Consider the following 57671-nt stretch of genomic DNA (forward strand, 5'->3'; position numbering starts at 1 on the left):
GCCACTGGCAATGTGTTGAGCAACGACGTTGACGTCGACAACATCCTGACTGTTGCCACTTTCAACGTGGGTGGCACCACGTATAACGCCGGCCAAACCGCAACTATCGCGGGTGTTGGCTCAATCAACATCGGTACTGATGGCGCCTATGCCTTCACGCCGGTCAAAGACTTCAACGGCGATGTTCCACAAATCGGCTACACCACCAATACCGGTTCGAGCAGTACCCTGGACGTGAAAATCGACGCAGTCGACGACGCAAGCGTCCTCAAAGCGGACACCGGCAGCGCGCTGGAAGACAACGTTGCCACTGGCAACGTCCTTTCGAATGACTTGGACGTCGACAACGTACTGACAGTCGCCACGTTCAACGTCGGTGGTACCAGTTACGCAGCCGGCCAGACCGCTGTTATCGCAGGCGTTGGCTCAATCACCATCGGTGCAGACGGCGCCTACGTCTTCACCCCAGTCAAAGACTTCAACGGCGATGTTCCGCAAATCAGCTACACGACCAACACGGGCTCAAGCAGCACGCTGGATGTGAAGATTGATGCGGTTGATGACGCAAGCGTTCTCAAAGCTGACACCGGCAGCGCCTTGGAAGATAACGTTGCAACGGGCAATGTGCTGAGCAATGACGTCGATGTTGATAACGTCTTGACCGTTGCGACCTTCAGCGTAGGTGGCACCACTTACAACGCAGGCCAGACCGCGAACATCGCGGGTGTTGGCTCAATCACCATCGGCACTGATGGCGCGTACACGTTCACGCCAGTCAAAGACTTCAACGGCGATGTACCGCAAATTGGTTACACGACCAACACCGGTTCGAGCAGCACGCTGGACGTGAAAATCGACGCAGTCGACGACGCAAGCGTGCTCAAAGCAGATACCGGTAGCGCGCTTGAAGATAACGTAGCCACTGGCAATGTGCTCTCGAATGACGTGGACGTAGACAACACCCTGACTGTCGCAACGTTCAACGTGGGTGGCACCAACTACGCAGCCGGCCAAACCGCCGTTATCGCGGGCGTGGGCAGCATCACCATCGGTGCAGACGGCGCGTACGCCTTCACGCCAGTCAAAGACTTCAACGGCGATGTGCCGCAAATTGGTTACACCACCAACACCGGCTCTAGCAGCACGCTGGACGTGAAAATCGACGCAGTCGACGACGCAAGCGTGCTCAAAGCCGACACGGGCAGCGCGCTTGAAGATAACGTTGCTACCGGCAACGTCCTTTCAAATGACGTGGACGTGGACAACGTCCTGACTGTTGCCACGTTCAACGTGGGTGGCACCAACTACGCCGCAGGCCAGACCGCCGTTATCGCGGGCGTGGGCAGCATCACCATCGGTGCAGACGGCGCATACGCTTTCACCCCAGTTAAAGACTTCAATGGCGATGTGCCGCAAATCGGCTACACCACCAATACCGGTTCAAGCAGCACGCTGGACGTGAAGATCGATGCAGTCGACGACGCAAGCGTCCTCAAAGCCGACACCGGCAGTGCGCTGGAAGACAACGTTGCCACCGGCAATGTGCTGAGCAACGACGTTGACGTCGATAACGTCTTGACCGTTGCGACCTTCAGCGTAGGTGGCACCACTTACAACGCCGGCCAAACCGCGACCATTGCGGGCGTCGGCTCAATCACCATCGGTGCAGACGGCGCGTACGCCTTCACGCCTGTTAAAGACTTCAACGGTGACGTGCCGCAAATCGGCTACACCACCAACACCGGCTCAAGCAGCACCCTGGATGTGAAAATCGACGCAGTTGACGACGCAAGCGTCCTCAAAGCCGATACCGGCAGTGCGCTTGAAGACAACGTTGCCACCGGCAACGTGCTGAGCAACGACAGCGATGTCGATAACGTTCTGAGCGTAGCCACATTCAGCGTCGGAACCGCTAGCTACGCTGCTGGCCAAACCGCCGTCATCACTGGCGTGGGCTCTATCACCATCAGCGCCAACGGTGCCTACACCTTCACCCCGGTCAAAGACTTCAACGGTGACGTACCGCAAATCGGTTACACCACTAATACCGGCTCAAGCAGTACGCTGAACGTGAACATGGTGGCGGTCAACGACGCACCGGTTGCCATCGCAACCACCGCAACGGGTACTGAAGACCCAACCAGCGGTATCGCCGTCAAGCTGAGCGCGACGGATGTAGATGGCCTGGCGAACGTGAAATCGTTCAGCGTTGGCACGCCAAGCAACGGCACCTTCTACACCGACGCGGCGATGACCACGAAAGTGACCGGCCCGATCACCGCCAGCAATGGCGAGGCGACCGTCTACTTCAAGCCAGCCACCGACTTCAACGGCACGGTGAAATTCACCTACACCGCGACCGACAGCGGCAACGCTGACGGCAGCAACGTGCTGACCTCGCCAGCGGTCAACGGCACCATCACCGTGACCCCGGTCAACGATGCGCCGGTCGCCATCGCAACCACCGCAACCGGTGCCGAAGACCCAACCAGCGGCATCGCCGTCAAGCTGAGCGCGACCGATGTAGACGGCCTGGCGAACGTGAAATCGTTCTCCGTTGGCACGCCAAGCAACGGCACCTTCTACACCGACGCGGCGATGACCACCAAAGTGACCGGCCCGATCACCGCCAGCAATGGCGAGGCGACCGTTTACTTCAAGCCGGCCACCGACTTCAACGGCACGGTGAAATTCACCTACACCGCGACCGACAGCGGCAACGCTGACGGCAGCAACGTGCTGACCTCGCCAGCGGTCAACGGCACCATCACCGTGACCCCGGTCAACGATGCGCCGGTCGCCATCGCAACCACCGCAACCGGTACTGAAGACCCATCCAGCGGTATCGCCGTCAAGCTGAGCGCGACCGATGTAGACGGCCTAGCGAACGTGAAATCGTTCTCCGTTGGCACGCCAAGCAACGGCACCTTCTACACCGACGCGGCCATGACCACCAAAGTGACCGGCCCGATCACCGCCAGCAATGGCGAGGCGACCGTTTACTTCAAGCCGGCCACCGACTTCAACGGCACGGTGAAATTCACCTACACCGCGACCGACAGCGGCAACGCTGACGGCAGCAACGTGCTGACCTCGCCAGCGGTCAACGGCACCATCACCGTGACCCCGGTCAACGATGCGCCGGTCGCCATCGCAACCACCGCAACCGGTACTGAAGACCCAACCAGCGGTATCGCCGTCAAGCTGAGCGCGACCGATGTAGACGGCCTGGCGAACGTGAAAACGTTCTCCGTTGGCACGCCAAGCAACGGCACGTTCTACACCGATGCAGCGATGACCACCAAAGTGACCGGCCCGATCACTGCCAGCAATGGCGAGGCGACCGTTTACTTCAAGCCGGCCACCGACTTCAACGGCACCGTCAACTTCACCTACACCGCCACCGACAGCGGCAACGCTGACGGCAGCAACGTGCTGACTTCGTCAGCCGTCAACGGCACTATCACTATCACGCCGGTCAACGACGCGCCGACCGCCACCAATGGCAATATCGCCAGCAACGAAGACACCCCGGTCGAACTGACCTGGGCCACCTTCGGCGTCAACGATGTGGACTCTGCCAACCCGAAAGTGGTGTTCACCAGCCTGCCTGCCGGCGCCATCGAGTACAAAGTCAACGGCGTGTGGACGCAACTGACCACCGCTGACCTGAAGACCGATACCTCGGCTGGCAAGGCGTTCAGCCAGGCCGACTTCGACAGCCATAATGTGCGCTACACCCCGGTGGCCAACGAGTCGGGCGATAACAGCTTCGGCGGCACTGGCGTGGGCAACAAGCAAAGCGACTACACCCAGCTGAAGTTCCAGGCCTACGACGGCAGCCTCTACAGCGACACCAAGATCATCACCGTGGATATTCACCCGGTGACGGACGTGCCGGTGGTAAGCCTGAGCCAATACGGCGCGGTGCCGACCGGTTTGACCCTGCAGACCTGGACTGGCGGCACACTGGCCAAGGACCTGGGCACCAACGGTAACGGCGTTGCGCAGTCCAGCGACCTGATCCGCGTGATCGACGCCAAGACCGCTGCCACCGCAGTCTCCACCGGTGTGGTCAGCAGCGTCAGCAACAGTAACGTGGTGGAAGGTACGGCGACCAAGGTCTCCGGCCTGATCTACCTGGAAGCCGGCAAGAGCTACAACTTTACCGGCACTGCCGATGACAGTCTGGCAATCACCGTGGGCGGCAAGCTGGTCGCCAGCGAGACCTGGAGCAAACAGGGCGGTGCGATTACCGGCACCGCATACACGCCAACCGAATCGGGTTACTACACCCTCGACATCTACCACTACAACCAGGCTGGCGCAGGCAACTACGACATCAATGTGTCGATCAACAACGGCCCGTCGATGTCGCTGGGCAACAGCGGCGTACAGACCTACACCGGCGTGGATGCCCTGAAGGCCGCAGGTGCGGTGCTGGGCGACAGTCATGTGGTCAATGGCGAGGGCTACTACACCGGCTACGTCTACAACCGTGGGCTGGAAGACACCACCATCAAGGTCGCGCCGATCACCACCACGTTCGTCGACAACGACGGCTCGGAATCCCACAAGGTGGAAATCAGCGGTTTGCCGGCCGGCACCGTGATCACCGACGGCACCAGCGGCCACAGCTTCACCTCGACCGGCGCTACCGCGTTCTACGATGTGAGCACCTGGAACCTGAAAACCCTGACGGTCACCCCGTTCAAGGACTCGACGGCCAGCTTCGACCTGACCGTGAAAGCCACGGCCACCGAACTGAGTACCGGCGTTGCAGAAGTCACCACCGGCAAAGTGAGCATCGTGGTCACTGCCGTCAACGACGCCCCGACCCTGGACCTCAGCACGGCCGACGGCGCGGTCGCCACTGGCTTCGCCGCCACCTACAACGAACGCAGCACCAGCGGCGTGGCGATTACCGGCAGCGTGGCCATCGGCGACGTCGACAGCAGCCAGATGCAGAGCGCGAGCATCACCCTCAAAAACGCCAGTGCCGGGGATCAATTGACCTCCGGCCTGGTGGCGGTGGGCGGCACCTACAAAGGCATCACCCTGACCAGCGTCGGCACCGACGTCAGCGGCAAGATCATGCTGAGCCTTTCGGGCGCGGCGGATGCGGCGACCTACAAGGCGCTGCTGGAGTCGTTCCAATATTCCAGCACCAGCAAGTACCCGGCCACCGGCGACCGTACCATCGAGGTCTCGGTGATGGACAACGAAGGCGGCAACAGCCTGAGTTCGAGCATCGCCACCAGCACCATCACCGTGACGCCGCAGGCTTACCTGGTGACCGAAGGCACTGGCGTGGCCGATGTCGTCAACTTGAGCAGTTCCTCGGTCAACAACGTGGTGGTCGGCGACAAGGCCGGCGTCGTTACCCAGGGCAGCAACTACAACATTGCGTTCCTGGTCGACACCTCGGGCAGCATCGGCACCACTGCCATGGACTCGATCAAGAACCAACTGGCCAGTGTGTTCAATACCTTGATTGCCAATGCCGGCAATAAAGACTCGGGCGTGGTGAAAGTGCTGCTGGTCGATTTTGACACGCGCATCGAATCTCAGGTCTCGGTCAATCTGGCCGACAAGGACGCTGCCAAAGCGGCCTTGCAGGCGGTCTTGACCCAAATGACCTCCAACTCCAGCGACATGACCAACTACCAGGATGCGTTCAACGCCGCCACCAACTGGTTCAAGAGCAGCGACGCCACCAGCAACAAGGGCGCGACCAACCTCACGTACTTCATTACCGACGGTTCGCCGAACGTATTTACCGAGGTGCACGGCAACCCTTACCTGGGAACGACCAGCTCGTTCTGGGGCTCGGATGTTTACTTCGACAGCGTGGTCAACAGCTCCAACTACGTGTTGGGCCAGGGCAACGCGGTCTACACCACCATCAACGGCTGGTCGCGGATGATTGTGGACGGTAATGGCAAGGTCTATTCCTACAACGGTTGGGGCCAGGCGATCTATGAAGGCACCGTTGTGGCGAACGCCAAGGGCGGCTTTGACGTGGCGGCGGTCTATCAGGACGACGACACCGCCCTGGCCAACGCCAAGGCGGCCTACGCCAACCTGGTCAACGCGGTGGACAGCAAGGTCGTGGTCGAGGCCATCGGCCTGGGGTCGAGCATCGATACCACGGTGCTCAAGCAGTTCGACACCGACAAGGTGGTTGCCACCATCGACACAGCTAAGCTGGCCGATGCCATCACCGGCCACACCGCCGATGCGGGCGCCGACAACCTCACCGGCGGCTCGGCCAACGACATTCTGTTCGGTGACCTGATCACCTACAAAGGCCAGGAAGGCAGCGCCGCGCTCAAGGCCTTCGCTGCCGAGAAACTGGCCACTACCGTCGACCACATCGACGACCGCACCTTGCACCAGTACATCACCGAGCACGTGCAGGACATCGGCGCACTGGCCAACGCGTCGAACATCTACGGCACCAAGGATGGCAACGACACCCTGATCGGCAATGCCGGCAATGACATTCTGTTCGGCCAGGGTGGTAACGACAGCCTCTCCGGCGGCGCCGGCAACGACATCCTGGTGGGCGGCAAGGGCGATGACGTGCTCAGCGGCGGTGCAGGTGCCGATACCTTCGTGTGGCTCAAAGGTGACACCAACACCAGCGGCGGCTTCGATCGCATCACCGACTTCAAGCACGGCGAAGGCGACAAGCTGGACCTGTCCGACTTGCTGCAAGGCAATAACGACAACAACCTGTCCAACTACCTGAAACTGACCACCGATGCCTCCGGCACCTCGACATTGAGCGTCAGCAGCGCCGGTACGTTCACCGCTTCGGGCGGTGGTACGGCCGATGTCACGATCAAGGTCGATGGCGCCAGCTGGGGCAACGGCAGCGCTGCGATCAATAACCTGATCGCCGGTGGCGACCTGACCGTCAAGCATCACGACTGATCACCCCGACGGCGCCAATCTTCGAAGATTGGCGCCGTCGGGCATCTGCTTCGGGAAAATCTGTGTAATCTCTGTGGGCGCCGTGCGCGGTGCCTGCAGGGATTTTTATTGGGAGAACCGTGATGTTCTACGTGCAACGCGATCAACATAGCGCGCTGGTTCGCGTCGAGGCGCAGGCCTTTGCCGAAGCCACCGAGACACTGCCGGCCGACCACCATGAAATCCAGGCGTGGTTCGCCGGTGATGCGGTGGACACCAGCCTCAAGCAGCTCAAGCAAAGCGACCTTGAGATGATTCGAGTGTTGGATGACTTGATTCAGGTGCTGATCACCAAGAACGTGATGAGCATCACCGACCTGCCACCGGCGGCGCAGGTCAAGTTTCTTGAGCGTACCCAGGCGCGGGCCGCGCTGGGCGGCTTGAGTGAGCTGATCAACGACGATGAAACCGGCTTGATCTGACCGCGGCCACCTCCTTTACGGCGTGACCGGCAAGGAGGCTCGAGGTATCAGCGCTTCACTTCCAGGGCGCGGGTTCGCCGACCAGTCGGCCTTGCACCCCTTCGATACCCATCTCGCGGATCACCCGCAACTCACCTTCGGTTTCCACGCGCTCGGCAATCAACGGCAGGTCGATGCTGTGGGCGGCGCGCTGGATCGCTTCGATAAAAAAGCGCTTGTGGCTTTCGTGGTCAATGGCGCGGATGTAGCTGCCGTCGATCTTCAGGTAGGCCAGCCCCAGGTTCGCCAGGTTGCCGATCATGCTGAAGCGCCCGCCGAAACGCTGCAGACCAAGGCTGAAGCCCAGGTTGCGCATGCGCCGGGTCATGCGCTCCAGCTCGGTCTGTTCGGGCACTTGCTCCTCGCCGATCTCCAGCGTCAACTGCGCGCCCAGCGTGGGGTGCTGGGCCAGGCGTTCGAATACCCGCTCCAGGGCTTGAGGATCCTGCAGGGTTGCGGCCGACAGGTTCAAGGCGGCCGACACGGGGTGCTGGGTCAGGTGCTTGATCACCAGGTCCAGCATCAGTTGATCGAGCCGCGCGGTCCAGCCGAAGCGTTCCAGCCAAGGCAGGAAGTGGCCTGCCGCGATGGTCTGGTCCTGGCTGTCGAGCAGGCGCGACAGCACCTTGTAATGCAGCACTTGTTGGGTGTCGCCGCTGCTCACCACCGGCTGGAAAAACAAGCGGAAGCGACCTTGCTTCAGGGCGTCATCGAGCAGGGTGTGCCAGCTGTGCGGGTCATCGCTGACGGTGCCGGTAACCTGATGCTCCAGGCACACCCAGCTCTGGCCGCCGCTGGCTTCAGCCTGGGTCAGCGCCTGGTCGGCCAGTATCAGCAGGTCGGCGGAGGCGTCGCCCGGGTTGTACGGCGCCAGACCGATGAAGGCCACGGTCGGCATGTCGGTGGCGCCGGTTTCGTGCAGGCTTTGCAGGGTTGCTTCCAGCGCCTGGGCCAGTTGCAAGGCTTCGTCGCGCACCAGCCCCGGGGCCAGCACCGCGAATTCGCCGCCACGGCTGCGGGTGATGAGGTTCTGGGTTTCCGGGTACTTGGCGCAGGTGCGCACCAGTTGCTGGCTGACCGCCTGCAGCAACTGGTCGGTACGTTGCCCGCCCAGGCGCTGGTTGAGGCCGCTCAGGTCGTTGACGCGCAGCATCAGCAGGTAGCCGGAGCTGGATTCCTCCAGATTGCTGACCCGCGATTGCAGCTGCATCTCGAAATAGCGACGGTTGGCCAGCCCGGTGAGGCTGTCCTGATACGACTCCACGCGCAGCTTCTCACTGCGTTCGGTCTGCTCATGGAACAGGGCCTTGAGCTTCTCCACCATCTGGTTCATCGCCTGCACGACACGGCGCAGCTCCGGGGTGCGCGGCAGGTCGGGCAGGCTCAGGAATTCGCGACGGGCAATCGCATGGGACTGCTCGACCATGTAGTCCAGCGGCTTCAATTGACGGCGCAGCAGCAGGGCGCCGAGTACCGCGCTCACCGCTCCGCATACCAGCAACCAGCCAAGGCTGCCCAGGGCGCTCTGCCAGAGTTTGGCCAGGGCGAACATCGGGTGGCTGACCACCTCGACCCGCGCCGCCTGCTGCCAGCCACGGCTGACGATGGCATCACCGCCGGCCGGTTCCAGGCCGATCATCTTCACGAACCACGCCGGCACATTGCTGGCATCCGGCTCGGCGGCGCGCTCCACCAGCACCTGGTTATTGCTCAGGTCCACCACGCGGATGCTGGCGTAGTAGCCGCTGTCGAAAATCGAGCTGACCATCAGCTCGGTCATCGCCGGGTCATCGATGTTCGGGGTCAGTGACAGGGCCAGCGCGGTGGCCGCGTCCTGAGCGTGGGAGCGCAGCTGATTGACGTACTGGGTACGCGAGCTCTCCAGGCTGACCATGAAGCTACCGCTGAACGCGACTATCAGGAACACGCAGATAGCGATCAGCAATTGTTTGAACAGTGACATCGTAGCTCCTGTTAATTGTCCGAACTGGCCGGAAACCCTTCAGCGGTCATTTTTTTCAACACATCCTGCCAGCGTGACAGGCGTTTGGTGTCACCGACTTTCTTGTTGCCTGCCGCGCCGGTCAGCCACAGGCCTTCGCCGTTGAAGGCATACACGGGGAGCAAATCCTGGCGTTGGCTGGCAGGCAGAATCGGGTCCATCAGGCTGTCGAGCACCAGGGGCATGGCCTCGGGGCTCGCATAATACGTCAGCACCATGTGCGCACGGTTCTGGCGCAAGGCCTTGACGTAGGTAATACGCAGTTTCTCGGCCGGCACGCCGAGGTGGCGCAGGCTGAAGTACTTGGCGATGGCGTAGTCTTCACAGTCGCCGGCGCCTTTCCACAGCGACTGAATGGGGGTTGCCCAGTAATCGACCTCGTGCCACAGGTCGATGTCTTCCTCGTAGTGCATCTGCCGGTTGAAGAACAGGTTGACCACCTTGAGTTGCTCGGCCTCGCTCACCTGTTTCTGGGTAGACAGCAACTGTTGCCACGCATCGATGCGCTGACGGCCGGCACCGAGCGGCCCGTAGAGCGTTTCGGCGCGTCTGCTGATCTGGCTGAAATCCCAATCGGCCAGCAAATCGCCCAGCAGTCCGCACGCCAGCAGCAGCGTGATGGCAACACCGGAGAGGATCCGAGGGAGTTTGAAGCGTAACGCCACTGCGATTACCCAGGCATGCAGCATGGAAGGTGCGGCAATGGTGAGGTGATACCATGCAAAAGACAATGGCACAGTGAAATCACTTTTGATGAAATACAGAAAGTGATCGTCATTTAATTGGCTATTTTCCACTCGTCTGAAAGGCTGCTGGCGATTTAATCAAAATAATGACACTTGCAAGGAGCTGTCGGAGAATGAACCCTCAAAATGCCTACAAAAAGACCTGCGGTGAAGCCAGTAACCTGCCGGCCTTTCACGTCTTTAAAGGGCGCTGTTAAGGAGCTCCGGCCATGAGCCGCACCGATTATCTGTTTGCCTTGTTCGGCAAAAGCGTTTCCCGCGATCCTGAGGGAAGAAACGCTCGGCTGCACTTCTTCGGCACCGTGCCCTTTGACGATGGCACGCGGGTAAACCAGAGAGATGGCTCGCATTACCGCAGCCATCCTCAGGAACGGCTCCAGGCGCAGGAGCAGACGGTCGCGCGCCCCATGGTGGTGGCGGTGGTATCGATCAATGGTGGCGTGGGTCGCAGCACGTTGGTCACGGCATTGAGCAGCGGGCTGCAACGACTTGGCGAGTCGGTGGTGGCCTTGGATCTGGACCCGCAGAATGCGCTGCGCCACCACTTCGGCGTAGAGGCCGAGCAACCCGGCCTGGGCCGTGCCAGCCTGCTTAATGCGCCCTGGACGAGCATTGTGCAATCGGGGTTTGCCGGGTGCCAGGTCATCCCGTTTGGCAACACCGACAGCCATCAGAAGGAAAGCCTGCAGCGCTGGCTTACGCGTGAGCCGAAGTGGCTGGCGCAGCGCTTGTCGGCACTGGCGCTGGATGAGCGCGGCCTGGTGATCATCGATACCCCGGCCGGCAACAACGTCTATTTGCAGCAGGCACTGAGTGTGGCCGATATCGTGCTGGTGGTCGCTCAGCCGAATGCCGCCTGCCTCGGCACCCTGGACCAGTTGGATGCATTGCTGACGCCGTGCCTTGAGCGCGCTCCGGGTTGCCACGTTGTGATCAATCAAATGGATGATAAGTCGGCGTTCAGCCTGGAGATGTTCGAGGCGTTCAAGCAACGTCTGAGTGACAGACCCGTTGAAGTGATCCACTACGATCCCTCCATCAGCGAAGCCTTGGCTTTCGCATCCGACCCTTTGGATAACACACGAGCGAGCCTGGCGGGCGACGATATCAACCGCCTGTGTCGCCGGTTGATTGCCCGTAAAAAGCGTCTGTAATTGCCGTTTATGCACGTAACGCCAGATGCTTATGCACAATGGCTCGGTGCCGCCTGTCATGAAACAGCCATGACGTGGCGCCGTCTGCGTGACGTTGCAACTGCCTGTTTTGCGTGCGTTTTATTATGTGAACAAAAAATGACCAGGGCGGCTTGCGGGCTGTAGGGTAGATGACTACAGCGTCTGTAAATATTTCATCAACAGAGTTATCCACAGGGCGCAGCGTATGAACGCTGCCCCTTAATCGTGCTCGGCCAGCAACATCAGGTTGCGCGGGGTCAACGAAGGTTCGCAGAAGGTGCCCACCTCGACGGCGTAGCCCTGTTCCTGCAAAAACAGCGCGCGATCGAGCACCAGCCAGACTTCCAGTGGCCGTCGAAACAGCCCACGCAGCAACTCCAGATTTCTGACCTCTGCCAGACGACGCCAGCCTTGCGCCTCCAGGGTTTCCCACGGTTGCTCTCCTGTGGATAAACCCTTGAGGCGTGCCAGCTCCTTGCAGTAGTCGGCGTAGGATTTGTCCAGCCAACTGGCAGGCAATGAGGGAGTGGCGAGGTAGGCGTCGACGCCACGCAGTTGCCGTTGCAGGTGGTCGAAGCCCAGGCGCCAGGCCATGGAGCGGTCGCGCTGCTGGCGCTCGCGCTTGCCGGCGGTCACGGTTTCGGTGAGAGGCAAGCCGAGGTCATCGACCGAAAGGTGCAAGGCCGAGGCGCGGCCTGCGCCGGACAGTGGCTGATAGCGCTCGGCATTGATGCGGTTATAGCAGCAAGGCGACAGGGCCAGTTGCTTGCAGCCGGCGGCGCTGGCCATTTGCAGCAGACGCACATGCAGGTCGCCGCAGGCGTGCAAGGCGATGGGCGTGTGCTCGGGGCCGATTGCCACGTCTGCCATCACGTCCTGCAGGCGGTGGGTGGCGGGCAGCCGATGGTGATCGCTCAAGGCTTGCCCGGCCGCGACTAGGGCCGGGTCGTATTCCAGGCACGTCAGCGCTTGCCCGGCGTGCAGCAGACGGCGGCCGAGGTGGCCTTTGCCCGCGCACCAGTCCAGCCAGTGCCTGGGCGTGTCGGCAAAGGGCAGGGCTGCGCCGAAGGCTTCGATCTGCTGCCACTTGCGGCCCGGTACGTCGACGTTCAAGCGAGAGCGGGCAGGCGCCAGAGGATGAATCGGTAACTTATCCACAGCGCTCAGTTGCAACGCTTGTCGCGCCAGCTGTGGAAACGGTGCCGGTGCGGGCAAATCATGGGGTTGGTTGTGGCTGTCTTGCGCCTCGCCCAGGGTGCGTTGGCGCAGCCACGCAGCGAGTTGCGGATGCTCGGTTTCCCAGGGCAAGTACCGATGAACAAAGGGCCGTGGTCGCCACAGCCCCTGGTGTTCGATCAGGAACGCATCCAGCGCGTGAAAGCGCGCCTTAACGTCCCTGGCAGGCATCGACGCGCAGCCAGCGTTCCAGCAATTTGAAGCCGCGTACCAGGATGTAGGCCATCAGCAGGTAGAACAGCCCAGCGGCGAAGAAGATCTCCACCGGCAAATAGGTGCGCGCGATGATCGTACGGGCCATGCCGGTCAGTTCCAGCAGGGTCACGGTGCTGGCCAGCGCGCTGGCCTTGAGCATCAGAATCACCTCGTTGCTGTACGCCGGCAGGCCGATGCGCGAGGCGCGGGGCAGTATGATGTAGAACAGTGTCTTCGGCCTGGACATGCCCAGGGCGCGCGCCGCTTCGATTTCGCCGGGCGGAATGGCCTGGATCGCGCCGCGCAGGATCTCGGCGATGTAGGCGGCGGTGTGCAGGGTCATGGTGGCGGTGGCGCACCAGAACGGATCGCGCAGGTACGGCCACATGAAACTGTGACGCACCGTGTCGAACTGCGCCAGGCCGTAGTACACCAGAAACAGCTGCACCAGCAGCGGCGTGCCACGGAAGAAGAAAATGTAGCCGTAGGGCAGGGCGCGCACGTACCACAGGCGTGAGGAGCGGGCGATACCGAGCGGGATGGCCAGCAGCAGGCCGGCGATGACGGCAATGGCCACCAGCTCAAGAGTCAGGGTGGCGCCCTGTGCCAGTTTGGGCAGCCACTTGATGATCACCGACCAGTTAAGGCCCAGGTCGAAGTGCGCCAGCCAGCTGTAGTCGCCGCTCATTGGGTGCTCCTTGCAAAGCCGCGGGCGGCGCGTTTTTCGAGGAAGTACATGCCGGTCATGGCCAGCACTGTGAGACCCAGGTACATGAACGCCGCGACCATGAAGAAGGTGAACGGTTGTTTAGTGACCGTCACGCCGATCTGCGCGTGGCGCATGATTTCTTCAAGGCCGATCACCGACACCAGCGCGGTGTCCTTCATCAGGATCATGAACAGGTTGCCCAGGCCCGGCAGGGCGATGCGCCACATCTGCGGCATGATCAAGCGGGTAAAAATCCGATACCTGGACAACCCCAACGCTACACCGGCTTCGCGGTGGCCCTTGGGAATGGCGAGTATCGCGCCACGGAACACTTCCGTTGCATAGGCGCCAAAGCACAGGCCCAGGGCGATGACGCCGGCGGCGAACGCGCTGAGTGACAGGTCGGGGATACCGAAGGTCTCGCCCAGGCTGCGCATCAGGTTGACGGTGCCGAAATAAATCAGCAGCACCCACAGCAGTTCGGGGATACCGCGCACGATGGTCGAGTAAGTACCGCCCAGCCATTGCAACGGCTTGTAGGGGGACGTCTTGGCCAGGGCGCCGGCAAGGCCTAGCACTAGCCCCAGGCACAGGGCGGTGAGCGCCAGTTTGACGGTCATCAGCGCACCGGCGGCAAGCGCGGGGCCGAATCCGTAGAGATCGAAATTCATGGTGTTTTCATATCGCGGCAGGCAAGGCAAAAGCCGGCGCGCTCAGGTGAGCGCGCCGGGCAGGCCGTTCAGGTCATTCGATGCTGAACGGGAAGTACTTGTCGTTGATTTTCTTGTAGGTGCCGTCGGCCTTGATCTCTGCCAGGGCTTTGTTCAGGCGCTCGCGCAGCGGGTCGCCCTTGCGTACGGCGATACCGATCTTGTCGCTTTCCACCACAGGGTCACCCTTGAACTCATACGCAGAACCGTCTTTGCTCTTGAGCCATTCGTATTGCACGTACTTGTCGGCAAGAATGCCGTCCAGGCGACCGGACGTCAGGTCGAGGTAGGCGTTTTCCTGGGTGTCGTACAGCTTGGCTTCGGTGTCCGGCAGTTTGTCTTCAAGGTAGGTGCCGGCCAGCGTCGCGCGCTGTGCACCGATGACCTTGCCTTTGAGGTAGTCAGCATCGGGTTTGAAGTCGGTGGTGGCTTTGGGCGCGATGAACTGCAGCTTGTTGGAGTAGTAGGGGGCGGTGAAATCGACGGCCTGTTTGCGCTCATCGGTGATCGACAGCGAAGACACCAGGAAGTCGAACTTCTTGGCGTTCAAGGCCGGGATGATGCCGTCCCAGTCGGATACGTACACTTCGCACTTCTCGACTTTCATCTTGGCGCACAGTGCATCGCCGATGTCCTTGTCAAAGCCCACCACGTTGCCGCTGGCGTCTTTGTTGTTGAACGGCGGGTAGGCCGCTTCGATCCCCATTTTCAAGGTTTCCGCCATGGCCGTGGCGCTGAACGCCATCGAGACGGCCGCGGCCAGAAGGAATTTTTTATAGTTCTGCATGCATGTTGCTCCGTTAGCGGTTGCTGGACATGAATTGTTTGCAGCGCGCCGAAAGCGGGTTTTCAAACACCTGCTGTGGCGATCCTTGCTCTTCGACCAGGCCCTGGTGCAGAAACACCACTTCGCTGGACACCTGACGGGCAAACCCCATTTCATGGGTGACCAGCAGCATGGTGCGGCCTTCTTCGGCCAGTGCGCGGATCACATTAAGTACTTCCTGGACCATTTCCGGGTCAAGCGCGGAAGTGGGCTCGTCAAACAGAATGACTTTAGGCTGCATCGCCAACGTGCGCGCGATGGCCGCGCGTTGCTGCTGGCCACCGGACAATTGCGCAGGGTAGGCGTGACGCTTGTCGGCGATGCCGACCTTGGCCAACAGGGCTTCGGCCACTTCGATCGCCTCGGCCTTGCTCTGGCCGAGCACACGGCGCGGCGCCTCGATGATGTTGTCGAGGATGCTCATGTGCGGCCACAGGTTAAAATTTTGAAAGACAAAACCGATTTCGCTGCGCAGGCGGTTGATCTGCTTGCCGTCGGCGGCTTGCAGCTCGCCATTTTTTGCGGCCTTGAGCTTTAGCGCCTCGCCGGCCACCAGGATCTGGCCCTGGTGCGGGTTCTCCAGCAGGTTGATGCAGCGCAGCAGCGTGGATTTGCCGGAACCGGAAGAACCCAGGATCGAGATCACATCGCCGTCGCGGGCGGTCAGCGAGATACCCTTGAGTACCTCCAGCTCACCATAGCGTTTATGCAGGTTGCGGATTTCAAGCGCGGGCGTGGCCTCGGCCATGTGGGGTCCTCATTGTGTTCGTTGCATTCGGCGCTGCGGGGCCGCCTTTCTGGCGAGGCGCCAAGCTAGCATAGCGTCCGAAGGACAGCCAACAGCGCGGCGGGCGGTTAAACGGTGGTCTGCGGCAGGGTGTCGCATCGGCACAGCGGCGTGTCGCGCCATCAACAACCGAACAACCGTTTGACCCGCAGAATGCGCAGGCTTTGCGTAAAAAAGGGCGCGATGGTGCCAGCTTTGGCCGGGGGTTGGAAGGGTTAACCGGGCAAACGGTGCACATCAGCCCTTTAATGGGGCGTCACGTACTTTTTGTGTGTGTTTTTGGTGCGCTCATGCGTCTTGAATGTGGGGTGCACGGTAACGCTATAGCGAAATGCCATTGTTCTCAATGACTTGCGATAAGCGTGGAAATGTCCTACAGGCCGCGCCAGCTAAGGTTTCGTAACATTTTGGCGCAAATCTTGCGTAAAAAATAAAGAACGCCTCTGTTGGTTTCTTTTCACGAGAAAGCATCCAAACCGGGCGGACCGTTTTCGCAATTCCTCGCAAAGGTGTGTCAATGAGTAGTACGCAAAGCTCCAATGACCTCGAACAGGGGCTCAAACCGCGTCACGTCACCATGCTGTCGATTGCCGGCGTTATCGGCGCCGGTTTGTTCGTCGGCTCCGGCCACGCGATTGCTGCCGCTGGCCCTGCCGTACTGCTGGCGTATGCCGCTGCGGGCACGCTGGTGGTACTGGTGATGCGCATGCTCGCCGAAATGGCCGTGGCGTCGCCGGACACCGGTTCGTTCTCCACCTACGCCGACCGCGCCATCGGGCACTGGGCCGGCTTTACCATCGGCTGGTTGTACTGGTGGTTCTGGGTGCTGGTGATTCCGCTGGAGGCCAACGCGGCGGCGACCATCCTGCATGCATGGTTCCCCGACGTGGCCATCTGGGCCTTCACCCTGATCATCACCTTGCTGCTGACAGCGACCAACCTGTTCAGCGTGAAGAACTACGGCGAGTTCGAGTTCTGGTTTGCGTTGATTAAGGTCGTCGCGATCGTGGCCTTCGTGCTGCTGGGCCTGGCGGCAATTTTCGGCATATTGCCCACTAGCCAGGTCAGCGGCGTGTCGCACCTGTTCGACACTCAGGGCTTCATGCCCAACGGCATGGGGGCTGTGTTGGCGGCAATTCTGACCACCATGTTCTCGTTCATGGGCACCGAGATCGTCACCATTGCGGCGGCTGAATCGAAGAACCCCGGAAAGCAAATCACCAAGGCCACCAACTCGGTGATCTGGCGGATCGGTTTGTTCTACCTGTTGTCGATTTTCATCGTGGTGTCTCTGGTGCCGTGGAATGATCCGACCCTGGCGGCGGTAGGTTCCTACCAGACCGTGCTGGAACGCATGGGCATCCCGAATGCCAAGCTGATCGTCGACCTGGTGGTGCTGGTGGCCGTGACCAGTTGCCTGAATTCAGCGCTGTACACCGCGTCGCGCATGCTGTTTTCCCTGGGCCGTCGCGGTGATGCCCCGGCCGTGGCCAAGCGCACCAACAAGAGCGGCACGCCTTATTGGGCTGTGCTGCTGTCGACAGGGGCTGCGTTCCTGGCGGTATTCGCCAACTATGTGGCACCGGCGGCGGTGTTTGAATTCCTGCTGGCCAGCTCCGGCGCCATCGCGTTGCTGGTGTACCTGGTGATCGCGGTGTCGCAACTGCGCATGCGTCAGAAGAGTGTGGCGGCGGGGGAGAAACTCGAATTCAAGATGTGGCTGTTCCCTGGCCTCACCTACGCGGTGATGGTGTTTATCGTCGGCACCTTGACCATCATGCTGTTCCAGGAAGCGCACCGGGTCGAGATCATCGCGACCGGGGTGTTGAGCTTGCTGGTGGTAACGGCGGGACTGGTCGTGGCGAGCCGGCGCAAGGCTCAGCGGGCGGGCGCTGCGGTACTTAACTGAGTTGATGTGGTTCCTGTGTGGGAGGGGCAAGCCTCCTCCCACATTTTATTTTGCGTCAGTCCTGGGCATTCACCAGCGACTGTGACGCCGCCACGTAATCGGCCTGGAACTGGGCAGATTCAATCCACGCCAACGCCGCCGCTTCATCGTCACTGTCCGTGGTCCATTGCCGATACTCGATCAGCGCGGCCAGGATAAAGTCGGTGGCTTGTTCTTCGCCCTCCTGCTCCAGCACCAGCGCCAGCAACGGGTGCGCCAGGAACGCGGCACACATCGCCTGTTGGCTGGTTTCGCTGGCAGCGCGCATCTCCATGAACAACTCGGTCAAATCCACCGACTCAAGGTCGATACGATCGTCGTCACCGGCAAACGCATCCGGCTTGGTCGCCACGGCGCGCTGGGTGCGGTTCTGCTTGGCTTTGGCCTTGGCCCGATGGGCACGTTTTTGCTGCTTGTTCGGCGAGGCCATGGGGTCGGTTTCCTTGGATTGGGTGGGGTATTGAAGCGCAGGTTGGGGTAAATCCCAAGGGGTTATGTGAGGGGGCGATTCGCGGTGCTGCTATTGCTCCTTGCTTGTGCTGCTAATACGCTCGCGTCTGCATCGGCCCAGAGCTTCTTCATGACCCGCGAAACCCTCGAACACAACCAGATCCCCCTCTACTTCGTCGCGGTCTTTCTTGCTGCCACCCTGGGCCTGTTCGCGCCTTCGCTGGGGCATGGTCTCGTCGCTCTGGTCACGCCTGCCATCGCCGTGCTGATGTACGCGATGTTTCTGCAGATCCCTTTTCTGGATTTGCGTCAGGGCTTGGGCAGCAAGCGTTTCATGGCGGCGCTGCTGCTGGCCAATTTCACTCTTGTGCCGTGGCTGGTCTGGGCATTGACCCGTGGTCTTGTGGAGCACCCGGCGTTGCTGGTGGGAGCCTTGCTGGTGTTGCTGACGCCGTGCATCGATTACGTGGTGGTGTTCACCCACATCGGCAAGGGCGATTCGCGGTTGATGCTGGCAGCGACGCCGGTGTTGCTGCTGTTGCAGTTGGCGCTGTTGCCGGTGTACCTGGGGTTGATGCTGGGCCCGCAGCCCGAGGTGGTGGTTGAGGTCGGGCCGTTTATCGCGGCGTTTGTCTGGTTGATTGTGGTGCCGATGGTGCTGGCGGTAATGACGACGTCCCTGGCGCGACGATCGGCTGTCATTAGTGCGTGGAGCAGTGCCTGGGGCTGGTTGCCGGTGCCAGCGATGGCATGGGTGCTGTTTGTGGTGATCGGTTCGCAGATCACCTCGGTGGTGCGCGATCTCAATCTGCTGCTGCCGGTGATTCCGGTTTATCTGGGGTTCGTGTTGCTGGCGCCATTGCTGGGAATGCTGGCCGCACGAATGTTCGCGTTGCCGGCAGGAGCGGCGCGAGCGGTGACTTTCAGCGCCGCCACGCGCAACTCGCTGGTGGTGCTGCCGTTGGCACTGGCGCTGCCTCACGACGTGCGCGGGTTGGCGGCGACGGCGGTGATCCTGCAAACCCTGGTCGAGTTGGTTGCCGAATTGGTTTACGTGCGCCTTGTCCCCGCAGTGGTGTGGCGCAAAAACCGGTAAACGCATGAAGGTTCAGGTCTGTTCAGGCGCTATTCAGGGGTGCGTTGTGCACCATGAGCGGCGCCTTACACCTGACAGGTCAACCGATGGATCACCGCAACCGTTTTCGCCTGGAGTCTCTGGGCCTGTTTCTGATCGCCCTGTTGTTGTTCACCCTGGGTATCTGGGACCAGCAGCCCCAGGGCTTTGACGGGCGCTGGGCGCTGTTCCTGCAAGAAATGTTTCGCCATGGCGCGAGTCTTTTCCCTACGACCTACGGCCAGCCCTACGCGGACTACCCTGGCACGGCGACGTTCTTCAGTTTCGTGTTTGCCCGCGTGTTCGGCGCGCCCAATCACCTGGCGAATATCTTGCCCACCGCACTGGCATCCGCCGGGGTGATTGCCGTGATCTATCGGCTGCTGGCCCCCCGCAGTCGGCAATGGGCACTGCTCACTGTGTTGTTGACCTTGCTCACGACACAACTGCTCGAAAAGTCCCGCTCGGTGTGCCTCGATCAAATGGTCGCGCTGCTCTGTGTGGGCAGCTTCTATCTGCTACACAGCGGTGAACGCCTGGGCTCGCGCTGGCGACAACTGGCGGTGTTCCCGTTGTTCATCCTGGGCTTTGCGATTCGCGGGCCGCTTGGGCTCGTCGAAGTCTGCGGCGTGGCGTGCGTTTACTGGGCGCTGGGTCGTCCCGGCGAGCGGGTCAGGCAGGTGTTGATTCACGGCGTGGTCGGCCTGGTGCTGTTGGCGGCTTGCTGGTGGCTGCTGATGAAGCTGGCGCGGATCAGCGGGGGCGACGCGTTTGCCGACGAGGTATTCAAAATGCAGGTGGGCGGGCGCCTCGATGAAAACGGTGAGCCGTTCTATTTCTACTTCCAGTTGAGTTTGTACCGTTACTTCCCCGTGGTGCCGCTGGCCCTGGCGACTTTGTTCGCGCTGCGCCACCGATGGGCATTGCGACGGACCGATGAAGACGTGCATATGGTCGTGCGGCTCGGCGCGTGCGGCTTGATGATTCTACTTGGCCTGTCGGTGCCGCACTTCAAGCGCGCTTATTACATCCTGCCGATGGTGCCGATGTTTGCCGCTGTCGCGGCCTATGGGCTGCTGCAGGCGCAGGGCTGGCTTGCTGGCGTGCGCCGATGCTACGAAGGCCTCGTCGCGGCGCTGCCGGCGTTGTGCGTGGTGGCGGTCCTGGTGTGTCGGCAGGCGTGGCACAGGCACGGCTATTGGCCGGACGTGTCGTTGCCGTTGTTGTTCAGTGTATTGGCGTTGCTGCAGGTGGCGGCGCTGGTCGCCTGGCGTCGGGCTGCGCGTCTGGTGTGGCTCAGCCTCATCGCACTGGCGGCGCAGTGGTTGCTGCTGGTGGCGGTGGTAGAGCCGTCCAAGGACCTGCAATTCGACACCCGCAGGTTTGTCGGTCAGGTCGAATCGCTTCGCGCCCTGAACCCCGGGCCTTTGGTCTTCGTCGATCTTGGCCAGGACACCTGGGGCGTGCGCTACATGATGAACCTGGATCACGACGAGCGACCGCTGTTCGTGGGGCGCCATGAGCTGGAGAAATTGAGCGCGCTGCCAAGGCCGGCCTGGGTGATTGTGGAACGCACGGAAACGGCCTTGCTGAAGGGCTCACCGGTGGAGCACCTGGCTCCGGCGTTCAACGGGCGACTGAATGACAATCCGTTGATGGTGTTTTTGTTGAAGTGAGTGAGGAGTGCCAAATCGCAGGCAACAAAAAACCCGCACCAGGCGGGTTTTTTGTGTGTTTCGGATGATAGCTGCACCACCTGAAACTGATTAGTGGTGCCCAGAGACGGAATCGAACCGCCGACACGGGGATTTTCAATCCCCTGCTCTACCGACTGAGCTATCTGGGCAACGGGGCGCATTAAACGGGTTTTTCAGGGGGTCGTCAAGCAAGTTTTGGAAAAATATTTAATTATTACCGTCGCTTACGTGTCGGCCCCGGTTTTTGCTCAATTATTGAGCAGGTGGGACGTAGCCCTCGGCCTGGGCGTATTCCTCGCCGGAAAAGAACTTGTCCATTTCGCCCGCCAGGTATTTGCGGTCTTCGGCGTTCATCATGTTCAGGCGTTTTTCGTTGATCAGCAGGGTCTGGTGTTTGAGCCAGTCGCCCCAGGCTTTGGCGGAGACATTGTCGTAAATGTCCTGGCCCTTGGCGCCCGGGTACGGAGGGCGGTCCAGGGCTGGCAGTTGTTCTTTGTACTTGCGGCACATTACGGTGCGGGTCATGACGACACTCCTGCATTCAATACGTCGGCCGCGCGCTTCAGCAGTTTCTTGACCGGGGCGGCAAGGCCCAGGCGCGGCGGGGTGGCGAGGTTATACCAGAGCCAGTCGGCCTCGGCCACGTGATGGGCCGATTCCTCGACCTCGACCAGCCAGGGTTCGATGGCCAGCTGGAAATGGCTGAAGGTGTGGATCAGTCCTGGCAGTTCCTGATGCTTGCCCAGCTCGAGCGCGTGCTGTTCGGCCAGGTGCTTGAGGTCGCCAAGGTCGTCCAGCTCCGGCAGGCTCCACAACCCGCCCCACAGCCCGGTGGAGGGGCGGCGATACAGCAGAATCGCGCCTTCAGCGTTGGCCAGCATGGGCATCAATGTACGCTTTTGCGGGATGGTCTTGCGCGGCTTGGGGATCGGGTAGCGCGTCTCCAGGCCGAGCATGTGGGCCTCGCAGCCTTTTTCCAGCGGGCACAGCAGGCAGCTGGGTTTGCTGCGGGTGCAAAGGGTGGCGCCCATGTCCATCATTGCCTGGGTGTAGGCGTTGACACGTTCATGGGGCGTGAAGCGCTCTGCGGTGGCCCACAGCTGTTTGGCCACCTTGGGTTCGCCGGGGTAGCCCTCCTGCGCGGTAAAGCGCGCCAGCACGCGTTTGACGTTGCCGTCGAGGATCGGCGCACGCAGGCCCATGCTCAGGCTGGCGATGGCGCCTGCGGTGGACAGGCCGATGCCGGGTAGTTCGGTGAGTTTTTCGACGCTTCTGGGAAACTCGCCGCCGTAGTCGGCCACCACGATCTTTGCGGTCTTTTGCAGGTTGCGCGCCCGGGTGTAGTAGCCCAGGCCGGTCCACAGGTGCAGCACTTCGTCTTCCGGCGCGGCGGCCAGGGCGTCGACCGTCGGCAGCGAGGCCATGAACCGGTCGAAGTAACTGAGCACGGTGCTCACCTGGGTCTGTTGCAGCATGATCTCCGAGACCCACACCCGGTAAGGCGTGATGCCCTGTTGCCAGGGCAGGTCGTGGCGACCGTGACGGTCGTACCAGTCGAGTACGGCCTCTGAAAACTGCTCGTTTCTCATCGTTTGAACAGGCCTTTCAAAGCATCTTTGAGCTGCGGGTTGACCTTGTCGAGCTTCTCTTCCAGTTTCTCGTTGAGGCGATTGCCAGCGGCCTTGATGGCGACCTGGCCCAGGCCGTCCTTGTCCAGGCGACAGGCCTTGGCGCCCAGCTCCAGCGGGCCACGGCAGCGCAGTGGCACTTCGATGTTCTGGAAGTTGGCGCCGACCTGGCACGCCGGGTCCGGCACCTCGCGCTGGTCGCCTTCGACAATGATGCCGACGCGGTAGTCCATGCCCAGCACGCGCAGGTCGACGTCACCGTTGCCGTTGACGGTCAGGCCCGGGATGCGCACTTTCAGGTCGGGGTTGCTGGCCACGCCATTGCGGAACGTGAGGTTGCCGCGCAATTCTTCGAACGGCGTGTCCTTGCCCGGTGGCGTGCTGCTCAGGGTCTTGCGGTTGAGCAGGGCGATGCCGGTGCACACCTGCTGTTCAATGTTGGCATTGAGCAGCACGCCGTTGTTGATCACAAAGCTGGCAGTGCCGTTGAGGCTGTCGATCAGCGCTTTCTGGCTGTTGCCACGGCCGCTGAGGTTGCTGTCGAGGGTGACCTGGCCTTTCACCGGCGGGGTTTGCCCCTGGGCTTGCAGGATGCGTTCGACCGGCACTTGCTTGATCTGGCTTTGCAGCGCGAGCAGCGGAATATCCTGGCGCACATCGAGCGTGCCGTTGGCCTGGAAGGTGCCGTTGTAGAGGCCGCCGCTGAGGGCGTCGAGCTTGAGCTGGCCGTCGATGCCGGAGGCTTTCAGCACGGCGTTCTGGATCGGCAGTTTGCTCAAGGTCAACTGACCAAAGGCAAGGTCGGCATTCACGTCGAGGGTGCGCAGGCGGGTGATCGGCAGCAGTTTGTCGGTGCTCCAGGCGCTTTTGGTCGGCGCGTCGGGCAGTGGCGTGGTGCCGCCGGCCGCCATCGCCCCGGCTTCGCTGTTCTGCACTTCGGCCTGGCGAGCGGCGGTGGCACCCTTGGCGGATTCGGACTTGGCCGGCAAATAGTTGTCGGCGTTGAAGCTGTCGCCCTTGAGTTGCACGCGCAGCGACTGTTTGGCGAAATCTTCCACGGCGACGCGGCCGGTGAAGGTGCTGCCGTCGAGCTTCAAGTTCAGGTCTTCAAGCGCCACGCTGGTGGGCGTGCCCTTGAGCCGGCTGACCAGCTCGACCTTGCTCAGGCTGCCGTCGGCCATCGGCGGCAGTGGGTGGCCGACGCTGTCGAGGAACTTGGCGAGGTCGAATTGGGCGATGGACAGGGCGCCGCTGAGCTGCGGGGTCTTGTCCAGGTCGTTGACTTTCAGCTCGCCCAGCGCGCGCAGCTGGTTGGCTGACAGTTTCAGGTTGGTCCATTCGGCGATATTCGCCGCCTGGTCCACCAGCAACTGGCCCTGGGTGGAGAAGGTCACGGTCTTGCCCTGCAGCGGCTCGCCGGTGGCTTCACCGGTGACCTTCATGTCTTCGAACTGGTAGCGCTTGAGGGCGCGCTGGATGCGCAGGTTGCCGTTGAGCTCGGTCTTGACGCGCATCACGGGCTGGTTGCTGCCGAAGAACGCGGTGAGCTTCACCGGAATGCTTGCGCCTTCATGCACGGCACCGGCGCTCAGTTGGATGCTCTCGGCGCTGAACTGCTTGCCGGTCTGCTCGTCGTTGTATTCGACGCGGGCGTTGTTGACCGTCAGGCTGTCGATGTCCAGGCGGATCGGTTGCGGCGGTTTCTCCGGTCTGGTTTCAGCCACGGGTTCCGTCGGGGCAGGAGCAGGGGTGTCGGCCGTCGCGTCAGGCGCGTTCTTGCCGATATCTTCCCAGTTGCCATGGCCCTGCTTGTCGCGGTTGAGGCGCAGGTTCAGGCCTTCGACCCGCACATCGCTCATCTGCACTTCGCGGCGCAGCAGGGGCAGCACGCGTACCGACAGGCCGAGCATCTGCAGGTCGGCGAACGGTTGGGTCGGGGTGGTCAGGGTCGCCACGCTGGCGTCATGCAGTTCGAGGCCGAGCCAGGGGAACAGGCTCCAGCCGATATCGCCATTGAGCGTCAGCTCGATGTGGGCCTTGTCGCGGGCAATCTGGCGAATCTCTTCCTTGTAGTCGTTGGGATCGAAGAGGTGGGTCAGGGCAAAGCCGAGAGCCACAATGATCAGCAACAGCCCGAGGAGTACCAGACCCAGGATTTTGCCGAACGCTTTCATGGGCGAGTCCTTGTATGTCGATTTCAAAATTTAGCCGCAGAGTATAACGCCAGGCGACCTGCGTCAGTTCAGCGATCGTTACATTGTATCCAGATCGGGCAGAACAGGAATTTGGCGTCAGAAAAAGCGAATTTCCTGAAAAAAGTGATATCAGTTTGGTTTTTATCGGCTCCACAGGTGCTAATCTCTGCGCGTTCGTCCGCCTTCTGCGACTTATCGTCGCGCCAAAATGGAGCTTTACTCGACCACCACGGCCACGCTCTGCGTGCAAGGCCGAGGGGGAGAGCGCCTGACGGACACATACTAACAACTGGGGGAAACACCAATGAGCACCAAGCCTGCGTTCCTGTCCAAGGAGCGCATCATCGCCAAGCCGGGGTTCAACCGCTGGCTGGTTCCACCGGCCGCCCTGGCCATCCACCTGTGCATCGGCATGGCCTACGGCTTCTCGGTGTTCTGGCTGCCACTGTCCAAAGCGCTGGGTATCACTGCGCCGGTCGCATGTGCGCCGGACATGAGCTTTATCACACAGGTTTTTTCGTCCCAATGTGACTGGCCCATCTCCATGCTGGGCTGGATCTACACCCTGTTTTTCATCTTCCTGGGCTGCTCGGCAGCGATCTGGGGCGGCTGGCTGGAACATGCCGGGCCGCGCAAGGCCGGCGTCGTATCGGCCCTGTGCTGGTGCGGTGGCCTGTTGATCTCGGCGTTGGGTATCTATACCCACCAGATCTGGCTGATGTGGATCGGTTCCGGCGTGATTGGCGGTATCGGCCTGGGCCTGGGCTATATCTCGCCCGTTTCGACCCTGATCAAGTGGTTCCCGGACAAGCGCGGCATGGCCACCGGCATGGCGATCATGGGCTTCGGCGGCGGCGCGATGGTGGGTGCACCTCTGGCCGCAGCGCTGATGGGTCACTTCGCTTCGCCAACCAGCGTGGGCGTGTGGCAGAGCTTTCTGGTGATGGCTGCGATCTACTTCGTGTTCATGATCGGCGGCGCACTGTCCTACCGCGTACCGCCGACCGGCTGGAAGCCTGAGGGCTGGACGGCACCGGCGAAAAAAGCCAGCAATGCGATGATCACCAACCGTCACGTGCACGTGAACGTGGCCTGGAAAACCCCGCAATTCCGCCTGGTGTGGCTGGTGCTGTGCCTGAACGTTTCCGCCGGTATCGGCATCCTGGGCATGGCTTCGCCGCTGCTGCAGGAAGTGTTCGGCGGCAAGCTGCTGGGTGTGGATGTGCCGTTCGGTCAACTGGATGCCGGGCAACTGGCGTCGATCGCTGCCATTGCGGCAGGCTTTACCGGTCTGTTGAGCCTGTTCAACATCGGTGGCCGGTTCTTCTGGGCGTCGTTCTCCGACTACCTGGGTCGCAAAAACACCTACTTCCTGTTTTTCGCCCTGGGCTTTGCCCTGTACGCACTGATCCCGAACCTGGGGCACCTGGGCAACGTGGCGCTTTTCGTGGCGGCGTTCTGCGTGATCCTGTCGATGTACGGCGGCGGTTTCGCCACGGTGCCGGCTTACCTGGCCGACCTGTTCGGTACGCAAATGGTCGGCGCGATCCACGGTCGCCTGTTGACCGCCTGGGCTGCTGCCGGCGTGCTGGGCCCAGTGTTGGTGAACTACCTGCGTGAATATCAATTGAGCATCGGCGTTGAACGCGCTGCGGCCTATGACATTACCTTGTACATCCTCGCCGGTCTGCTGGTGCTGGGTTTCATCTGCAACCTGCTGGTGCGTCCGGTGGCCGACAAGTACTTCATGAGCGACGCGGAGCTGGCTGCCGAACAGGCGCTGGGCCATGACAAGGGCGCTGACGCGTCTACCGTACTGGAGTGGAAAGCCTCCCCAGGCAGCAAGCCGCTGGCGATTGCCGCCTGGCTGGTGGTGGGTATTCCGTTGGCGTGGGGTGTGTGGGTGACCCTGCAGAAGACGGCGGTACTGTTCCACTGATACCGCAATAAGGGTGGGCCCGGTTCCTGTGGGAGCCGGGCTTGCCCGCGATGGCATCGCCTCGGTGTACCTGACACACCGGGGTGCCCGCATCGCAGGCAAGCCAGCTCCCACAACAGCCAGTCCCCGGAAATAGTCTGGCTGGCAGTTGTATGCACATGTCTATCCCCGACACTCCATCAGTCTTATCCCCTCCGATGTTTCTGTTTGCCGCCCGCGCCCCTATAATGGCCACCTTTTTCGCCCAATGATTTGCGGAGCTGGTGATGGTCGAACGTATGGCGTCCGTCGAGCGCGACACTCTGGAAACCCAGATCAAAGCCTCGATCAACCTGGATGGCACCGGAAAGGCCCGATTTGATATCGGTGTACCTTTTCTTGAGCACATGCTGGACCAGATCGCCCGTCACGGGCTGATCGACCTGGATATCGTCAGCAAGGGCGACCTGCACATCGACGACCACCACACGGTGGAAGACGTGGGCATCACCCTCGGCCAGGCCTTTGCCAAGGCCATCGGCGACAAAAAAGGCATCCGTCGCTACGGCCACGCCTATGTCCCGCTGGATGAAGCGCTGTCGCGCGTGGTCATCGACTTCTCCGGTCGCCCGGGCCTGCAGATGCACGTGCCCTACACCCGCGCCACCGTAGGCGGCTTCGACGTCGACCTGTTCCAGGAATTCTTCCAGGGGTTCGTCAACCACGCACTCGTCAGCCTGCACATCGACAACCTGCGTGGTACCAACACCCACCACCAGATCGAAACCGTGTTCAAGGCCTTCGGCCGCGCGCTGCGCATGGCCGTGGAGCTGGACGACCGCATGGCCGGGCAAATGCCGTCGACCAAGGGCGTCCTGTAATGCAGACGGTCGCGGTTATCGACTACGGCATGGGCAACCTGCACTCGGTGGCCAAGGCCCTTGAGCATGTGGGCGCCGGCAAGGTGCTGATCACCAGCGATGCCGATGTGATTCGCGAAGCCGACCGCGTGGTGTTCCCCGGTGTGGGCGCGATTCGCGACTGCATGGCCGAGATTCGTCGCCTGGGCTTTGACAGCCTGGTGCGTGAAGTCAGCCAGGACCGGCCGTTCCTCGGCATCTGCGTGGGCATGCAAGCCCTGCTTGAGCGCAGCGAAGAGAACAATGGCGTCGACTGCATCGGTCTGTTCCCAGGCCAAGTGAAGTTCTTCGGTAAGGATCTGCATGAAGACGGCGCCCATTTGAAAGTCCCGCACATGGGCTGGAACGAGGTGCGCCAGACGCTGGATCACCCGTTGTGGCACGAGGTGCCGGACATGGCGCGCTTTTACTTCGTGCACAGCTACTACATCGCCGCCGGTCAAGCGGGCCAGGTGGCGGGTGGCGGGCATTACGGCGTCGACTTCGCTGCGGCGCTGGCCGAGGGTTCGCGCTTTGCCGTGCAGTTTCACCCGGAAAAAAGCCATACCCATGGCCTGCAACTGCTGCAGAACTTCGCCGCGTGGGACGGCCGCTGGTAATGGCCAGGAAGGCCAAGCCACCGATCCTGACGCTTGCGCCTGAGCAGGAACGTGAGGCCACCGACAAGATCAAGCGCTTCATGCAGGACCGTTTCGAACTCACGCTGGGCTCGTTCGAAGTGGCCGAGATTCTTGAGCTGTTCACCCTTGAGGTGGCGCCGCACTATTACAACAGGGCGATTTTCGACACGCAGACGCTCCTTAAAGAAAGGTTCGAAAGCATCGAAAGCGACCTGTGGTCGCTTGAGAAACCCTGATTTCCCAAGCATTGCTGAATATCGAATAAGGTTTGCCAGATGCTGATTATCCCCGCTATCGATCTCAAGGACGGCGCCTGCGTACGTCTGCGCCAGGGCCGCATGGAAGACTCCACCGTGTTCTCCGATGACCCGGTGAGCATGGCCGCCAAGTGGGTGGAAGGGGGCTGCCGTCGCCTGCATCTGGTAGACCTGAACGGCGCCTTCGAAGGTCAGCCGGTCAATGGTGAGGTGGTCACCGCCATCGCCAAACGTTACCCGAACCTGCCGATCCAGATCGGTGGCGGTATCCGTTCCCTGGAAACCATCGAGCACTACGTCAAGGCAGGCGTGAGCTACGTGATCATCGGCACCAAGGCAGTGAAAGACCCGGCCTTCGTTGCCGAAGCCTGCCGTGCATTCCCCGGCAAGGTGATCGTGGGCCTGGACGCTAAAGACGGTTTCGTCGCCACCGACGGCTGGGCTGAAATCAGCACCGTGCAGGTGATTGACCTGGCCAAACAGTTCGAAGCCGACGGCGTGTCCGCCATCGTTTATACCGACATCGCCAAAGACGGCATGATGCAGGGCTGCAACGTGCCGTTCACCGCAGCGCTGGCCGCCGCGACGAAGATTCCGGTGATTGCTTCCGGCGGTATCCACAACCTGGGCGATATCAAGTCGCTGCTGGACGCCCGTGCGCCCGGCATCATCGGCGCCATCACCGGCCGCGCGATCTACGAAGGTACTCTGGACGTCGCACAAGCCCAGGCTTACTGCGACGCCTATAACGGCTGAGGACTGACCATGGCGCTGGCCAAACGCATCATCCCTTGCCTGGACGTCGACAACGGTCGCGTGGTCAAGGGCGTCAAGTTCGAGAACATCCGTGATGCCGGCGACCCGGTGGAAATCGCCCGCCGCTACGATGAGCAGGGTGCCGATGAGATTACCTTTCTCGACATCACCGCCAGCGTCGACGGCCGCGACACCACGCTGCATACCGTCGAGCGCATGGCCAGCCAGGTGTTCATCCCGCTGACCGTGGGCGGTGGCGTGCGCACCGTGCAGGACATTCGCAACCTGCTCAACGCCGGTGCCGACAAGGTCTCGATCAACACCGCTGCGGTGTTCAATCCTGAGTTCGTCGGCGAGGCTGCGCAGCACTTCGGTTCGCAATGCATTGTGGTCGCCATCGACGCCAAGAAGGTCTCCGGCCCCGGCGAAACCCCGCGCTGGGAGATCTTCACCCACGGCGGACGCAAGCCGACCGGCCTGGACGCGGTGGAGTGGGCGATGAAGATGGAAGGCCTGGGCGCTGGCGAAATCCTGCTGACCAGCATGGACCAGGACGGCATGAAAAACGGTTTCGACCTGGGCGTGACCCGTGCCATCAGCGATGCCCTTGGCATTCCGGTGATCGCCTCCGGTGGCGTCGGCAACCTGCAGCACCTGGCCGACGGCGTGATCGAAGGTCACGCCAGCGCAGTGTTGGCGGCGAGCATTTTTCACTTTGGCGAATACACCGTTCCCGAGGCCAAGGCCTACATGGCGGCGCGCGGCATCGTTGTGCGCTAAACGCCGCTGGACAGCATGGCAGGCGCGCGGCACTCTCTGCGCCTGCCATGGATTCCGGTAGCCTACATGTTCAAACAACTCCTGCTCGCCACGTCCCTGCTGTTGGCAGGGACGGCCCACGCCGACGATCCCTCTGACGCCGCGCTGGTGTTGCTGACGGAAAATTTTCCGCCTTACAACATGGCAAAAAACGGCAAGAATTTCGCCAGGGACGAGAACATCGAAGGCATCGCCGCAGACATCGTGCGCGAAACCTTCAAGCGCGCCGGCATTGCTTACAACCTCACCTTGCGCTTCCCCTGGGAACGTATCTACAAACTCACCCTGGAAAAACCCGGCTACGGTGTCTTCGTGATGGCGCGCCTGCCCGATCGTGAAGCGTCATTCAAATGGATCGGCCCCATCGGCCCGGACGATTGGGTGCTGCTGGCCAAGGCCGATAGCAAGATCCAGCTCAGCAGCCTTGAGCAAGCGCGCCGCTATAAAATCGGCGCCTACAAGGGCGATGCCATTGCCCAGACCCTGGACAAGCAAGGCCTCAAGCCGCTGGTTGTATTGCGCGATCAGGACAATGCGCAACGACTCATGGACGGTCAGATCGACCTCTGGGCCACCGGCGATCCCGCCGGCCGCTACCTGGCACGCCAGGTGGGCGTGACCGGGCTCAAGACGGTGCTGCGCTTCAACAGCGCCGAGTTGTTCCTGGCGCTCAACAAGGATGTGCCGGACGAGTTGGTTGCCAGGCTACAAGCGGCCCTGAACCAGTTACGCAAGGAAGGCGTGGTCGACGCAATCATGGCGCGCTACCTCTAGCCCTCAGCGCGGCTTTAGCACGTCCACACGCAAGGTGGAGGGCTGGTCCGCCTGGTCGTAGGCGTAGGTGCAGATCTTGTAGGGCGTGCCCTGGACGCTGATCAATTGCGCGTATTTTTCCGGCGGCGTGGCCGGGTCATCGTTGAGTGGGTGCACCAGGGCGATGACCTCTTCGTCCTCGTCTTCGTCTTCCTTCACCGGCGTCGGCGGTATGGGCAGATAGTCCACCGGACGCAGGCAATCGGTGGTGGCGGCCGGACCGTACTTGTAGGTGTAACGCTGCATGAAGGGCGGTGCCAGGTGCCAGACCAGCGTATAGGCTGCAAGGCCCTGTTTATCCAGGCTGATGCTCAGGTTCGGTGTACGCGCCGGGCCCGGCTCGGCCAGTTCGACGGCCAGGCTCAGCGCATTTTTCATCATGCCCGACGTAACGCGCTGCTCGGCGGACTCCACGCCGACGATACACAGCATGTGCATGCCGGTTTGCGGGCCGATGGGGTCATTGACGTAGGCATGGGCAGCCTTGATCGGCACGCTGTAGAGCGCCGGGTTTTCGCAGTCGATGGCTCGGCGCGTGGTTTTGTAGCGATAGAACGGCGTGTTGGTGCTGAAGGCCAGGTTCCAGCGCGGCACGATGTCCTTGCCCCTGCCGTCGGCTTTCTTGAGGAAGTACTGCTGGATGGGTGCCGGTTTTTTGAACGTGATGGAGGTGGTCGGGTACAGCTCGCAGTGCTCGCCATCCGTCTGTAGCACACCGCCGACAAAACACTGGTTGAGGAACGTTATCGGGCTGCCGTAGTTGGTCTCGGTCTGCCAGACGGGTATGCCGTTATTGACCTCGCACGGCGCGTCGCGCTGGCATTTGCGCTCGGCGGGCTGCCCGCGGGTGCTGGTACTGAGGATGCCGAAGAGCCGGTTGCTGGCGCGGTCGAGCAGCGGCCCGCCAAAGCCGCCGAGGGCGACGCCCTGACATTGGTTCTTCATCGTGACTCGCCACACGAACGGCTGTTCCACCAGTTCCCGCGAGGCCTGTTGAGTGCAGGCCGCCAGGTGCAGGGTGTCCCATTCGGGAGCGGTGAGGGCGAGGATATCCACTCCGTCAGCGGGTACTTCCTCGGCCAGTTTCAGCGGCGTGATGCCCTCCGTGATCAGGCTTGCCAGGGTCGCCTGCAATTCAATCACGGCCAGGTCGACCCCGTGGCTGCTGCCCCATCTCAGGGTTTTCAGCGGGTAGGTCTTGAGGGCCTCAAGGGTGTCGTCGAAATAGTTGAAGCTGATGCTGCCCTTGATCGGCAAATCCCGTTGCACCGCGCCGTTGAGGCGATGCAGGCAATGACTGCTGGTGACCACATAAGCTGGGCCGGACTTGCCGCTCTCATCACGGGTGTCCAGCAGGCTGGCGGTGCACAACGTCTGACTTTCATTGCGGATGCGGCCGACGCCGTTCCAATGGTCGTGTTGATGCCTGGCGTTACGCAGAATCTGTGCCGGGCCGCTATTGGCCAGGCCTTCTCCGAAATCCTTGTTGGCGGCGTGCAATGCGCCGCACAGGCTGGCCAGCAGCAGCCCAGAAGCAACAACGTTTGTGAGGTTCATGACGTGTCCTGAAAAGAGTGAGTGAGGGCTCACTATTCAGGGCGGGCGTGCAGGGCGGGCGTTAGTTATCTAGGGCTCGTGCGGTAGGTGCCGTCACGGCCATGGCCGCCCATGGCCTGATTGCTGCGCAGGCCGATCATCGACTTGATATCGATCCACTCGACGCCTTGGGCCTTGAGCTTGGGCAGCTCGCGTTCCAGTACTGCCAGAGTCTGTGGATACGGGTGGCCGATCATCACCGCAGAACCCTGCTTGTGCGCCAGCTTGATCGCGGTTTGCAGTTGGGTGGTGATCGCCGCTTCGGTGCGCTCGTCATCCAGAAACACATCCCGCGAGACGCTGGCCAGGCCGATCTTCTGCGCCTCGGCGGCAGCGACGGTCTGCGCGCTGGTGCGGCTGTCGACAAAGAACTTGTGACGCCGCTGCAGCTCGCCCATCAGCCAGGCCATCGCCTGTGGCTGGGCGGTCATGCGGCTGCCCATGTGATTGTTGATGCCGGCGGTGAAGGGAACCGCTTCGAAGGCGGCGTCCAGGCGCTTGCCGAGTTCTTCGATGGGCAATTCAGGATGCCAGGCGAACGGGCCGGTGGCCGGGTCCATGGGCATGTGCAGGATCACGATCTTGCCGGCCTTGTGGGCTTCGCGGGCGAATTCTGCGGCGTGGGGCGTGTCGGGCATGATCGCGGTGGTGACCGGCCCAGGCAGGGCCAGCACGCGCCGATCCCGCGGCAGGTTTTGCCCCAGGTCGTCGATGATCAGGGTCAGGTAGGCTTTGTGCGGTTCGCCGGCAGGCATCGCGTGGACGACGCCTGCCAGGCTGCACAGCACGGCGATGATCAGGGCAAGGCGCATATCAACGGTTGCGCGTGATGCTCAGGCCCTTGAGCAGGCTCAACGCCTGGGCCAACTGATAGTCGTCGTCCTGCGGCATCGGCTTGGCTTTGGCACCGCTGCCGGTAGGCTGGTCGGCACCGCCGTTGCCATTGCCCAGGTGACCCTGCAGGTCGGCCTCCTTGTAGTACTCGCTGTCGATCTCGTTGGTGATCTTGGCCTTGCGCACCTCAATGTCCGGCACGATGCCCTGGGCCTGGATCGAGCGACCGTTGGGCGTGTAATACAGCGCGGTGGTGATCTTCAGCGCGCGCTCGTTGTTCAGTGGCAACACGGTTTGTACCGAGCCTTTACCGAAACTGGTGGTGCCCATCAGTACGCCGCGCTTCTGGTCCTGCAGGGCGCCGGCGACGATCTCCGAGGCCGAGGCGCTGCCGCCGTTGATCAGCACGGCCAGTGGCACGTTTTCGCTGAGGTCGTTACCGGTGGCCGAGAAGCGCAGCTCGGAGTTGGCAATGCGCCCCTTGGTGTAGACGATCAGGCCCTTGGTGATGAAGTGATCGACCACTTCCACCGCCGATTGCAGCACGCCGCCCGGGTTGTTACGCAGGTCGAGCACGATGCCGTTGAGTTTCTTGCCGTTGTCCTTGCGCAGCTTGGCCAGGGCCTTGGCCACTTCGTCGCCGGTCTTGACCTGGAATTGGGTGATGCGGATGTAGCCGTAGCCCGACTCCAGCAACTGGCTCTTCACGCTTTTGACCGTGATGGTCGCGCGGGCCAGGGTCACGTCAAACGGGTTACCGCCGTCGCGCACCAGGGTCAGGGTGATTTTCTGGCCGAGCTTGCCGCGCATCTTGTCGACGGCTTCGGTCATGGTCTGGCCACGGGTGGGCTGACCGTTGATCTTGACGATCAGGTCGCCAGCCTGGATGCCAGCCTTGGACGCCGGAGTGTCGTCGATGGGCGAGACCACTTTGATCTGGCCGTCTTCGGCGCCCACTTCAATGCCCAGGCCACCGAACTCACCGCTGGTGCTTTCCTGCAGCTCGGCAAAATCTTCCGGGCCCAGGTAGGCGGAGTGCGGGTCGAGGTTGCTGAGCATGCCCTTGATGGCATTTTCCAACAGGGTCTTGTCATCTACCGGTTCGACATAGGCTGCCTTGATCCGGTCCATGACCTCGGCAAAGGTGCGCAACTCGTCCAGCGGTAACGGCGCCTTGGTGGTCGCGGCAGAGCTCGCGGCGGTGGCGGCGGGCGCTGCCGGTGCGGCCTGATCGGCGAAAGCCAGCGGCGCACCGGTCACCAGGGCGATCGTCAGGGCCAGCGAAGTGAGGCGGGACAAATGCAGCATGTCGAACGAACTCCTAATGTAGGTACGGCCCTATCCTTGGGAACGGCACCATTGTGCAGGGTCGCTCGGGCGGCCCTGCTGACGAATAGCGAAGTACAGCGCCGGGGTGTCCTGGCCGCCACTGTTACCCACAGTGGAGATGGACTCACCGGCTTTTACAACATCACCTGCCGACTTGAGTAATGTCTGATTGTGGCCGTAAAGGCTCAAATAGCCATTGCCGTGGTCAAGAATCACCAGCAGACCGGCACCGCGCAGCCAATCGGCGAACACCACGCGCCCACCGTGAACGGCGTGGACCTGGCTGCCGGCGGCGGCGCTGATCATCACACCATCCCACTTGGCGCGGGTGTCGTCGCCACGGGTTTCACCGAAGCGTGCCAGTAATCGACCATCAACCGGCCATGGAAGTTTGCCGCGCGCTGAAGCAAAAGGGCCGCCAAACGATTCGCCGGTGCTGGAAACCATCGGGCCGGGCGCCGCACGTGCCGGTTTACGCGGCGCCGGAGCGTCGGTGGTGGCCGCTTGTTCGGCCTCACGCTGGCGCTTTTTTTCCGCTTCCTGCTGGGCGATCAGCGCTTTCTGCCGCGCTTCTTCTGCCTCGCGAGCCTGGCGGGCCAGGGTTTCCTCGATGGTCTTGAGCACCTTGGCCAGGTCAGCCTGGTCCTGCACGCGCGCCTGCAGCTTGGCGTCGCGGGCCTTGACGTCGTCATTGAGCTTGGCCAGGGCCAGCTGGCGCTCCTTGCGTACTTTGTCGAGCTGATCGCGCTGAGTGTCGAGGGCGGTTTTCTGGTCGAGCAGCTGCGATTGCTGGTCGGCGATTTCCTGTTCGACATTGGCCAGTTGGCGCAGGGTTTCGTTAAACCCCTTCAATTGATCCAGTCGCGCTTTGCTCAGGTAATCGTAATAGGTCAGGGTGCGTGCGAATTTCTCGGGATTCTGCTGATTGAGCAACAGCTTGAGGTATTCCTGGCGGCCGCTCTGGTAGGCGGCGCGGGCCTGGATCGCGATCAGGCGTTGCTGTTCAACGCGTGCGCTCTGGAGTTTTTTTTTCTCAGCGTCGAGTCGCTCCAGTTCCGACTCGCTCTTCTTTAATTCTTTTTGCAGCTCCTGGACCTGCTTTTCCAGCTTGCCCATCTCGGTTTCCGTACCGCGCAGGTCTTTCTGCACCCCGGATTTTTCTTCCTGAAGCTTGCCGAGCAGTTTTTTCAGCTCGGTAATGTCCTGACGCGTAGCGTCCAACTGTTGTTGGGTTTGTGCGCGCTCATCGGCAAACGCCGGTTGGAGCAGGCAGACAAGAGCAAGGGTAATCAAGGCGCGAAGCATAGAGGCGGGCGACACCAGGGAAATGGACGGCCTAGTATGCCCGCCAAGCGCGGCAAAAAAAACGCCCAATTGGGGCTCGCGAGCAAGTTAGGTGCCGAGTGGCGCGAGTGTGGCGAAAAGATATCGACTAAACACTGAAGTACATGTGGGAGGGAGCAAGCCCCCTCCCACACGGTCCTTTGGTGTTTTATAGAATTAGACCAGGATCGAGGTCCCGGTCATCTCTTTGGGCTTCTCCATCCCCAGCAGCATCAGCATCGTCGGCGCCACATCTGCCAGCACGCCGCCGTGACGCACTTTGAAGTCGCGCTTGCCGACATAGATAAACGGCACCGGCTCGGTGGTGTGGGCGGTATGGGCTTGACCAGTCGATTCATCGGACATCTGCTCGCAGTTGCCATGGTCGGCGGTAATCAGCGCTTCGCCGCCGACCTTGTCCAGCGCGTCGACAATGCGACCGACGCACAGGTCCAGGCATTCCACGGCCTTGGTCGCGGCCTCCAGGTTGCCGCTATGGCCGACCATGTCGCCGTTGGCGTAGTTGACCACGATCACGTCATAACGCTGGTGCTCGATGGCATCGACGATCTTGTCGGTGACTTCCGGCGCGCTCATTTCCGGCTGCAGGTCGTAGGTGGCGACTTTTGGCGACGGGATCAGGATGCGTTCTTCGCCCGGGAACGGTTCTTCGCGCCCGCCGGAGAAGAAGAACGTCACGTGGGCGTACTTCTCGGTCTCGGCGATGCGCAGTTGGGTCTTGCCGTTTTTCGCGAGGTAATCGCCCAGCACGTTGTCCAGGCTGCTCGCGGCAAAGGCGGCGGGGGCCGGGATGCTGGCTGCGTATTGGGTAAGGCCCACGTACTGGACTTTCGGCTGGCGCGCGCGCTCGAATTCCTTGAAGCCATCTTCGACAAACACGCGGCTCAGCTCACGGGCACGGTCAGCGCGGAAGTTCATGAACACCACGGCGTCGCCGTCTTCGACCTTGACCGGCTCGCCGAGGGTGGTGGCTTTGACGAATTCATCGCTCTCGCCACGGGCGTAGGCGGCTTCCAGGCCTTGCTGGGCGGTGGCGGCGTTGAATTCGGCCTGGCCGTCGACGATCAGGTTGTAGGCCTGGGCGACGCGGTCCCAGCGGTTGTCGCGGTCCATGGCGAAGTAACGACCGACCAGGCTGGCGATGCGGCCCTTGCCGAGGGCGGCGAAAGTGGCGTCGAGCAGTTCGATGGACGACTGTGCGCTTTTCGGCGGGGTATCGCGACCGTCGAGGAAGGCGTGCAGGTAGATCTTGTCGGCGCCGCGCTTGAAGGCCAGCTCAGCCATGGCGACCAGGTGGTCCTGATGGCTGTGTACGCCGCCGTCGGACAGCAGGCCCATGAAGTGCACGGCCTTGCCGGCAGCCACTGCTTTATCTACCGCGGCGCAGATGGTGGGGTTCTCAAAGAACTCGCCGTCGCGGATGGCTTTGGTGACGCGGGTGAAGTCCTGGTATACCACTCGTCCGGCGCCCAGATTCATATGGCCGACTTCCGAGTTACCCATCTGGCCGTCCGGCAGGCCCACGTCCATGCCCGATCCGGAGATCAGCCCGTTGGGCACGGTGGCGGTGAGGCGGTCCAGCACTGGCTTGCGCGCCGCGTATACCGCGTTGTCGTGGTGGCTTTCGCTGTGTCCGAAGCCATCGAGAATTATCAGGACCAAAGGTTTAGGCGTGGTAGTCATAGATCCTCTCGCGGCGGTAATAAAGGAAGGCGTTTGAAAAGTGAGTGGCAGTTTAAAGCGAAGTTCAGACTGCGTCACCGCTTTACAGGGGTTGGCCCCCCCTGACGGCTGTGTATACTTACCGCCATTTTAACGCCCTGGAACCTCCTTGATGGTTGATCACCTGATTGCATTTGCCACTGCCCACTATCTGCTCGTGGGTGCCTTTGTCATCCTGCTGGCGCTGCTGATCGCTCATGAAATGAGCCGTGGTGGTCGCAGCCTGAGCACCTCGGAGCTGACCTCGCTGGTCAACAAGGACGAGGCCGTTGTGGTGGACATTCGCCCGGCCAAGGATTTCGCCGCCGGTCACATCGTCGGCGCCCTGAACATCCCCCAGGACAAGCTGATTGCGCGCCTGCCGGAGCTTGAAAAGCACAAGGCCAAGACCATCATCCTGGTCGATGCCCAGGGCCAGCACGCTGGCACCCATGCCCGCGAAATGCTCAAGCTAGGTTTCACCGCCGCCAAGCTGTCTGGCGGCATCGGCAGCTGGAAGGCCGACAACCTGCCGCTGGTGAAGTGATATGAGCCAGGTTGTCGTGTATTCCAGCGATTATTGCCCTTTTTGCATTCGAGCCAAGCAATTGCTTCAGAGCAAGAAAGTGGCCTTCGACGAGATCAAGGTCGATGGCAAGCCTCAGGTGCGCGCCGAGATGACCAAGAAGGCTGGCCGCACGTCGGTCCCGCAGATCTGGATCGGCGACACACACATCGGTGGTTGCGACGACCTGTTTGCCCTCGAGCGCGGCGGCAAGCTCGATGCGCTGCTCGCCTGACTCCCAACCCCCTAACGCCCCCAAGATCAAGGATCTGCGATGACTGACCAACAGAATACCGAAGCAGCAGAAGCCCAAGGCCCACAATTTTCCCTGCAGCGCATCTACGTGCGTGACCTGTCGTTCGAAGCGCCGAAAAGCCCGGCCATCTTCCGTCAGGAATGGACCCCAAGCGTTGCGCTGGACCTGAACACCCGTCAAAAGGCGCTGGAAGGCGACTTCCATGAAGTCGTGCTGACCCTGTCGGTCACCGTCAAGAATGGTGAAGAAGTGGCCTTCATCGCTGAAGTGCAACAGGCCGGTATCTTCCTGATCCAGGGCCTGGACGAAGCGTCCATGAGCCACACCCTGGGCGCGTTCTGCCCAAACATCCTGTTCCCGTATGCCCGTGAGACCCTGGACAGCCTGGTTACCCGTGGTTCGTTCCCGGCGTTGATGCTGGCCCCGGTGAACTTCGATGCGCTGTATGCGCAAGAGCTGCAGCGCATGCAAAGTGAAGGTTCGTCGACCGTTCAGTAATCTCGAAGCGGTAAAAAATGTGGGAGTTGGCTTGTGTGGGCGCTGGCTTGCCTGCGATAGCATCACCGCGGTGTACCTGATACACCTCGGTGCCTGTATCGCGGGCAAGCCCGGCTCCCACACAAACCCGCTCCCACATTTGTTTTATGTGTCAGTTGAAACCGAGTTGGCGCCAGCCTTCGTAGACCGCCACCGCTACGGTGTTGGACAGGTTCAGGCTGCGGCAGCCCTCGCGCATCGGCAGACGCAGGCGATGACCCTCGGGCAGCGCGTCGAGCACCTCGGCAGGCAGGCCGCGGCTTTCCGGGCCGAACAGGAACGCGTCGCCGTCGGCAAAGCTCGCATCATGGAAGGGCCGCGAACCCTTGGTGGTGAACGCGAACAGCCGGGGGTGGCCCAGGCTTTCCAGGCAACTGGCAAGGTCGGCATGGCGCTTGAGCGTGGCGTATTCGTGGTAGTCCAGCCCGGCGCGGCGCAGGCGCTTGTCGTCCATGTCGAAGCCCAGAGGCTCGATCAAATGCAGGTGGCAGCCACTGTTGGCGCACAGCCTGATAACGTTGCCGGTATTCGGCGGAATTTCTGGTTGAAAAAGGATGACGTGAAACATGCACGGCTCCGAAGGCAAAGATGCGCTGCATTCTACCCCTGAAGACGACCCAAGGCCGAAGCTATTGCCGCGTGTGATGGGCTCTTTGGCGATTGTCGGCTTGATGGTGGGTTTGATGATTGGTCGCCTCACCATTGCGGATCCCGTCGAGCTGCTGCGGGTGGAGACTGTCGCTGACGGCGTCGTGGTGTGGTTCAACCGCGAGCCCAGGCTGCATGGCGAACACATCGACGGCACCGTGGCACTGCTGTTCGGTGCGCAGGGCAAATCATCCGGCGGGCAGTTGCAGGTCAATGAAAGTCTGGTGAACTGGCGCGTGCGCAAGACCGATGGTGGTCTGCTGCTGAACCTGGTGTCGGCTCGGCCGTTGCGCGGGGACTGGAAGGGCCAGTCGGTCGACGACCGCTGGCGGTTGGAGATCCATCTCCAGGAGCAATAAAAGAGGGAGTTCCCGGCCTGCCTGTACCAGGGCTCCCAAAACGGGGTGAAGCCAGAGGCTTCGGTGTTAAAGAGGGGATTCTCGGCCTGCCTGTACCAAGGTCCCCGAAACTGGGTAGTACAAGGGTTATTGCAGGGCGCGTGCCAGAATTTGCATTTTTTGTTAAAAACCTTTGCTAGAAAGCGCAAAGCCCCGGAATACGGGGCTTTGGTGTTTTGCACGGTTGGTTTTTTTCTGCGATTACCGGATTGTTCTGCGCTGTATCCATGCTCGATAGCGGTTCAGGTTGCATTGAAGCGGTGCACGCCTTTGAAACCTGCGTGCGAGCGAGTTGTGAAGCACGGGCTTCTGTGGCGAGCGGGCTTGCCCCGCGTTGGGGTGCGAAGCGCCCCCCATTCAAGAACAACGCGGTACACCTGACACTGCCCAGAGCATGGGCTTGGGGCTGCTGCGCAGCCCAACGCGGGACAAGCCTGCTCGCCACAGGGATGTGGTCGCCCCAAATGGTCGTGCACAGTCAATACTTCAAGGTGACTGTCAGGCTTTAAAATCAACACGTTATTGTAAGTTTTATAAGAGGGAGCAAGCCCCCTACCACATGGGTTTTCAGTGGACCCGAGCTTCAGGCGTCATCGCCCTCGTCGTCATCCCCGCCATCCACCTTCATGCCCAATTCCTTGATCTTGCGCGTCAGGGTATTGCGCCCCCAACCCAGCAACACCGCCGCATCGCGACGACGCCCGGCCGTGTGCTTGAGCGCGGTCTCGATCATGATCCGCTCGAACGCCGGCACGGCACTGTCCAACAGGTTCGACTGGCCACGCGCCAGGGCCTGATCGGCCCATTGGCGCAACGCCTGTTCCCAGTTGGTCACCGGGGCCGAATCCTGCGGCAGGCTCAGCAGCTCCGGCGGCAGGTCGCTGATATGCACTTCGCGCCCGGAGGCCATCACCGTGATCCAGCGGCAGGTGTTCTCCAGCTGGCGCACGTTACCGGGCCACGGCAGGTTCTTGAGGTATTCCTCGGTCTCGCTTTTGAGCAACTTCGGCTCCACCGCCAGCTCAAGGGCTGCGCGGCTGAGGAAGTGGCGGGCGAGGGTGGGGATGTCTTCGCGACGGTCCGACATGCGCGGAATATGGATGCGGATCACGTTGAGGCGGTGGAACAGGTCTTCACGGAATTTACCCGCGTGCACCAGGGTTTCCAGGTTCTGGTGGGTCGCGGCGATAATCCGCACATCGACCTTGACCGGTGTGTGCCCGCCAACCCGGTAGAACTCGCCGTCCGCCAGTACGCGCAGCAGGCGGGTTTGGGTATCGGCCGGCATGTCGCCGATTTCATCGAGAAACAACGTACCGCCGTCGGCCTGCTCAAAGCGCCCGCGCCGCAGGTTGGCCGCGCCGGTAAACGCGCCTTTCTCGTGGCCGAACAGCTCGGATTCCATCAGGTCCTTGGGAATGGCGGCCATGTTCAACGCAATGAACGGCGCCGCTGCCCGTGGACTGTGACGGTGCAGGGCATGGGCCACCAGCTCCTTGCCGGTGCCCGACTCGCCATTGATCAGTACGGTGATGTTGGAGTGGCTCAAGCGGCCGATGGCGCGAAACACTTCCTGCATCGCTGGCGCTTCGCCGATGATTTCCGGGGTGCGGGTCAGGGCCGGTGGCGCTTCCTGATTTTGCTGTTCCTGGGCGTGCTGGTTGGCACGCTTGACCAGCGCCACCGCTTCGTCCACGTCGAACGGCTTGGGCAGGTACTCAAACGCGCCGCCTTGATAGGAGGCGACAGCGCTGTCCAGGTCCGAATGCGCGGTCATGATGATCACCGGCAGGCGCGGATGCTGCTCGCGAATCCGCGCCAGCAGGTCCAGGCCACTGGCGCCGGGCATGCGGATGTCGGAGATGATCACGTCGGGCTGCTGGCGCGCCAGGCGGCTCATGACGCCGTCGGCGCTGTCGAAGCTCTGGGTGGTCATGCCTTCCTGTTGCAAGGCTTTCTCCAGGACCCAGCGGATAGAACGGTCGTCATCGACGATCCAGACAGTTTCACTACGGCTCATGTCGATGGGGCTCCTTGTTCCAGTGGCAGAAAGATCGAGAACGTGGTGTGGCCGGGATGGCTCTCACATTCGATCAGGCCCTGATGCTGGCTGATGATGTTCTGGGTAATGGCCAGGCCCAGCCCGGTACCGTCCGGGCGGCCGCTGACCATGGGAAAGAAAATGGTGTCCTGCAGGTCGGCAGGAATGCCCGGGCCGTTGTCGATGATCTCGACCTTGGTGACCAGGCGATGGCGTATATGGCCGATGGTGAATTGACGCAGCGCGCGGGTGCGCAGGCTGATGCGGCCCAGGCGCAGTTCGTTCTGGCTGCTGATGGCTTGCATGGCGTTGCGCACGATATTGAGTACCGCCTGGATCATCTGTTCGCGGTCGATCAAGACGTCGGGAATGCTCGGGTCGTAGTCGCGCACCAGCGTGATGCAGCCCTGGCTTTCGGCCTCGACCAGTTGGCAGACGCGTTCGAGCACTTCGTGCACGTTGGTCATCGCCAGGGATGGCAGCTTGTTGGAGCCGAGCATGCGGTCCACCAGGTTGCGCAGGCGGTCGGCCTCTTCAATGATGACGTTGGTGTAGTCCTTGAGATGCTCTTCGGGCAGCTCGCGCGCCAGCAGCTGTGCCGCGCCGCGAATGCCGCCGAGGGGGTTCTTGATCTCATGGGCCAAGCCGCGCACCAGCATTTTGCTGGTTTCCTGCTTGGACAGCTGTGCCTCTTCCTTGGTGATGCGCAGCAAGCGATCTCGCGGGTGCACTTCCAGCAGCAGCAGCGTGGCGCCGTTGCTGAGGATGGGGGTTACGGCGTAGTCGACGGTCAGCGTCTGGCCGGTGAGGGCGGTGAGCATCGCTTCGCGCTTGGTAAACGGGTGTGCCTGTTCTACCGCCTGGCGCAACGAGCTCAGGGCTTCGGCCGATTCGGTGAACAATTCGCTGATGAACTGCCCATGGCTGCGCTGGCCGCTGATGGCCAGGAGCATCTCCGCCGCCGGGTTCATGTACTCAAGGCGCAGGTCGGCATTGAGCAGGATGGTCGCGGTGGTCAGGTTGTCGAGTAACAAACGGTGCAGTGCATCGCTGATGGTCATCGGGACCTCTTTTGGAGCAAGGCGCAGGCTTGAGGCACACGCTGATACAAGGAAAATGCAAAAACCAAACCAAGGCTCCGAAAAGAAGCGCGTAACGCCTGAAATAACGACTTTAGGCGCGAAACTGTGGCGTTCTGCCAGCTTGAGCGGGAAGTTTCGAACCAAAATGGGATGGGCAGGTGAGTAGGGTGCAGGCTTGCGCACTAATATAGTGCGATTTCTTCAGGTTTGTTCAGGAAGCTGTCGTACGAGGATGCTGAATGCGTGATAGCTAAATGTGGGAGCGCGCTTGCTCCCACACGGTGGATCAGGTTTGCAGGTTTAGCCCTTGTATATGCACAGCTCGGCGGTGGCGCGGATCATCGCCAGTTGGCGCAGCGGGTCATTGAGCGGTTCGTGCACGGCTTCGGCCAGCCATTGCGGGCATTGAGGGTCGGTGCGTTGAGGGGTGAAATCAGCCAGTTGCTTGAGCAGGCTTTTTTGCAGTTCGTCCAGTTGCGGGCGGATTTGCTTGACCAGGTCCGGGCGCGGATCGTCAGGCGCCTTGCCCTGGAACTGCCAGTCGGACAAGTGGGTGTACTGCACCAGTTTGTTCGCTTCGATTTGCGCAGAGAAGAATTGCTCTGCGGCGGCAGGGTCGAGCTTGTAGCTCTGGGCCTGGGCGACAACGCTGGCAATCACTTCCTGCTCGCGTTTCTTGTCTTCCACAGGCTTGTGGCTGTCCCATTTGCTCAGTGCCACCTGATCGGCAATCTCCAGGCGCTCGGCGATGCTGTTGAGCAGCGGCTCAAGGGTGGGCGGCGCGGCACTGGCAGTGGCGCTGGCGCCGGCAAACATCAAGGCAAACAAAAATCGTGATTTCAACGGTGATCTCCTTGTGGGAGGGGACTTGCTCCCGATGGCGGTGGGTCAGGTTATACAGGTATTGCCTGAAACTCTGCCATCGGCGGCAGGCTCCTTCCCGCATTCTTCATGCTCGGGCAAAAAAAAGACCTCCCGAAGGAGGTCTTTTTCATCACGCCACCTTAAGCGGCGCTACCGGATCAGCAGCTGTAGTACAGCTCGTATTCCAGTGGGTGTACGAAGGTGCGAACCTTGATTTCTTCAGCGCTCTTGAGCTCGATGTAGGCATCGATGAAGTCGTCGCTGAACACGCCGCCTTTGGTCAGGAACGAACGGCCCTTGTCCAGCTCTTCCAGGGCCTCTTTCAGGCTGCCACACACCTGTGGAATTTCCTTGGCCTCTTCAGGCGGCAGGTCGTACAGGTTTTTGTCGGCGGCGTCGCCAGGGTGGATCTTGTTCTGGATACCGTCCAGGCCAGCCATGACCAAGGCAGCGAAGGCCAGGTACGGGTTGGCAGCCGGATCCGGGAAGCGGGCTTCGATGCGACGAGCGCGCGGGCTGGACACGTAAGGAATACGGATCGAAGCGGAGCGGTTGCGCGCCGAGTAGGCCAGCATCACTGGCGCTTCAAAACCTGGGACCAGACGCTTGTAGGAGTTGGTCGACGGGTTGGTGAAGCCGTTCAGGGCCTTACCGTGCTTGATGATACCGCCGATGAAGTACAGGGCAGTGTCGGACAGGCCGGCATAGCCTTCGCCAGCGAAGGTGTTCTTGCCATCTTTGGCGATGGACAGGTGAACGTGCATGCCCGAACCGTTATCGCCGTACAGAGGCTTGGGCATGAAGGTCGCGGTACGACCGTAGGCAACGGCGGTGTTGTGTACGCAGTACTTGAGGGTCTGAACTTCGTCAGCCTTGGCAACCAGGGTGTTGAACTTCACACCGATTTCGTTCTGGCCGGCAGTGGCCACTTCGTGGTGATGCACTTCGATGACCAGGCCCATGTCTTCCATGGCGTTGCACATGGAGGTACGGATTTCGTGGTCGTGGTCGAACGGTGGCACCGGGAAGTAGCCGCCTTTGATGCCTGGACGGTGGCCGTGGTTGCCGCCTTCCACGTCCTGGTCGGACATCCAGGAGCCTTGTTCGGAGTAGATCTTGAACATGGAGCCGGAGATGTCGGATTTGAACTTCACTTGATCGAAGATGAAGAACTCTGGCTCGGGGCCCACGAATACGGTGTCACCGATACCGGTCGACTTCAGGTATTCCTCGGCACGCTTGGCGATCGCACGTGGGTCGCGGTCATAGCCCTGCATGGTCGAAGGCTCGATCACGTCGCACACCAGGATCAGAGTAGGCTCTTCGGTGAACGGGTCGAGGACGGCAGTGGTGTCGTCCGGCATCAGGATCATGTCGGAGGCTTCGATGCCTTTCCAGCCGGCAATGGAGGAACCGTCGAACATTTTGCCTTCTTCGAAGAACGCATCATCCAGCGCATCGCGAGCCGGCATGGTCACGTGATGCTGAGTGCCTTTTGTGTCCGTGAAGCGCAGATCAATCCATTTAACGTCATGATCTTTGATGAGTTGAACCGACTTCGACATGGTGTCCTCCGGGTGGCTTCGGGCTGGGGTAGTGGAGTTAGCCCTTAGAATGTTGGTGATGCCGGCGCGGATAGTCCGCCATGGCAACCTGCCTCACAAGAGAGCAAATTGCATGCCAGTGCGCCAACATGGGATTTATGCTCCAAATGCGACCCTATAAAGGTGCATAGCGACAAATGCCGCAAAGCGGCGCACCTCAATGTAGCGTTGCGAGCTGCAAATGCACGCATTTAGTGCGCGATAAGTGCGTTGCATATTAACTGGTTAAACCTTGAGCGATTTCCGCTATAATCCGCGCCCCCCTTTTTCAGCAGGCCCGGCACGCGCTGTTTCCATGAAATTAATCGTAAAAGTCTTCCCCGAAATCACCATCAAGAGCCGACCGGTACGGATGCGCTTCATCCGTCAGTTGGCCAAGAATATCCGCGCCGTGCTCCGTGATCTGGACCCGGCCGTGGTGGTGAATGGTGTGTGGGACAACCTCGAGCTGGAAACCCGCCTGACCGACGCCAAAGCCCTGAAGGACATGACCGAGCGCCTGAGCTGCATGCCGGGCATCGCGCATTTCCTGCAAGTGGACGAGTACCCGCTGGGTGACTTCGATGACATCACCGAGAAGTGCAAGCTGCACTTCGGTAATGAGCTTGAAGGCAAGATTTTTTCGGTACGCTGCAAGCGTGCCGGCAAGCACCCGTTCAGCTCCATGGATGTGGAGAAATACGTCGGCAGCAAGCTGCGTCGCGAGTGCGGCGCCGCCGGAATTTCCCTCAAAGCGCCGCAAATTGAAGTGCGCATGGAAATTCGCGACCAACGGTTGTTTGTGATCCACAGCCAGCACAACAGCATCGGCGGCTACCCGCTGGGCGCCCTGGAACAGACCCTGGTATTGATGTCCGGCGGTTTCGATTCCACAGTGGCGGCCTATCAGATCATGCGCCGTGGCCTGATGAGCCACTTCTGCTTCTTTAACCTGGGCGGGCGTGCACACGAATTGGGCGTGATGGAAGTCGCGCACTTTATCTGGAAGAAGTACGGCAGCTCCCAGCGCGTGCTGTTTGTGAGCGTGCCGTTCGAGGAAGTACTGGGCGAAATTCTCGCTAAAGTCGATAACAGTCATATGGGCGTGGTTTTGAAGCGTATGATGTTGCGCGCTGCGTCCCGCATTGCCGATCAATTGCAGATCGACGCGCTGGTGACCGGCGAGGCGATCTCCCAGGTGGCCAGCCAGACGCTGCCCAACCTGTCGCTGATCGACTGCGTGACCGAGAAGCTGGTGTTGCGCCCGCTGATCGCCAGTCACAAGCAGGACATTATCGATCTGGCCGAAGAAATCGGTACCGCCGATTTTGCCAGGCATATGCCGGAATACTGCGGGGTCATCTCGGTGAACCCCAAGACCCACGCCAAGCGCAACCGCGTGGAGTACGAAGAACAACAGTTTGATATGGCGGTTCTGGAGCGTGCGCTCGAGAACGCCAAGCTGGTCCCGATCGATCGTGTGATCGACGAGTTGGGCCAGGATGTGCAGATCGAAGAAGTCAGCGAAGCCCTGGCCGGTCAGATCGTCGTCGACATCCGTCACCCGGATGCTGCCGAGGATGAGCCGCTGGAAATCGCCGGCATCGACGTACAAACGCTGCCGTTCTATGCATTGAACGCGCGTTTCAAGGAACTGGATAACAGCCGTCAGTACCTGCTGTATTGCGACAAAGGCGTGATGAGTCGCCTGCATGCCCACCATTTGCTCAGTGAGGGGCATGCCAATGTGCGCGTTTATCGACCGAGCTAAGAGCCCGGGGCTGTTTGCCTGTGGCCTGCGTCACCGGCCCCCCGACTCTGCCGTCAAGCTGTAACGGCAAGGCCTGACTCTACTGTTAATCGCTGCCACGACCTGTCAGCACACCGAATCCTCTGATCGAGATACACAAGTGATCGAAAATCTACGTAACATCGCCATCATTGCTCACGTTGACCACGGTAAAACCACCCTGGTAGACAAACTCCTGCGTCAATCCGGCACCCTGGAGCGCAACGAGCTCAACGACGAGCGCGTGATGGACTCCAACGACCAGGAAAAAGAGCGCGGTATTACCATCCTGGCGAAAAACACCGCCATCAACTGGAACGGCTACCACATCAACATCGTGGACACCCCGGGCCACGCCGACTTCGGCGGCGAAGTGGAACGCGTGATGTCGATGGTTGACTCCGTGCTGCTGCTGGTTGACGCTCAAGACGGTCCTATGCCGCAAACCCGTTTCGTGACCAAGAAGGCCTTCGAAGCCGGCCTGCGTCCGATCGTGTGCATCAACAAGGTTGACCGTCCAGGCGCGCGTCCGGATTGGGTTCTGGACCAGATCTTCGACCTGTTCGACAACCTGGGTGCCACCGAAGAACAGCTGGACTTCCAAGTCATCTACGCCTCGGCCCTGAACGGTATTGCTGGTCTTGACCACACCGACATGGCTGAAGACATGACCCCGCTGTACCAGTCGATCGTCGACAACGTACCCGCGCCGAAAGTTGACCGTGAAGGCGCGTTCCAGATGCAGATCTCTGCACTGGACTACAACAGCTTCCTGGGTGTTATCGGCGTTGGCCGTATCGCTCGCGGCAGCGTCAAGCCGAACACCCCGGTTGTGGCTATCGGCGCCGACGGCAAAAAGCGTAACGGTCGTATCCTGAAGCTGATGGGTCACCACGGTCTGCACCGCGTAGACGTTGAAGAAGCTTTCGCCGGCGACATCGTCTGCGTGAGCGGTATGGACTCGCTGTTCATTTCCGACACCCTGTGCCAGCCGGACACCGTCGAGGCGATGAAGCCTCTGACCGTTGACGAGCCAACCGTTTCGATGACCTTCCAGGTGAACGACTCGCCTTTCTGCGGCAAGGAAGGCAAGTTCGTGACCTCCCGTAACATCAAGGAGCGTCTGGACAAAGAGCTGCTGTACAACGTTGCACTGCGCGTTGAAGAAGGCGACTCGGCTGACAAGTTCAAAGTCTCCGGCCGTGGTGAGCTGCACCTCTCGGTACTGATCGAAACCATGCGTCGCGAAGGCTTCGAAATGGGCGTGGGTCGTCCGGAAGTGATCATCCGTCAGGTTGACGGCGTGAAGCAGGAACCTTTCGAAAACGTCACCATCGACACCCCGGAAGAATCCCAGGGCAAGGTCATGGAAGAGATGGGCCTGCGTAAGGGCGACCTGACCAACATGGTGCCGGATGGCAAGGGCCGTGTACGTCTGGAATACAACATCCCTGCGCGTGGTCTGATCGGTTTCCGTAACCAGTTCCTGACCCTGACCAACGGTGCTGGCATCCTGACCTCGATCTTCGATCGCTACGACACCATGAAGTCCGGCGACATGTCCGGCCGTCAGAACGGTGTACTGGTATCGGTAGAAACCGGCAAGGCGCTGACCTACTCGCTGGAAACCCTCCAGGCGCGTGGCAAGCTGTTCGTTGAACACGGTCAAGAGATCTACAACGGTCAGATCGTTGGTCTGAACAGCCGTGACAACGACATGGGCGTCAACCCAACCAAAGGCAAGAAGCTCGACAACATGCGTGCTTCGGGTAAAGACGAAACCATCGCTCTGGTCCCACCTGTTCGCTTCACCCTGGAACAGGCCCTGGAATTCATCCAGGACGACGAGCTGTGCGAAGTCACGCCTAAGTCGATCCGTCTGCGTAAGAAGATCCTGGACGAAGGCGAGCGTACCCGCGCTGCCAAGAAATCCAAGAACTGAGTTAACTCAGGCTGAATAAAAACGCCCCCGGTCGAAAGGCCGGGGGCGTTTTTTTATGCCTGCATTTTGTGCTGGGCTGTTGTGATGATCAGGCTTGTTGTGGGCAGCAGGCCAATGAGATGGTCACTCCCAACACCCTGTGAAAGCTTAGCCCTGGCCGGGTGTGGGAGTGACCATAGATTGTTGTGGCGAGCGGGCTTGCCCCGCGTTGGGCTGCGAAGCGGCCCTAAAACCTGGCGCCGCGGTTTGTCTGGGAGAATGCGGCGGCCTTATTGGGGGCTGCTGCGCAGCCCAACGCAGGACAAGCCTGCTCGCCACAGGGAATCTGCGCTTAACTGAATGGCATTGGGGCAAGCCCGCAGGACACAGGGAATCGGCTTTTGGATCAGAACTTGTCGAGGGTCTTGAAATTAGTCTCGCGCACCACTTCTTTCGGCTTATACGCGCAATACCCTGGCCGCGGCCCGATTTTCGGGTGGTTGCGGCAGGTATCCGGGCGCTTGTCATAAATAGTGCAGAAGCGCGTCTTACGATCCAGGTACAGGCAATCGTTGTTGCTCATGCGTTGCAGGGTGAAGATTTCCGATTTGGAATTGAAGCGCTCCACGATGCCTTCCTTCTGCAACCGCTTGGCGATGTTCTTCGGCGGGTCACCGCGCTCGAATTCGTCGACGATGCCAATGCGGATCAGGTCCTTGATCTTCACCTCCACCGGCAGCGTGCAGCAGCTGGACACGCAGCCGCCGCACATGTGGGCGGAATATTTCTGCCAGGTCTCTAGACGGTCGAGTTCCGCGGCGGCGATCAGTTGAGGCTTCATCAGGGTTCCAGGGTGGGGCGGTAGCAGGGCGCGCGATCATACCGGGATTGGTGGTTTTTTGAACAATATTTTGCGGGTTTCGGCCAAAAGGCACGCCTGGGCCAAAAGCGGGCACGGCGCCTGCATCAAATTCACCAAACGGTGAATGAGTTAAAAAACTGACGAACCGCAGCCGCTACCGTCTGTCAGACGGTCTAGGCTCTAGCAACTCCTTCTATCTCGCCCGAGGTCGCAATTGATGTCTCAGGAACCACTTGCACGAGAAGCAGAGGTAGCCGCATTTCGCGATGCCGTCTTGACCAAACTCACCTATGCGGTGGGCAAGGACCCGGATCACGCCTTCGACCACGACTGGTTCGAAGCCATTGCCCTGGCCGCCCGCGACCAGATGGTCGAACACTGGATGGACCACACCCGGCGTATCTACCGCAAAGGTCAGAAGCGGGTGTATTACCTCTCTCTGGAATTTCTTATCGGCCGCTTGCTCTACGACAGCCTGAGCAACCTGGGCGTGCTGGAGATCGCGCGGGACGCACTGGCTGAGCTGGGCGTCGACCTTGAGCGCATTCGTCTGCTGGAGCCCGATGCGGCGCTCGGCAACGGTGGCCTTGGGCGTCTGGCCGCGTGCTTCATGGAAAGCATGTCCACCCTCGGCATTGCCGGGCACGGTTACGGCATCCGCTACGAGCACGGCTTGTTCCGCCAGGCGATTGTCGATGGCTGGCAACAGGAGCAGACCGAACGCTGGCTGGATTTCGGCAACCCGTGGGAATTCGAGCGGGCCGAAGTGATTTACCCGATCGGTTTTGGCGGTAGCGTCGAAACCCTGCCGGATGCGTCCGGCAAAATGATCCAGGTGTGGACGCCGGGCGAAACCGTACGCGCGGTGGCCTACGACACGCCGGTGGTCGGCTGGCGCGGCGCCAGCGTCAACACCCTGCGCCTGTGGCGTGCGCGCGCCGTGGAGGACTTGCACCTGGAGCGCTTCAACGCCGGTGACCACCTGGGCGCCGTCGCCGAAGTGGCCCGCGCCGAAAGTATCTCCCGCGTACTTTACCCGGCCGACAGCACCGAAGCCGGGCAAGAGCTGCGCCTGCGCCAGGAGTACTTCTTCGTCTCCGCCTCCTTGCAGGATCTGCTGCGCCGTCACAAGAACATGCACGGCTCGGTACTGAGCCTGGGCGAGCACGCGGCGATCCAGCTCAATGACACTCACCCGTCCATTGCCGTGGCCGAGCTGATGCGTCAACTGGTGGACCTGCACGACATTCCCTGGGAAGCCGCGTGGGACGTGACCGTCGAAACGCTTTCCTACACCAACCACACCTTGTTGCCCGAAGCCCTGGAAACCTGGCCGGTCGGTTTGATGGAACGCATGCTGCCCCGCCACATGCAGATCATCTACCTGATCAACGCCCAGCACATCGACTCGCTGCGCGCCAAAGGCATCCACGACTTCGACGTGCTGCGTGCCGTTTCGCTGATCGAAGAAGACAATGGCCGACGCGTGCGCATGGGTAACCTGGCGTTCCTCGGTTCCCACAGCGTCAACGGCGTGTCCGGCCTGCACACCCAGTTGATGCGCAGCACCGTGTTCAGCGAACTGCACAAGCTCTACCCGGAGCGCATCAACAACAAAACCAACGGCATCACCTTCCGCCGCTGGCTGTACCAGGCCAACCCCAAGCTCACGCAGATGCTGGTGGACGCGCTGGGGCCGGACATTCTCGACACCATGGAAACCCGCCTGACGGAGCTTGAAACCTTCGCCGAGAAACAGGCCTTCCGCAAAGCCTTCGCCGATCAGCGCCTGCACAGCAAGCGTGCGCTGGCCGAGATTATCCATGAGCGCCTGGGCATTTCGGTCAACCCGGCGGCGATGTTCGATGTACAGGTCAAGCGTATCCACGAGTACAAGCGCCAACTGCTGAACCTGCTGCACACCGTGGCGCTGTACCAGGCGATCCGTGCCGAGCCGGGCACTGACTGGGTGCCACGGGTGAAGATCTTCGCCGGCAAGGCGGCGGCGAGTTATCACCAGGCCAAGCTGATCATCAAGCTCACCAACGACATTGCGCGCACCGTGAACAACGACCCGACCGTCCGCGGTCTGCTCAAGGTGGTGTTCCTGCCCAACTACAACGTAAGCCTGGCGGAAAGCATCATCCCGGCGGCGGACTTGTCGGAGCAGATTTCCACCGCAGGCTTCGAGGCCTCGGGCACCAGTAACATGAAGTTCGGCCTCAACGGCGCGCTCACCATCGGCACCATGGACGGCGCGAACGTGGAGATGCACGAGCAGGTCGGTGCCGAGCACATGTTCATCTTCGGCCTCAGCGCGCAACAGGTGGAAGCCCGCAAGCACGCCGGTGAGTTCAGTGCCGGGCCGGACATCGCTGCGTCCCATCGCCTCAACGATGTGCTGCAGGCGATTCGCGGCGGGGTGTTCTCGCCGGATGATCCGGGCCGCTACGTGGGCCTGATCGACGGGCTGATCGACTACGACCGCTTCCTGGTGTGCGCCGACTTCGATTCCTACTGGGACGCCCAGGCACGGGTCGAAGCGCATTGGCACGACTCCAAGGCGTGGTGGCGTTCGGCGGTGCTCAACACTGCGCGCATGGGGTGGTTCTCGTCCGACCGGACAATTCGCGAGTACGCGACCGAGATCTGGAAGGCCCTGGACTGACCTTGCAGGAGCGAGCTTGCTCGCTCCTGCAGCACGGTGCTGCTTTGCGTGAACTCTATTGGCGTTAAATCCTCTGATGAGAGGATTTAAGCCCCGACTCGCGCTAAACTGCGCGGGTTTTCAGCCCCCCATTGTCCGGAGCCTTACATGTCCCGCGTTACCTTGAGTCGCTATTTGATCGAGCAGACCCGCAGCAATAACACGCCTGCCGATCTGCGCTTCCTTATCGAAGTGGTGGCGCGTGCCTGCAAGGAAATCAGCCACGCCGTGTCCAAAGGCGCATTGGGCGGTGTCCTGGGCAGCATGGGCACTGAAAACGTGCAGGGCGAAGTGCAGAAGAAGCTCGACGTGATCTCCAACGAGATCCTGCTCGAAGCCAACGAATGGGGCGGTCACCTGGCCGGCATGGCGTCCGAGGAAATGGACAATGCCTACCAGATCCCGGGCAAATACCCGAAGGGCGCCTACCTGCTGGTATTCGACCCATTGGACGGCTCGTCCAACATCGACATCAACGCACCGGTCGGCACCATCTTCTCGGTATTGCGTTGCCCTAACGAATACCTGAGCCAGAACGAAGCGCTGAACGAAAAGGCTTTCCTGCAGCCAGGCACCGAGCAGGTTGCCGCCGGCTACGCGATCTACGGCCCACAGACCATGCTGGTGCTCACCTTGGGCGACGGCGTAAAAGGCTTCACCCTGGACCGCGAAATGGGCAGCTTCGTACTCACCCACGAAGACATCACCATTCCTGCATCCACTCAGGAATTCGCGATCAACATGTCCAACCAGCGTCACTGGGAAGAACCGGTGACCCGCTATGTTGGCGAGCTGATGGCCGGCGAAGAAGGCCCGTTGAAGAAAAACTTCAACATGCGCTGGGTGGCTGCGATGGTGGCCGACGTGCACCGTATCCTCACCCGTGGCGGCCTGTTCATGTATCCGCGCGACAGCCGCGAGCCTTCCAAGCCGGGCAAGCTGCGCCTGATGTACGAAGCCAACCCGATGTCGTTCCTGGTCGAGCAGGCCGGCGGTGCGTCCACCGACGGCCACCAGCGCATCCTCGACATTCAGCCTGAAGGCCTGCACCAGCGTGTGGCGGTGTTTTTGGGTTCGAAGGAAGAAGTTGAGCGTGTGACGGCGTATCACAAGAAGTAAGCACGGGCGATAAGCAATCCGCCATGTTGTGAGGCGGATCACCCTTGAAGAAGCCCCGAAACGTTTCAGCGTTTTCGGGGCTTTTTTTGTTTTTGCGTGTCGGGAACCAGACCCCCCTTTTCCCTTCTAAGCTTCTGGCAGACACCCATGCTGCTTCGTCCCTCCAGGAGTTTATCCATGTCGTTACGTCGTCTCGCCTTGCTGACTTTTTGCGTGCTGCTCGCCGCTTGCAGCAAGGTCAATCAAGAGAATTTCGCGAAGTTGTCGGCCGGGATGCCCAAGGCCGAGGTGGAGTCGCTGCTGGGTAAGCCAACTGACTGTTCCGGCGCACTGGGTATGTCCAGCTGCACCTGGGGCGATAAGAACAGCTTTATCAGCGTTCAATATGCCGGTGACAAGGTTGTGTTGTTTTCCGGGCAAGGCCTGAAGTAAACCGGGGCGCAAGCCTGCGGGAGAAGAAGAATGATGCGTTTTGTTTTGTTTCTTTGCGCCAGCCTGTTTTTGGCGGGCTGCGCCAGCCATTCTGGCGATGATCTGCAACCCAAGACGGCGAACAACGTCAATCTCAAGCGCTACCAGGGCACCTGGTACGAGCTGGCCCGATTGCCGATGTACTTCCAGCGCAACTGCGCCCAGTCGGAAGCCCGCTACAGCCTGCTGCCGGATGGCGACATGTCGGTGTTCAACCGCTGCCTGACCACCGAGTGGAAGTGGGAAGAAGCCAAGGGCACCGCCACACCGCAAGTGCCGGGCAAGACCGACAAGCTCTGGGTGGAATTCAATAACTGGTTCACCGCGCTGCTGCCGGGCGTTGCCAAGGGCGACTATTGGGTGCTGTACGTCAGCGATGACTACAAGACCGCTATCGTCGGCAGTCCGAGCCGTCGTTACATGTGGATCCTGTCGCGTACACCAACGGTGAGCGCCGACACCCGTGAGGACCTGCTCAGCAGGGCGCGGCAACAGGGCTATGACACCACGCGTCTGATCTTCCGCACCTCGGACAAGCAGATGGCCAAGACCTCTCAATAACACCCCTGAACCCAATGTGGGAGGGGGCTTGCTCCCGATAGCAGTGCGTCAGTCGCTTATTCATGACTGACACGCCGCCATCGGGAGCAAGCCCCCTCCCACATTTTTTATCCGAGTAAAGTTCTCAGCACCTGCGTGAACGCCCTGGCGCTTTGCTCTTCGTCGGCATGATGCCCGTCGCGCACCACCCACTTGCCGTTCACCAGCACATCGCGCACCTGTCGATCCCCCCCGGCGAACAGCCAGCGATTGAGAATCCCATCCTCGCTCGCCGTGGCCAGGTAAGGATCATGACCGTCCAGCACGATCCAGTCCGCCCGCCTGCCCACTTCCAATCGACCAATCGGCTGTCCCAGCGCCTGAGCCCCACCGTCCAGCGCGGCATCGAATAACGTGCGGCCGACCATCGGCTGATCGCGGCGATACAGGCGATTGCGCCGTTGGTCACGCAACCGCTGGCCATATTCCAGCCAGCGCAATTCCTCCACCACGCTCAGCGACACATGGCTGTCGGAGCCGATCCCCATGCGCCCATCCTGGGCAAGAAAATCCACCGCCGGAAAAATCCCGTCGCCCAGGTTTGCCTCGGTGGTCAGGCACAGCCCCGCAATCGCGCGGCTCCTGGCCATGCGCGCGACTTCGTCCGCATCGGCGTGGGTGGCGTGCACCAGACACCAGCGCTCATCGACCTCAACGTTGTCATACAGCCATTGCAGAGGACGCTTGCCGCTCCAGGCCTGGCAATCGTCGACTTCTTTCTGTTGCTCGGCGATGTGGATATGCACGGGGCACGCCTTGTCGCCGGCCGCCAGCACGTCGTGGATCTGCTGCGGGGTGACCGCGCGCAGCGAGTGGAAACACAGGCCCAGTTGCTGCGCCGGTTGCGCTGCCAGGATCGGTCGCAAGCGGGCCTGCAGCTCCAGGTAGCTGTCCGTGCTGTTGATAAACCGCCGCTGTCCCTCGTTCGGCGCCTTGGCACCAAACCCCGAGTGGGTGTAGAGCACTGGCAACAGCGTCAGGCCAATACCGCTGGCGGCTGCTGCCTGACTGATCTGCCGCGACAACTCGGCGCGATCGGCATAGGGCTGACCGCTGACATCGTGATGCACGTAATGAAACTCGGCCACCGAGGTGTAGCCGGCCTTGAGCATTTCGATGTACAGCTGGCGTGCGATCACCTGCAACTGGTCCGGGCTGATCTTGCCAACCATGCGGTACATCAGCTCGCGCCAGGTCCAGAAACTGTCATTCGGGTTGCCCGCCACCTCCGCCAGGCCGGCCATGGCGCGCTGGAAAGCATGGGAATGCAGGTTCGGCATGCCGGCCAACAGCGGGCCTCTGAGCCGCTCGGCACTCTGTGCATCGGCATTGGCCTCGACCCGAGTCAACAGGCCGTCGGTGCCCACCTCAAGGCGTACATCGTTGGCCCATCCATCAGGCAGCAGTGCGCGTTCGGCAAAGAATGCGGACATGATCAGAAGACTCCGGTCGTGTGTTTATTTGTATATACATATACAGACGTTTGCCTGCTCGGTAAACTCCGGCAATCTATGCTTCTTTTTCCCTGCAAGGATTCCCTGTGCCGACTCCGCCTGCCAAGTCTTCGCTGGCTGCCCACATGGACGAAAGTCCGGCGCCCTTGTATGCCCGCGTCAAACAGATGATCAGCCAGCAGATTCTCACCGGCAACTGGCCGCCCCATTACCGCGTGCCGTCGGAAAGCGAACTGGTCAGCCAGTTAGGCTTCAGCCGCATGACCATCAACCGCGCCCTGCGCGAACTCACCGCCGAAGGGTTGCTGGTGCGCATGCAGGGCGTGGGCACATTCGTCGCTGAACCCAAGAGCCAGTCGGCACTGTTCGAAGTGCACAACATTGCCGATGAGATCGCCTCGCGCGGCCATCGTCACACCTGCCAGGTCATCCACCTGTGCGAAGAGGCTGCCGGTTCCGAGCGCGCCGTTGCCCTGGAAATGCGTGAAGGCGGGCGGGTGTTTCACTCGCTGATCGTGCACTACGAAAACGACATTCCTGTGCAAATTGAAGACCGTTTCGTCAACGCCGCAGTCGCGCCGGACTACCTGCAGCAGGACTTCACCCAGCAAACGCCCTACGCGTACCTCAACCAGGTGGCGCCGCTTACCGAAGGCGAGCATGTGGTCGAAGCAATTCTTGCTGACGCCGCCGAGTGCAAACTGCTGCAGATCGAGCCGAGCGAACCCTGCCTGTTGATTCGCCGACGCACCTGGTCGGGCCGTCAGCCGGTAACTGCCGCGCGCTTGATCCACCCCGGTTCCCGGCACAGCCTCGAAGGGCGTTTCAGCAAATGAGTGAAGTCTCTGTCTGGCGCGCCACCGACTACGTGCGCATGCCCTGGAAGAATGGCGGCGGCAGCACCGAAGAAATCACCCGTGACGCAGGCGAAGGCCTCGATGGGTTTGGCTGGCGCCTGTCGATTGCCGACATTGCCGAGTCGGGCGGGTTCTCCACCTTCGCCGGCTACC

General features: G+C 61.1%; 48 protein-coding genes and 1 tRNA gene (1 of these 49 running past the window's edge). 25 read left to right on the forward strand and 24 right to left on the reverse strand.

Annotated elements, in window-relative coordinates; all coding sequences use genetic code 11:
- Nucleotides 1-12: 12 nt before the first annotated feature.
- Together TU75_RS05505 and TU75_RS05510 are read left to right on the forward strand one after the other, a co-directional pair.
- Nucleotides 13-6939 (forward strand): Ig-like domain-containing protein, encoded by a 6927-nt coding sequence (locus tag TU75_RS05505; RefSeq protein ID WP_428838903.1) that lies wholly within the window; start codon nt 13-15, stop codon nt 6937-6939.
- A gap of 122 nt (nt 6940-7061) precedes the next feature.
- On the forward strand, nt 7062-7400 hold the full coding sequence (locus TU75_RS05510; RefSeq protein ID WP_003237545.1) for a hypothetical protein: 339 nt from the start codon (nt 7062-7064) through the stop codon (nt 7398-7400).
- A 55-nt stretch (nt 7401-7455) separates the two neighbouring features.
- Here TU75_RS05510 and lapD read toward each other — a convergent pair whose 3' ends face one another.
- Nucleotides 7456-9402, reverse strand: coding sequence for a cyclic di-GMP receptor LapD (gene lapD, locus TU75_RS05515; RefSeq protein ID WP_060548396.1), 1947 nt, complete (start codon nt 9400-9402; stop codon nt 7456-7458).
- Nucleotides 9403-9413: 11 nt separating this feature from the next.
- A complete protein-coding gene (gene lapG, locus TU75_RS05520; protein WP_015373535.1) occupies nt 9414-10130 on the reverse strand; it encodes a cysteine protease LapG in 717 nt (238 codons plus the stop codon).
- 266 nt (nt 10131-10396) lie between these two features.
- Here lapG and bcsQ point away from each other — a divergent pair, with 266 nt between their 5' ends.
- Entirely contained in the window at nt 10397-11341 is a 945-nt protein-coding gene (gene bcsQ / locus TU75_RS05525; protein WP_003237538.1) for a cellulose biosynthesis protein BcsQ, read from the forward strand.
- A gap of 240 nt (nt 11342-11581) precedes the next feature.
- Here the strand turns inward: bcsQ and TU75_RS05530 are convergent, their stop codons facing one another.
- From TU75_RS05530 to TU75_RS05550, 5 genes are all read right to left on the reverse strand, one after another.
- A complete protein-coding gene (locus tag TU75_RS05530) occupies nt 11582-12769 on the reverse strand; it encodes a methyltransferase (RefSeq protein WP_060548397.1) in 1188 nt (395 codons plus the stop codon).
- Nucleotides 12750-13481 carry an ABC transporter permease gene (locus TU75_RS05535; protein ID WP_003237534.1) on the reverse strand — a complete coding sequence of 244 codons (732 nt, stop codon included), beginning with the start codon at nt 13479-13481 and terminating at the stop codon, nt 12750-12752. The genes TU75_RS05530 and TU75_RS05535 overlap by 20 nt, the downstream gene beginning before the upstream one ends.
- Nucleotides 13478-14173 carry an ABC transporter permease gene (locus TU75_RS05540; RefSeq protein WP_003237533.1) on the reverse strand — a complete coding sequence of 232 codons (696 nt, stop codon included), beginning with the start codon at nt 14171-14173 and terminating at the stop codon, nt 13478-13480. The genes TU75_RS05535 and TU75_RS05540 overlap by 4 nt, the downstream gene beginning before the upstream one ends.
- Before the next feature lie 73 nt (nt 14174-14246).
- On the reverse strand, nt 14247-14999 hold the full coding sequence (locus tag TU75_RS05545) for an ABC transporter substrate-binding protein (protein WP_060548398.1): 753 nt from the start codon (nt 14997-14999) through the stop codon (nt 14247-14249).
- A 13-nt stretch (nt 15000-15012) separates the two neighbouring features.
- On the reverse strand, nt 15013-15786 hold the full coding sequence (locus tag TU75_RS05550; RefSeq protein WP_003237530.1) for an ABC transporter ATP-binding protein: 774 nt from the start codon (nt 15784-15786) through the stop codon (nt 15013-15015).
- A 556-nt stretch (nt 15787-16342) separates the two neighbouring features.
- Between TU75_RS05550 and gabP the strand changes: the two genes are divergently transcribed.
- Nucleotides 16343-17734 carry a GABA permease gene (gene gabP / locus TU75_RS05555; protein WP_003237528.1) on the forward strand — a complete coding sequence of 464 codons (1392 nt, stop codon included), beginning with the start codon at nt 16343-16345 and terminating at the stop codon, nt 17732-17734.
- Nucleotides 17735-17789: 55 nt separating this feature from the next.
- Here gabP and TU75_RS05560 read toward each other — a convergent pair whose 3' ends face one another.
- Complete coding sequence (locus tag TU75_RS05560; RefSeq protein ID WP_060548399.1) at nt 17790-18203, reverse strand: hypothetical protein; 414 nt, start codon at nt 18201-18203, stop codon at nt 17790-17792.
- Between the two features lie 150 nt (nt 18204-18353).
- On the opposite strand from TU75_RS05560, the gene TU75_RS05565 reads away from it, so the two are divergent.
- Both TU75_RS05565 and TU75_RS05570 read left to right on the forward strand, forming a co-directional pair.
- A complete protein-coding gene (locus TU75_RS05565) occupies nt 18354-19319 on the forward strand; it encodes an arsenic resistance protein (protein ID WP_060548400.1) in 966 nt (321 codons plus the stop codon).
- Nucleotides 19320-19405: 86 nt separating this feature from the next.
- Nucleotides 19406-21013, forward strand: a complete 1608-nt coding sequence (locus TU75_RS05570) for a glycosyltransferase family 39 protein (protein WP_003237522.1) — start codon at nt 19406-19408, stop codon at nt 21011-21013.
- A 94-nt stretch (nt 21014-21107) separates the two neighbouring features.
- Here the strand turns inward: TU75_RS05570 and TU75_RS05575 are convergent.
- From TU75_RS05575 to TU75_RS05590, 4 genes are all read right to left on the reverse strand, one after another.
- Nucleotides 21108-21183, reverse strand: a tRNA-Phe gene (locus tag TU75_RS05575).
- Nucleotides 21184-21286: 103 nt separating this feature from the next.
- Nucleotides 21287-21559 carry an oxidative damage protection protein gene (locus TU75_RS05580; protein ID WP_003237521.1) on the reverse strand — a complete coding sequence of 91 codons (273 nt, stop codon included), beginning with the start codon at nt 21557-21559 and terminating at the stop codon, nt 21287-21289.
- Entirely contained in the window at nt 21556-22623 is a 1068-nt protein-coding gene (mutY, locus tag TU75_RS05585) for an A/G-specific adenine glycosylase (protein ID WP_060548401.1), read from the reverse strand. The genes TU75_RS05580 and mutY overlap by 4 nt, the downstream gene beginning before the upstream one ends.
- Nucleotides 22620-24836 (reverse strand): AsmA family protein, encoded by a 2217-nt coding sequence (locus TU75_RS05590; protein WP_003237517.1) that lies wholly within the window; start codon nt 24834-24836, stop codon nt 22620-22622. Before TU75_RS05590 ends, mutY begins: the two co-directional genes overlap by 4 nt.
- Before the next feature lie 325 nt (nt 24837-25161).
- Between TU75_RS05590 and TU75_RS05595 the strand changes: the two genes are divergently transcribed.
- From TU75_RS05595 to TU75_RS05625, 7 genes are all read left to right on the forward strand, one after another.
- Entirely contained in the window at nt 25162-26796 is a 1635-nt protein-coding gene (locus TU75_RS05595) for an OFA family MFS transporter (RefSeq protein ID WP_003237515.1), read from the forward strand.
- Nucleotides 26797-27062: 266 nt separating this feature from the next.
- Entirely contained in the window at nt 27063-27656 is a 594-nt protein-coding gene (gene hisB, locus TU75_RS05600; protein ID WP_003237513.1) for an imidazoleglycerol-phosphate dehydratase HisB, read from the forward strand.
- Nucleotides 27656-28294, forward strand: a complete 639-nt coding sequence (gene hisH, locus TU75_RS05605; protein ID WP_003237511.1) for an imidazole glycerol phosphate synthase subunit HisH — start codon at nt 27656-27658, stop codon at nt 28292-28294. Before hisB ends, hisH begins: the two co-directional genes overlap by 1 nt.
- Complete coding sequence (locus TU75_RS05610) at nt 28294-28551, forward strand: DUF2164 domain-containing protein (protein WP_003237509.1); 258 nt, start codon at nt 28294-28296, stop codon at nt 28549-28551. The genes hisH and TU75_RS05610 overlap by 1 nt, the downstream gene beginning before the upstream one ends.
- Before the next feature lie 39 nt (nt 28552-28590).
- Complete coding sequence (hisA, locus tag TU75_RS05615) at nt 28591-29328, forward strand: 1-(5-phosphoribosyl)-5-[(5-phosphoribosylamino)methylideneamino]imidazole-4-carboxamide isomerase (protein ID WP_003237507.1); 738 nt, start codon at nt 28591-28593, stop codon at nt 29326-29328.
- 9 nt (nt 29329-29337) lie between these two features.
- Entirely contained in the window at nt 29338-30108 is a 771-nt protein-coding gene (gene hisF, locus TU75_RS05620) for an imidazole glycerol phosphate synthase subunit HisF (protein WP_003171107.1), read from the forward strand.
- A gap of 66 nt (nt 30109-30174) precedes the next feature.
- Nucleotides 30175-30921: a substrate-binding periplasmic protein gene (locus TU75_RS05625; protein WP_060548402.1), complete on the forward strand. Its 747-nt coding sequence runs from the start codon at nt 30175-30177 to the stop codon at nt 30919-30921.
- Nucleotides 30922-30924: 3 nt separating this feature from the next.
- Here the strand turns inward: TU75_RS05625 and TU75_RS05630 are convergent, their stop codons facing one another.
- The 5 genes from TU75_RS05630 to gpmI form a co-directional block, all read right to left on the reverse strand.
- Nucleotides 30925-32517, reverse strand: coding sequence for a S1 family serine peptidase (locus TU75_RS05630; protein ID WP_060548403.1), 1593 nt, complete (start codon nt 32515-32517; stop codon nt 30925-30927).
- Between the two features lie 65 nt (nt 32518-32582).
- The gene (locus tag TU75_RS05635; protein WP_060548404.1) at nt 32583-33368 is read right to left on the reverse strand and encodes a divergent polysaccharide deacetylase family protein; all 786 of its coding nucleotides are present in this window, start codon (nt 33366-33368) and stop codon (nt 32583-32585) included.
- Nucleotide 33369: 1 nt separating this feature from the next.
- Nucleotides 33370-34698 carry a S41 family peptidase gene (locus tag TU75_RS05640; RefSeq protein WP_003237499.1) on the reverse strand — a complete coding sequence of 443 codons (1329 nt, stop codon included), beginning with the start codon at nt 34696-34698 and terminating at the stop codon, nt 33370-33372.
- A 30-nt stretch (nt 34699-34728) separates the two neighbouring features.
- Nucleotides 34729-36024: a murein hydrolase activator EnvC family protein gene (locus TU75_RS05645; protein WP_003237497.1), complete on the reverse strand. Its 1296-nt coding sequence runs from the start codon at nt 36022-36024 to the stop codon at nt 34729-34731.
- Between the two features lie 195 nt (nt 36025-36219).
- Nucleotides 36220-37746, reverse strand: coding sequence for a 2,3-bisphosphoglycerate-independent phosphoglycerate mutase (gene gpmI, locus TU75_RS05650; protein WP_060548405.1), 1527 nt, complete (start codon nt 37744-37746; stop codon nt 36220-36222).
- Between the two features lie 151 nt (nt 37747-37897).
- Between gpmI and TU75_RS05655 the strand changes: the two genes are divergently transcribed.
- The 3 genes from TU75_RS05655 to secB are packed head-to-tail and all read left to right on the forward strand — an operon-like array spanning nt 37898 to nt 39083.
- A complete protein-coding gene (locus TU75_RS05655; RefSeq protein ID WP_003237494.1) occupies nt 37898-38311 on the forward strand; it encodes a rhodanese-like domain-containing protein in 414 nt (137 codons plus the stop codon).
- A gap of 1 nt (nt 38312) precedes the next feature.
- Nucleotides 38313-38564: a glutaredoxin 3 gene (gene grxC, locus TU75_RS05660; protein WP_003237492.1), complete on the forward strand. Its 252-nt coding sequence runs from the start codon at nt 38313-38315 to the stop codon at nt 38562-38564.
- A 39-nt stretch (nt 38565-38603) separates the two neighbouring features.
- Nucleotides 38604-39083: a protein-export chaperone SecB gene (gene secB, locus TU75_RS05665; RefSeq protein WP_003237490.1), complete on the forward strand. Its 480-nt coding sequence runs from the start codon at nt 38604-38606 to the stop codon at nt 39081-39083.
- A 151-nt stretch (nt 39084-39234) separates the two neighbouring features.
- On the opposite strand, the gene TU75_RS05670 is transcribed toward secB, so the two are convergent.
- The gene (locus tag TU75_RS05670) at nt 39235-39690 is read right to left on the reverse strand and encodes a tRNA (cytidine(34)-2'-O)-methyltransferase (protein ID WP_015373546.1); all 456 of its coding nucleotides are present in this window, start codon (nt 39688-39690) and stop codon (nt 39235-39237) included.
- On the opposite strand from TU75_RS05670, the gene TU75_RS05675 reads away from it, so the two are divergent.
- The gene (locus tag TU75_RS05675) at nt 39689-40129 is read left to right on the forward strand and encodes a hypothetical protein (protein WP_060548406.1); all 441 of its coding nucleotides are present in this window, start codon (nt 39689-39691) and stop codon (nt 40127-40129) included. The two genes, TU75_RS05670 and TU75_RS05675, sit on opposite strands and share 2 nt — an antisense overlap.
- 622 nt (nt 40130-40751) lie before the next feature.
- Here the strand turns inward: TU75_RS05675 and ntrC are convergent.
- The 4 genes from ntrC to glnA all read right to left on the reverse strand — a co-directional run bounded on the left by ntrC (nt 40752) and on the right by glnA (nt 45720).
- Nucleotides 40752-42188, reverse strand: coding sequence for a nitrogen regulation protein NR(I) (ntrC, locus tag TU75_RS05680; protein WP_003237477.1), 1437 nt, complete (start codon nt 42186-42188; stop codon nt 40752-40754).
- Entirely contained in the window at nt 42185-43270 is a 1086-nt protein-coding gene (glnL, locus tag TU75_RS05685) for a nitrogen regulation protein NR(II) (RefSeq protein ID WP_003237475.1), read from the reverse strand. The genes ntrC and glnL overlap by 4 nt, the downstream gene beginning before the upstream one ends.
- 321 nt (nt 43271-43591) lie before the next feature.
- The gene (locus tag TU75_RS05690) at nt 43592-44134 is read right to left on the reverse strand and encodes a chorismate mutase (RefSeq protein ID WP_060548407.1); all 543 of its coding nucleotides are present in this window, start codon (nt 44132-44134) and stop codon (nt 43592-43594) included.
- A gap of 179 nt (nt 44135-44313) precedes the next feature.
- Nucleotides 44314-45720 (reverse strand): type I glutamate--ammonia ligase, encoded by a 1407-nt coding sequence (gene glnA / locus TU75_RS05695; RefSeq protein ID WP_003237471.1) that lies wholly within the window; start codon nt 45718-45720, stop codon nt 44314-44316.
- A 334-nt stretch (nt 45721-46054) separates the two neighbouring features.
- On the opposite strand from glnA, the gene thiI reads away from it, so the two are divergent.
- Nucleotides 46055-47509 (forward strand): tRNA uracil 4-sulfurtransferase ThiI, encoded by a 1455-nt coding sequence (thiI, locus tag TU75_RS05700; RefSeq protein ID WP_032871373.1) that lies wholly within the window; start codon nt 46055-46057, stop codon nt 47507-47509.
- A gap of 139 nt (nt 47510-47648) precedes the next feature.
- Nucleotides 47649-49469: a translational GTPase TypA gene (typA, locus tag TU75_RS05705; RefSeq protein WP_003237466.1), complete on the forward strand. Its 1821-nt coding sequence runs from the start codon at nt 47649-47651 to the stop codon at nt 49467-49469.
- A gap of 385 nt (nt 49470-49854) precedes the next feature.
- Here the strand turns inward: typA and TU75_RS05710 are convergent, their stop codons facing one another.
- Nucleotides 49855-50289: a YkgJ family cysteine cluster protein gene (locus TU75_RS05710; protein WP_003237464.1), complete on the reverse strand. Its 435-nt coding sequence runs from the start codon at nt 50287-50289 to the stop codon at nt 49855-49857.
- A 238-nt stretch (nt 50290-50527) separates the two neighbouring features.
- Between TU75_RS05710 and TU75_RS05715 the strand changes: the two genes are divergently transcribed.
- The 4 genes from TU75_RS05715 to TU75_RS05730 all read left to right on the forward strand — a co-directional run bounded on the left by TU75_RS05715 (nt 50528) and on the right by TU75_RS05730 (nt 55168).
- The gene (locus tag TU75_RS05715; protein ID WP_003237462.1) at nt 50528-52978 is read left to right on the forward strand and encodes a glycogen/starch/alpha-glucan phosphorylase; all 2451 of its coding nucleotides are present in this window, start codon (nt 50528-50530) and stop codon (nt 52976-52978) included.
- Nucleotides 52979-53125: 147 nt separating this feature from the next.
- Nucleotides 53126-54136 carry a class 1 fructose-bisphosphatase gene (locus tag TU75_RS05720; protein WP_003237460.1) on the forward strand — a complete coding sequence of 337 codons (1011 nt, stop codon included), beginning with the start codon at nt 53126-53128 and terminating at the stop codon, nt 54134-54136.
- Nucleotides 54137-54313: 177 nt separating this feature from the next.
- On the forward strand, nt 54314-54568 hold the full coding sequence (locus TU75_RS05725) for a lipoprotein (RefSeq protein ID WP_003237458.1): 255 nt from the start codon (nt 54314-54316) through the stop codon (nt 54566-54568).
- Nucleotides 54569-54598: 30 nt separating this feature from the next.
- A complete protein-coding gene (locus TU75_RS05730; RefSeq protein ID WP_003237456.1) occupies nt 54599-55168 on the forward strand; it encodes a lipocalin family protein in 570 nt (189 codons plus the stop codon).
- 107 nt (nt 55169-55275) lie between these two features.
- Here TU75_RS05730 and TU75_RS05735 read toward each other — a convergent pair whose 3' ends face one another.
- Nucleotides 55276-56640, reverse strand: coding sequence for a formimidoylglutamate deiminase (locus tag TU75_RS05735; protein ID WP_060548408.1), 1365 nt, complete (start codon nt 56638-56640; stop codon nt 55276-55278).
- Between the two features lie 146 nt (nt 56641-56786).
- Between TU75_RS05735 and hutC the strand changes: the two genes are divergently transcribed.
- Together hutC and TU75_RS05745 are read left to right on the forward strand one after the other, a co-directional pair.
- Nucleotides 56787-57497 carry a histidine utilization transcriptional repressor HutC gene (gene hutC / locus TU75_RS05740; protein ID WP_169895309.1) on the forward strand — a complete coding sequence of 237 codons (711 nt, stop codon included), beginning with the start codon at nt 56787-56789 and terminating at the stop codon, nt 57495-57497.
- On the forward strand, nt 57494-57671 hold the 5' portion of the coding sequence (locus tag TU75_RS05745) for a HutD/Ves family protein (protein WP_060548409.1). Its footprint extends 383 nt past the window's final position; the window shows 178 of its 561 coding nt (coding positions 1-178); it begins with the start codon at nt 57494-57496; its stop codon lies beyond the right edge, outside the window. Before hutC ends, TU75_RS05745 begins: the two co-directional genes overlap by 4 nt.

The organism is Pseudomonas poae, from assembly GCF_001439785.1.
Lineage (GTDB): Bacteria > Pseudomonadota > Gammaproteobacteria > Pseudomonadales > Pseudomonadaceae > Aquipseudomonas > Aquipseudomonas poae.

Coding starts and splice junctions, on each gene's coding strand:
- TU75_RS05735 (WP_060548408.1), bottom strand. CDS start 56,640: ATGTCCGCATTCTTTGCCGAACGCGCACTGCTGCCTGATGGATGGGCC.
- TU75_RS05630 (WP_060548403.1), bottom strand. CDS start 32,517: ATGAACCTCACAAACGTTGTTGCTTCTGGGCTGCTGCTGGCCAGCCTG.
- TU75_RS05670 (WP_015373546.1), bottom strand. CDS start 39,690: ATGTTTCACGTCATCCTTTTTCAACCAGAAATTCCGCCGAATACCGGC.
- TU75_RS05590 (WP_003237517.1), bottom strand. CDS start 24,836: ATGAAAGCGTTCGGCAAAATCCTGGGTCTGGTACTCCTCGGGCTGTTG.
- TU75_RS05595 (WP_003237515.1), top strand. CDS start 25,162: ATGAGCACCAAGCCTGCGTTCCTGTCCAAGGAGCGCATCATCGCCAAG.
- glnL (WP_003237475.1), bottom strand. CDS start 43,270: ATGACCATCAGCGATGCACTGCACCGTTTGTTACTCGACAACCTGACC.
- hutC (WP_169895309.1), top strand. CDS start 56,787: ATGGACGAAAGTCCGGCGCCCTTGTATGCCCGCGTCAAACAGATGATC.
- hisH (WP_003237511.1), top strand. CDS start 27,656: ATGCAGACGGTCGCGGTTATCGACTACGGCATGGGCAACCTGCACTCG.
- TU75_RS05560 (WP_060548399.1), bottom strand. CDS start 18,203: ATGGCCTCGCCGAACAAGCAGCAAAAACGTGCCCATCGGGCCAAGGCC.
- TU75_RS05725 (WP_003237458.1), top strand. CDS start 54,314: ATGTCGTTACGTCGTCTCGCCTTGCTGACTTTTTGCGTGCTGCTCGCC.
- TU75_RS05580 (WP_003237521.1), bottom strand. CDS start 21,559: ATGACCCGCACCGTAATGTGCCGCAAGTACAAAGAACAACTGCCAGCC.
- TU75_RS05540 (WP_003237533.1), bottom strand. CDS start 14,173: ATGAATTTCGATCTCTACGGATTCGGCCCCGCGCTTGCCGCCGGTGCG.
- mutY (WP_060548401.1), bottom strand. CDS start 22,623: ATGAGAAACGAGCAGTTTTCAGAGGCCGTACTCGACTGGTACGACCGT.
- TU75_RS05625 (WP_060548402.1), top strand. CDS start 30,175: ATGTTCAAACAACTCCTGCTCGCCACGTCCCTGCTGTTGGCAGGGACG.
- TU75_RS05530 (WP_060548397.1), bottom strand. CDS start 12,769: ATGCCTGCCAGGGACGTTAAGGCGCGCTTTCACGCGCTGGATGCGTTC.
- gpmI (WP_060548405.1), bottom strand. CDS start 37,746: ATGACTACCACGCCTAAACCTTTGGTCCTGATAATTCTCGATGGCTTC.
- thiI (WP_032871373.1), top strand. CDS start 46,055: ATGAAATTAATCGTAAAAGTCTTCCCCGAAATCACCATCAAGAGCCGA.
- TU75_RS05655 (WP_003237494.1), top strand. CDS start 37,898: ATGGTTGATCACCTGATTGCATTTGCCACTGCCCACTATCTGCTCGTG.
- TU75_RS05610 (WP_003237509.1), top strand. CDS start 28,294: ATGGCCAGGAAGGCCAAGCCACCGATCCTGACGCTTGCGCCTGAGCAG.
- lapD (WP_060548396.1), bottom strand. CDS start 9,402: ATGTCACTGTTCAAACAATTGCTGATCGCTATCTGCGTGTTCCTGATA.
- TU75_RS05565 (WP_060548400.1), top strand. CDS start 18,354: ATGACCCGCGAAACCCTCGAACACAACCAGATCCCCCTCTACTTCGTC.
- lapG (WP_015373535.1), bottom strand. CDS start 10,130: ATGCTGCATGCCTGGGTAATCGCAGTGGCGTTACGCTTCAAACTCCCT.
- TU75_RS05510 (WP_003237545.1), top strand. CDS start 7,062: ATGTTCTACGTGCAACGCGATCAACATAGCGCGCTGGTTCGCGTCGAG.
- hisF (WP_003171107.1), top strand. CDS start 29,338: ATGGCGCTGGCCAAACGCATCATCCCTTGCCTGGACGTCGACAACGGT.
- glnA (WP_003237471.1), bottom strand. CDS start 45,720: ATGTCGAAGTCGGTTCAACTCATCAAAGATCATGACGTTAAATGGATT.
- TU75_RS05640 (WP_003237499.1), bottom strand. CDS start 34,698: ATGCTGCATTTGTCCCGCCTCACTTCGCTGGCCCTGACGATCGCCCTG.
- gabP (WP_003237528.1), top strand. CDS start 16,343: ATGAGTAGTACGCAAAGCTCCAATGACCTCGAACAGGGGCTCAAACCG.
- TU75_RS05635 (WP_060548404.1), bottom strand. CDS start 33,368: ATGCGCCTTGCCCTGATCATCGCCGTGCTGTGCAGCCTGGCAGGCGTC.
- TU75_RS05535 (WP_003237534.1), bottom strand. CDS start 13,481: ATGAGCGGCGACTACAGCTGGCTGGCGCACTTCGACCTGGGCCTTAAC.
- TU75_RS05720 (WP_003237460.1), top strand. CDS start 53,126: ATGTCCCGCGTTACCTTGAGTCGCTATTTGATCGAGCAGACCCGCAGC.
- hisA (WP_003237507.1), top strand. CDS start 28,591: ATGCTGATTATCCCCGCTATCGATCTCAAGGACGGCGCCTGCGTACGT.
- TU75_RS05715 (WP_003237462.1), top strand. CDS start 50,528: ATGTCTCAGGAACCACTTGCACGAGAAGCAGAGGTAGCCGCATTTCGC.
- TU75_RS05570 (WP_003237522.1), top strand. CDS start 19,406: ATGGATCACCGCAACCGTTTTCGCCTGGAGTCTCTGGGCCTGTTTCTG.
- grxC (WP_003237492.1), top strand. CDS start 38,313: ATGAGCCAGGTTGTCGTGTATTCCAGCGATTATTGCCCTTTTTGCATT.
- TU75_RS05675 (WP_060548406.1), top strand. CDS start 39,689: ATGCACGGCTCCGAAGGCAAAGATGCGCTGCATTCTACCCCTGAAGAC.
- secB (WP_003237490.1), top strand. CDS start 38,604: ATGACTGACCAACAGAATACCGAAGCAGCAGAAGCCCAAGGCCCACAA.
- hisB (WP_003237513.1), top strand. CDS start 27,063: ATGGTCGAACGTATGGCGTCCGTCGAGCGCGACACTCTGGAAACCCAG.
- TU75_RS05710 (WP_003237464.1), bottom strand. CDS start 50,289: ATGAAGCCTCAACTGATCGCCGCCGCGGAACTCGACCGTCTAGAGACC.
- TU75_RS05645 (WP_003237497.1), bottom strand. CDS start 36,024: ATGCTTCGCGCCTTGATTACCCTTGCTCTTGTCTGCCTGCTCCAACCG.
- ntrC (WP_003237477.1), bottom strand. CDS start 42,188: ATGAGCCGTAGTGAAACTGTCTGGATCGTCGATGACGACCGTTCTATC.
- TU75_RS05730 (WP_003237456.1), top strand. CDS start 54,599: ATGATGCGTTTTGTTTTGTTTCTTTGCGCCAGCCTGTTTTTGGCGGGC.
- TU75_RS05545 (WP_060548398.1), bottom strand. CDS start 14,999: ATGCAGAACTATAAAAAATTCCTTCTGGCCGCGGCCGTCTCGATGGCG.
- TU75_RS05550 (WP_003237530.1), bottom strand. CDS start 15,786: ATGGCCGAGGCCACGCCCGCGCTTGAAATCCGCAACCTGCATAAACGC.
- bcsQ (WP_003237538.1), top strand. CDS start 10,397: ATGAGCCGCACCGATTATCTGTTTGCCTTGTTCGGCAAAAGCGTTTCC.